This is a genomic window from Irregularibacter muris (assembly GCF_024622505.1).
GTDB classification, from domain to species: domain Bacteria; phylum Bacillota; class Clostridia; order Eubacteriales; family Garciellaceae; genus Irregularibacter; species Irregularibacter muris.
In genome coordinates this window covers 57,672-115,342 of sequence record NZ_JANKAS010000009.1, presented here as the reverse complement: position 1 = coordinate 115,342, position 57,671 = coordinate 57,672, and the positions used below count along the sequence as shown (strand labels likewise).

The 57,671-nt window shown below is 36.9% G+C and carries 50 protein-coding genes and 1 pseudogene (2 of these 51 cut by a window edge); 48 read left to right on the top strand and 3 right to left on the bottom strand.

Features of this window, described 5'->3' with window-relative positions; genetic code table 11:
- The 25 genes and pseudogenes from NSA47_RS15515 to fabG form a co-directional block, all read left to right on the top strand.
- Positions 1 to 328, top strand: a pseudogene (locus tag NSA47_RS15515) (FAD binding domain-containing protein); its annotated part reaches 121 nt to the left of the window's first position; the annotation flags it as partial.
- Entirely contained in the window at positions 311 to 754 is a 444-nt protein-coding gene (locus NSA47_RS15510; protein WP_306811157.1) for an FAD binding domain-containing protein, read from the top strand. The pseudogene NSA47_RS15515 and the gene NSA47_RS15510, both read left to right, overlap by 18 nt.
- Before the next feature lie 41 nt (positions 755 to 795).
- Positions 796 to 1,260: a (2Fe-2S)-binding protein gene (locus tag NSA47_RS10680; RefSeq protein WP_257531816.1), complete on the top strand. Its 465-nt coding sequence runs from the start codon at positions 796 to 798 to the stop codon at positions 1,258 to 1,260.
- A 20-nt stretch (positions 1,261 to 1,280) separates the two neighbouring features.
- Entirely contained in the window at positions 1,281 to 2,555 is a 1,275-nt protein-coding gene (locus tag NSA47_RS10675) for a xanthine dehydrogenase family protein molybdopterin-binding subunit (protein ID WP_257531814.1), read from the top strand.
- Position 2,556: 1 nt separating this feature from the next.
- On the top strand, positions 2,557 to 3,537 hold the full coding sequence (locus tag NSA47_RS10670) for a xanthine dehydrogenase family protein molybdopterin-binding subunit (RefSeq protein ID WP_257531812.1): 981 nt from the start codon (positions 2,557 to 2,559) through the stop codon (positions 3,535 to 3,537).
- A gap of 18 nt (positions 3,538 to 3,555) precedes the next feature.
- Positions 3,556 to 4,614 carry a PTS sugar transporter subunit IIC gene (locus NSA47_RS10665; RefSeq protein WP_257531810.1) on the top strand — a complete coding sequence of 353 codons (1,059 nt, stop codon included), beginning with the start codon at positions 3,556 to 3,558 and terminating at the stop codon, positions 4,612 to 4,614.
- Between the two features lie 314 nt (positions 4,615 to 4,928).
- Complete coding sequence (locus tag NSA47_RS10660; RefSeq protein ID WP_257531808.1) at positions 4,929 to 5,825, top strand: NAD(P)-dependent oxidoreductase; 897 nt, start codon at positions 4,929 to 4,931, stop codon at positions 5,823 to 5,825.
- A 2-nt stretch (positions 5,826 to 5,827) separates the two neighbouring features.
- Positions 5,828 to 7,234, top strand: a complete 1,407-nt coding sequence (locus tag NSA47_RS10655; RefSeq protein ID WP_257531807.1) for an L-serine ammonia-lyase, iron-sulfur-dependent, subunit alpha — start codon at positions 5,828 to 5,830, stop codon at positions 7,232 to 7,234.
- 13 nt (positions 7,235 to 7,247) lie between these two features.
- Complete coding sequence (locus NSA47_RS10650) at positions 7,248 to 8,453, top strand: 3-isopropylmalate dehydratase large subunit (RefSeq protein WP_257531805.1); 1,206 nt, start codon at positions 7,248 to 7,250, stop codon at positions 8,451 to 8,453.
- A gap of 3 nt (positions 8,454 to 8,456) precedes the next feature.
- Complete coding sequence (locus tag NSA47_RS10645) at positions 8,457 to 8,975, top strand: LeuD/DmdB family oxidoreductase small subunit (RefSeq protein WP_257531803.1); 519 nt, start codon at positions 8,457 to 8,459, stop codon at positions 8,973 to 8,975.
- Positions 8,975 to 10,831 (top strand): cobalamin-dependent protein, encoded by a 1,857-nt coding sequence (locus tag NSA47_RS10640; RefSeq protein WP_257531802.1) that lies wholly within the window; start codon positions 8,975 to 8,977, stop codon positions 10,829 to 10,831. The genes NSA47_RS10645 and NSA47_RS10640 overlap by 1 nt, the downstream gene beginning before the upstream one ends.
- 154 nt (positions 10,832 to 10,985) lie before the next feature.
- On the top strand, positions 10,986 to 12,128 hold the full coding sequence (locus NSA47_RS10635; RefSeq protein WP_257531799.1) for a 2-methylaconitate cis-trans isomerase PrpF family protein: 1,143 nt from the start codon (positions 10,986 to 10,988) through the stop codon (positions 12,126 to 12,128).
- A gap of 11 nt (positions 12,129 to 12,139) precedes the next feature.
- A complete protein-coding gene (locus tag NSA47_RS10630; protein ID WP_257531797.1) occupies positions 12,140 to 13,552 on the top strand; it encodes a glutamate mutase L in 1,413 nt (470 codons plus the stop codon).
- A gap of 29 nt (positions 13,553 to 13,581) precedes the next feature.
- Positions 13,582 to 14,448: an isocitrate lyase/PEP mutase family protein gene (locus NSA47_RS10625; RefSeq protein ID WP_257531795.1), complete on the top strand. Its 867-nt coding sequence runs from the start codon at positions 13,582 to 13,584 to the stop codon at positions 14,446 to 14,448.
- 121 nt (positions 14,449 to 14,569) lie between these two features.
- Positions 14,570 to 15,730 carry an amidohydrolase family protein gene (locus tag NSA47_RS10620; RefSeq protein ID WP_257531794.1) on the top strand — a complete coding sequence of 387 codons (1,161 nt, stop codon included), beginning with the start codon at positions 14,570 to 14,572 and terminating at the stop codon, positions 15,728 to 15,730.
- Between the two features lie 22 nt (positions 15,731 to 15,752).
- Complete coding sequence (locus NSA47_RS10615) at positions 15,753 to 17,270, top strand: 4Fe-4S binding protein (protein ID WP_257531793.1); 1,518 nt, start codon at positions 15,753 to 15,755, stop codon at positions 17,268 to 17,270.
- Positions 17,271 to 17,272: 2 nt separating this feature from the next.
- Positions 17,273 to 18,118, top strand: coding sequence for a UPF0280 family protein (locus tag NSA47_RS10610; RefSeq protein WP_257531792.1), 846 nt, complete (start codon positions 17,273 to 17,275; stop codon positions 18,116 to 18,118).
- Between the two features lie 220 nt (positions 18,119 to 18,338).
- On the top strand, positions 18,339 to 18,926 hold the full coding sequence (locus NSA47_RS10605; protein ID WP_257531791.1) for an amino acid synthesis family protein: 588 nt from the start codon (positions 18,339 to 18,341) through the stop codon (positions 18,924 to 18,926).
- Between the two features lie 124 nt (positions 18,927 to 19,050).
- Positions 19,051 to 20,658 (top strand): L-aspartate oxidase, encoded by a 1,608-nt coding sequence (locus tag NSA47_RS10600; RefSeq protein WP_257531790.1) that lies wholly within the window; start codon positions 19,051 to 19,053, stop codon positions 20,656 to 20,658.
- 326 nt (positions 20,659 to 20,984) lie between these two features.
- Positions 20,985 to 22,286 (top strand): purine-cytosine permease family protein, encoded by a 1,302-nt coding sequence (locus tag NSA47_RS10595; RefSeq protein ID WP_257531789.1) that lies wholly within the window; start codon positions 20,985 to 20,987, stop codon positions 22,284 to 22,286.
- 195 nt (positions 22,287 to 22,481) lie between these two features.
- Entirely contained in the window at positions 22,482 to 23,171 is a 690-nt protein-coding gene (locus tag NSA47_RS10590) for a class I SAM-dependent methyltransferase (RefSeq protein WP_257531786.1), read from the top strand.
- A gap of 341 nt (positions 23,172 to 23,512) precedes the next feature.
- A complete protein-coding gene (locus tag NSA47_RS10585; protein ID WP_257531784.1) occupies positions 23,513 to 25,579 on the top strand; it encodes a sigma-54-dependent Fis family transcriptional regulator in 2,067 nt (688 codons plus the stop codon).
- Positions 25,580 to 25,938: 359 nt separating this feature from the next.
- The gene (locus tag NSA47_RS10580; RefSeq protein ID WP_257531782.1) at positions 25,939 to 27,504 is read left to right on the top strand and encodes an acyl CoA:acetate/3-ketoacid CoA transferase; all 1,566 of its coding nucleotides are present in this window, start codon (positions 25,939 to 25,941) and stop codon (positions 27,502 to 27,504) included.
- A gap of 41 nt (positions 27,505 to 27,545) precedes the next feature.
- Positions 27,546 to 28,832, top strand: a complete 1,287-nt coding sequence (locus NSA47_RS10575) for a GntP family permease (RefSeq protein ID WP_257531779.1) — start codon at positions 27,546 to 27,548, stop codon at positions 28,830 to 28,832.
- A gap of 39 nt (positions 28,833 to 28,871) precedes the next feature.
- On the top strand, positions 28,872 to 29,612 hold the full coding sequence (gene fabG / locus NSA47_RS10570; RefSeq protein ID WP_257531776.1) for a 3-oxoacyl-ACP reductase FabG: 741 nt from the start codon (positions 28,872 to 28,874) through the stop codon (positions 29,610 to 29,612).
- A gap of 585 nt (positions 29,613 to 30,197) precedes the next feature.
- Here fabG and NSA47_RS10565 read toward each other — a convergent pair.
- Positions 30,198 to 30,974: a DeoR/GlpR family DNA-binding transcription regulator gene (locus tag NSA47_RS10565; RefSeq protein WP_257531774.1), complete on the bottom strand. Its 777-nt coding sequence runs from the start codon at positions 30,972 to 30,974 to the stop codon at positions 30,198 to 30,200.
- Between the two features lie 169 nt (positions 30,975 to 31,143).
- Here NSA47_RS10565 and NSA47_RS10560 point away from each other — a divergent pair, with 169 nt between their 5' ends.
- The 16 genes from NSA47_RS10560 to NSA47_RS10485 all read left to right on the top strand — a co-directional run bounded on the left by NSA47_RS10560 (position 31,144) and on the right by NSA47_RS10485 (position 47,703).
- Entirely contained in the window at positions 31,144 to 32,013 is an 870-nt protein-coding gene (locus NSA47_RS10560; protein WP_257531772.1) for a ketose-bisphosphate aldolase, read from the top strand.
- Positions 32,014 to 32,044: 31 nt separating this feature from the next.
- Positions 32,045 to 32,485 carry a PTS sugar transporter subunit IIA gene (locus NSA47_RS10555; protein WP_257531770.1) on the top strand — a complete coding sequence of 147 codons (441 nt, stop codon included), beginning with the start codon at positions 32,045 to 32,047 and terminating at the stop codon, positions 32,483 to 32,485.
- A 20-nt stretch (positions 32,486 to 32,505) separates the two neighbouring features.
- Entirely contained in the window at positions 32,506 to 32,820 is a 315-nt protein-coding gene (locus NSA47_RS10550) for a PTS fructose transporter subunit IIB (protein ID WP_257531768.1), read from the top strand.
- A gap of 6 nt (positions 32,821 to 32,826) precedes the next feature.
- Entirely contained in the window at positions 32,827 to 33,936 is a 1,110-nt protein-coding gene (locus NSA47_RS10545) for a PTS fructose transporter subunit IIC (RefSeq protein WP_257531767.1), read from the top strand.
- A 19-nt stretch (positions 33,937 to 33,955) separates the two neighbouring features.
- Positions 33,956 to 34,501 (top strand): D-lyxose/D-mannose family sugar isomerase, encoded by a 546-nt coding sequence (locus NSA47_RS10540; RefSeq protein ID WP_257531765.1) that lies wholly within the window; start codon positions 33,956 to 33,958, stop codon positions 34,499 to 34,501.
- A gap of 105 nt (positions 34,502 to 34,606) precedes the next feature.
- The gene (xylB, locus tag NSA47_RS10535; RefSeq protein ID WP_257531763.1) at positions 34,607 to 36,097 is read left to right on the top strand and encodes a xylulokinase; all 1,491 of its coding nucleotides are present in this window, start codon (positions 34,607 to 34,609) and stop codon (positions 36,095 to 36,097) included.
- 44 nt (positions 36,098 to 36,141) lie between these two features.
- Positions 36,142 to 37,008: a sugar phosphate isomerase/epimerase family protein gene (locus NSA47_RS10530; protein WP_257531761.1), complete on the top strand. Its 867-nt coding sequence runs from the start codon at positions 36,142 to 36,144 to the stop codon at positions 37,006 to 37,008.
- Between the two features lie 30 nt (positions 37,009 to 37,038).
- Positions 37,039 to 38,046 (top strand): dihydroxyacetone kinase subunit DhaK, encoded by a 1,008-nt coding sequence (locus NSA47_RS10525; RefSeq protein ID WP_257531759.1) that lies wholly within the window; start codon positions 37,039 to 37,041, stop codon positions 38,044 to 38,046.
- A 4-nt stretch (positions 38,047 to 38,050) separates the two neighbouring features.
- Entirely contained in the window at positions 38,051 to 38,704 is a 654-nt protein-coding gene (gene dhaL, locus NSA47_RS10520; protein WP_257531756.1) for a dihydroxyacetone kinase subunit DhaL, read from the top strand.
- A gap of 177 nt (positions 38,705 to 38,881) precedes the next feature.
- Positions 38,882 to 41,383, top strand: coding sequence for a preprotein translocase subunit SecA (gene secA, locus NSA47_RS10515; RefSeq protein ID WP_257531754.1), 2,502 nt, complete (start codon positions 38,882 to 38,884; stop codon positions 41,381 to 41,383).
- Between the two features lie 116 nt (positions 41,384 to 41,499).
- A protein-coding gene (gene prfB / locus NSA47_RS10510) for a peptide chain release factor 2 (protein WP_373370324.1) occupies positions 41,500 to 42,595 on the top strand; the annotation gives its coding sequence in 2 pieces (ribosomal slippage) (positions 41,500 to 41,571 and positions 41,573 to 42,595; 1,095 coding nt in all).
- Positions 42,596 to 42,606: 11 nt separating this feature from the next.
- Positions 42,607 to 43,335 (top strand): gamma-glutamyl-gamma-aminobutyrate hydrolase family protein, encoded by a 729-nt coding sequence (locus tag NSA47_RS10505; RefSeq protein ID WP_257531752.1) that lies wholly within the window; start codon positions 42,607 to 42,609, stop codon positions 43,333 to 43,335.
- Between the two features lie 72 nt (positions 43,336 to 43,407).
- Complete coding sequence (locus NSA47_RS10500; RefSeq protein ID WP_257531750.1) at positions 43,408 to 45,561, top strand: Tex family protein; 2,154 nt, start codon at positions 43,408 to 43,410, stop codon at positions 45,559 to 45,561.
- 242 nt (positions 45,562 to 45,803) lie between these two features.
- Positions 45,804 to 46,532, top strand: coding sequence for a GntR family transcriptional regulator (locus NSA47_RS10495; RefSeq protein ID WP_257531748.1), 729 nt, complete (start codon positions 45,804 to 45,806; stop codon positions 46,530 to 46,532).
- 93 nt (positions 46,533 to 46,625) lie between these two features.
- Positions 46,626 to 47,195, top strand: coding sequence for a chromate transporter (locus tag NSA47_RS10490; protein ID WP_257531746.1), 570 nt, complete (start codon positions 46,626 to 46,628; stop codon positions 47,193 to 47,195).
- On the top strand, positions 47,182 to 47,703 hold the full coding sequence (locus NSA47_RS10485; RefSeq protein WP_257531743.1) for a chromate transporter: 522 nt from the start codon (positions 47,182 to 47,184) through the stop codon (positions 47,701 to 47,703). The genes NSA47_RS10490 and NSA47_RS10485 overlap by 14 nt, the downstream gene beginning before the upstream one ends.
- A 384-nt stretch (positions 47,704 to 48,087) precedes the next feature.
- Here the strand turns inward: NSA47_RS10485 and NSA47_RS10480 are convergent, their stop codons facing one another.
- Both NSA47_RS10480 and NSA47_RS10475 read right to left on the bottom strand, forming a co-directional pair.
- A complete protein-coding gene (locus NSA47_RS10480) occupies positions 48,088 to 48,408 on the bottom strand; it encodes a transposase (RefSeq protein ID WP_257531741.1) in 321 nt (106 codons plus the stop codon).
- Between the two features lie 305 nt (positions 48,409 to 48,713).
- Complete coding sequence (locus NSA47_RS10475) at positions 48,714 to 49,751, bottom strand: LacI family DNA-binding transcriptional regulator (protein WP_257531739.1); 1,038 nt, start codon at positions 49,749 to 49,751, stop codon at positions 48,714 to 48,716.
- 373 nt (positions 49,752 to 50,124) lie between these two features.
- Here NSA47_RS10475 and NSA47_RS10470 point away from each other — a divergent pair, with 373 nt between their 5' ends.
- From NSA47_RS10470 to NSA47_RS10440, 7 genes are all read left to right on the top strand, one after another.
- Positions 50,125 to 51,210, top strand: coding sequence for a class I mannose-6-phosphate isomerase (locus tag NSA47_RS10470; protein WP_257531736.1), 1,086 nt, complete (start codon positions 50,125 to 50,127; stop codon positions 51,208 to 51,210).
- Positions 51,211 to 51,359: 149 nt separating this feature from the next.
- Entirely contained in the window at positions 51,360 to 51,692 is a 333-nt protein-coding gene (locus tag NSA47_RS10465) for a PTS fructose transporter subunit IIB (protein ID WP_257531734.1), read from the top strand.
- A complete protein-coding gene (locus tag NSA47_RS10460) occupies positions 51,682 to 52,776 on the top strand; it encodes a PTS fructose transporter subunit IIC (protein WP_257531731.1) in 1,095 nt (364 codons plus the stop codon). Before NSA47_RS10465 ends, NSA47_RS10460 begins: the two co-directional genes overlap by 11 nt.
- Positions 52,777 to 52,807: 31 nt before the next feature.
- Positions 52,808 to 53,671, top strand: coding sequence for a ketose-bisphosphate aldolase (locus NSA47_RS10455; protein ID WP_257531728.1), 864 nt, complete (start codon positions 52,808 to 52,810; stop codon positions 53,669 to 53,671).
- Positions 53,672 to 54,151: 480 nt separating this feature from the next.
- Positions 54,152 to 54,607, top strand: a complete 456-nt coding sequence (locus NSA47_RS10450) for a PTS sugar transporter subunit IIA (RefSeq protein WP_257531726.1) — start codon at positions 54,152 to 54,154, stop codon at positions 54,605 to 54,607.
- 1,559 nt (positions 54,608 to 56,166) lie between these two features.
- Positions 56,167 to 57,006, top strand: a complete 840-nt coding sequence (locus NSA47_RS10445) for a triose-phosphate isomerase (protein ID WP_257531724.1) — start codon at positions 56,167 to 56,169, stop codon at positions 57,004 to 57,006.
- 382 nt (positions 57,007 to 57,388) lie between these two features.
- Positions 57,389 to 57,671, top strand: the start of a protein-coding gene (locus NSA47_RS10440; RefSeq protein ID WP_257531721.1) for a transketolase. Its footprint extends 563 nt past the window's final position; only the first 283 of its 846 coding nucleotides appear in the window; its start codon is at positions 57,389 to 57,391; its stop codon lies beyond the right edge, outside the window.

Here is a 57,671-nt window from a genome sequence, read left to right as displayed (position 1 = left end):
GAAATATTAAGTCTCCTCAAAAAGTAGTGGATATTAAAAAATTAGTGAGTTAAAATATGTAAAAGAGGAAAAGGATTTTATAAAAATAGGAGCCTTAACCCCCTTTCACATTATAGAGAATTCAGAAATTATCAACAAAAATGCTAAGGCCCTGGCTATTGCATGTTCAGAAGTGGGATCACCTCAAATAAGAAACTTGGGTACCATAGGAGGAAATATTGTAAATGCTTCTGCTGCTGGAGATTCCATAGCTGCACTTATGGCTCTAGATGCCTATGTTACTTTAACAAGCAGTAGGGAAGAAAGAATCATGAGCCTTGAAAAGTTTTATCAGGGAGATGGAGACTGTCAAATTCGAAAAGATGAAATATTAACAGAAATCTTTTTTAAAACTCCCAGTGAAAATGCAGTCACTAGCTTCAGAAAACTAGGAAAAAGAAAGGCCTTAGCCATTGTAGTGATCAGTATTGGTGCCCTCATAGAAAAAAATGAGGAAAATATATGTACAAAGGTACACATTGCTTTAGGAGCCATTTCAAGATATCCAGTAAGGGTCAGAGAAGCCGAGGAAATCTTAATCAATAAGGAACTTAATGAAGAAAATATAAATAAGTGTATAGAAAAATTATCCCAAGTGACAGATAGCAGTGTGCAAAATTCACCCTTTAAGGATTTAGCCCTTTATAAAAGAGAAAGTATGAAGGGGATCTCCACAGAAGTGTTTGATCATATCCTAATGCAATTCAAGGCATAAGCAGTTACCAAAAATTACAGGGATTAGAGGAGGATTAACCATTGGAAAAAGTAAAAATTTCATTCAATCTTAATGATAAGGATGTCATAGTAGAAGTAAATCCAAAGAAAAGATTATTAGATATGCTTAGGGAAGACTTTAAACTTACCAGCGTAAAAGAAGGGTGTTCTGAAGGGGAATGCGGGGCTTGTACTGTAATCGTCGACAACAATGCAGTAACTTCTTGTCTAGTACTAGCACCTCAAGTGGACGGAGCTTCGGTAATTACCTTAGAAGGATTAGCTAAAAATGGAGAACTAGATACATTGCAACAGTCCTTTATTGATGCTGGTGCCGTACAATGTGGATTTTGTACTCCCGGTATGATCCTTTCCGCTAAAGCTTTACTCATGAAAAACCCTCATCCTAGTAAGGAAGAAATTAAAAGGGCCATGTCTGGCAACCTATGTCGTTGTACTGGCTATGTCAAAATTATAGATGCAGTTGAAAAGGCAAGCAATAAATAGATGAAAGGAGGAAAAAATCTATGGACAATTATAAGGTAATCGGTAAAAATGTAATAAAGAAGGATTCCTTAGACAAAGTACTAGGAGAAGCACTATTTTCAGCGGATATAGAATTTGATAATATGCTCTATGGAGCAGTAAAAAGAAGTGAAGTTCCTGCTGCCATAGTAAAAAATATTGATACCACAAAGGCTGAGTCTTTACCAGGAGTCGTTAAAGTATTGACAGCAAAAGATATTCCAGGACACAACGCAGTGGGCATTATCATAAAGGACGAGCCGGTATTGGTAGAAGACCAAATAAGAAGGATAGGGGATGCTCTAGCCATCGTAGCCGCAGAAACCAAAGAGATTGCAGAACAAGCTGCAGCTCTTGTAGAAGTAGAGATTGAAGAATTAGAAGGGATATTCACCATAGAGGATGCTCTCAAGGAAGATGCCCATAAAATTCATGGAAACTCCAACCTTCTTCAGGAAAGTGACCTCATCAAGGGAGATGTGGAAGAAGCCTTTAAACAATGTGATGTAATTGTAGAAAACACCTATAAAACAAACTTTGTTGCCCATATGTTTATTGAAACAGAAGCTGGAGTAGCAAAATATGAAAATGGAATTTTAAGTTTTTGGAGTTCCACTCAAAACCCCCACTTTGACAGGGGAGAAGTAGCAAGAATGCTCAATCTTCCCCAAAGTAAAGTAAGAAGTATTCAAGCTACTACGGGAGCAGGATTTGGAGGGAAATTGGATATTTCTGTACAATGTCATGCAGCCCTGTTGGCCTATTATACAGGAAGACCTGTAAAGTTTACTAGAAATAGACATGAATCCATGCTTCTTTCTTCCAAACGTCATCCTATGACCATGAAAGTAAAAACAGGAGCGACGAAAGAAGGGAAAATTCTTGCCATGGATGCTTATGTTACAGGGGATACAGGAGCTTATGCCTCCTATGGACCAGCGGTAATTGCTAGAAATATGACTCACTTAACAGGCCCTTACGAAATCCCCAATGTAAGGATAAAAGCTGCCTTTGCTTATACCAACAACCCAATGGCAGGGGCCTTTAGGGGATTTGGAGTTCCCCAAGCGGCTATAGCCCATGAGGGACAAATGGATATTTTAGCGGAAAAACTATCCATAAGCCCCTACGAAATTAGAATGAAAAATGTCCTAAGGGCAGGATCCATCACAGCGACTAATCAGAAATTATTCGATAGTGTAGGGATTGCTGAAACCATAGAAAAATCTATGGAGAAGGCCAAGGAAGTTATTTTTAATGATGGTGAGGTGAAGTAATATGAAAAAAAGAGGAACGGGAATAGGATGTATGTGGTATGGAATAGGCAATACCGGTTTGCCTAATCCAGCAGCTGCCTTTGTAGAGGTCCATGGAGATGGATCAGTTACGGCCCTAGTAGGATGTGCGGATATTGGACAGGGCTCCTCTACCGTCATGGCACAAATTGTTGCAGAAACCTTAGGGGTTGATTATGAGGATGTTCATGTTATTGCTGCAGATACGGGAGTTACCCCAGAGGGAGGGGCAACTTCTGCTAGTAGACAAACTTATATTTCAGGAAATGCCTGTCATTTAGCCGCCAAAATGGCAAAGGAAACCTTAGTTAAAGTAGCGGCGGAAGTATTGGGAGTTAGCCCTGAAGAGGTAGATTTGAAAAATAAGAAAGCGATTGTAATACAGGATACAGATCAGTTTCTATCCTATGGTGAACTCATGGGAGAAATGAAGAAAAGAGGACTCATTGCTTTAGGAAGCGGTTCCTTTAATCCAGACACTACATCCCTAGATCCCGTTACTATGCAGGGAATTCCCTATGCTTGTTATGCTTTTGCTACTCATGTTGTAGAAGTGGAAGTTGATACACTGACAGGAGAAGTCCATGTGTTAAAGGTGGTAGCAGCCCATGATGTGGGGAAAGCTATCAATAAAAAAATGGTAGAGGGACAAATAGAAGGTGGATATTCCATGGGAGCAGGTTTAGCCCTTTTAGAAAAGGTAGAAGTAGAAAAAGGGAGAATAACAAACCCTGATTTTTCAAAATATCTAGTCTATACTATGGCAGATATCCCAGAGATTTATCCTATTATTGTAGAAGATCCTACCTCTACAGGTCCTTTTGGAGCAAAGGGAGTAGGAGAACCAGCTTTAATACCAGTAGCACCTGCGATTTTAAATGCTATTTATGATGCTATAGGGGTTAGATTTACAGAAGTACCTGTAACTCCTGAAGCCATCATAGAAGCTTTAAATAAAAAATAAAATAAGGGGGATTTATACATGGAGGAGAAAACTATGCCGACACCCACAGACAAAAAAGAAAGCTTTTTAAAGAGAAAGAACATTGAGATTTCTGTACAAAGATATTTAATTGACGCCATGAGTTTTATGGCACTAGGACTTTTTGCATCTTTATTAATTGGTACCATTCTAAATACCATAGGAGACAAGCTGCATATTCCTTTTCTTACTGAGACCATCTGGCCTCTAGCTAGGGATATGTCAGGGGCTGCCATAGGGGTAGCTATAGCCCACGGTTTGCAGGCTCCACCTTTGGTTATGTTTTCAGCAGTTATTATAGGAGCTGCAGGTAATGCCTTGGGAGGACCAGTAGGGGCCTTTATCGCCACAATCATTGGAACAGAATTTGGTAAGATGGTTTCTAAAGAAACTAAGTTAGACATTATTGTTACTCCAGCAGTCACCATTATTGTAGGTGTTTTAGTGGGTTCTGTTGTAGGACCTGTAGTAGGATCATTTATGACTGGTTTAGGATCGCTTATTATGTACGCGACTACCTTACAACCATTTTTAATGGGAATTTTAGTATCTGTTATCGTAGGAATGGCTTTAACTTTACCTATTAGTAGTGCAGCTATCTGTATGATGTTAAGTCTTGGAGGCATAGCGGCAGGTGCAGCCACTGCAGGATGTAGTGCCCAAATGGTAGGATTTGCTGTGATGAGCTATAGAGAAAATGGCTGGGGAGGAGTTGCAGCTGTAGGTTTAGGAACATCCATGCTTCATGTACCTAATATCGTAAAAAACTGGAAGGTATGGATACCTCCAACATTAGTCGCGGCAATTACAGGACCTTTAGCTACCTTAATTTTTAAAATGGAGGGTACACCCATGGGAGCAGGTATGGGTACCAGTGGATTTGTAGGCCAGTTTGGAACCATTAATGCTATGGAAGCAGTAGGTAAGGGTGGATCATCAATGTATATTGGAATACTTCTATTACACATTATTATTCCAATAGTTTTAACCCCTATTATTACGAACTTTATGAGAAAGAAAAACTGGATAAAAGACGGAGACTTAAAATTAAATATGTAATCTAACTATAATAAATAGAAGTGTACAATTACACTTCTATTTATTATTGTAGTATAAAATTATCATTGTAGAAGGGAAAAAGCCTTTCACAATATAAAATACCATTTCATATGTGAAAGACTATCGAATGCCTTAATTGGGTAATTTCCCCCATGATACAATGGAAGCATTTCATATGTGAAAGATAAAGAGGAAAATATCGATAAAATAAGCCTAAAAAGGCGTTAAAATTTTGGCATGAAATTTGCTTATATATTAAGATAGTAATGACAAAGAAAAATATTTTAAAAGATATTTTAAATAGGAGGCTAATTATGAATATTGGTTTTGTTGGTTTAGGAGTAATGGGAAAAAGAATGGCAGCAAATGTTTTAAAGGGAGGATATTCTCTAACGGTATTTGATTTGAACAAAGAAGCAGTAAAGGAATTAGTGGATATGGGAGCTAAGGAAGGACAATCCCCTGCCCAAGCAGCTAAAGAAGCAGATGTTGTTTTTACATCCCTTCCTAATTCTATGATTGTGGAAAATGTTATCTTAGGAAAAGATGGAGTACTCGAGGGAATGGAAGAAGGAAGGACAATTGTTGATTTAAGTAGTATTACTCCCAAATCTATTCAATATATCGCTCAAAAAGCCCAAGAGAAAAATGTACAGGTTTTAGATGCCCCCGTAAGTGGAGGCGCTGCAGGAGCAGAAAAAGGTACTCTTACATTGATGGTAGGAGGAAATAAGGAGAAATTTGAGCAGCTTCTTCCTGTACTCAATCATATTGGCACAAAGGTTACCCATGTAGGGGATGTGGGAGCAGGAGATACGGTGAAACTTGTGAACAATCTTTTACTAGGAGTGAATATGGTCGCTGTTGCAGAAGCTCTGTCCTTAGGAGTGAAAGCGGGTCTTAAACCTGAAGTACTCTATGATATTATCAGCCAAAGTTCAGGATCATCCTATGCCTTAACTGCAAAATACAAAAACTTTATCGCTAAGGGAAACTTTGAGCCAGGATTTATGATTGATTTACAATACAAAGATTTACAACTAGCAGTGGATACCGCTAAGGATTTAAAAGCTCCTTTAATGATTGGAAATCTATCTCAGCAAATGTATGAAATGGCTAGAGCAAAAGGTTTAGGAACAGAGGATATATCTGCTGTATTAAAATTATATGAAGAATGGGAAAATGTTGAAGTGAGAGAGGAGCAAGCTTAATTATGGATATAAAAAAGATGATTGAGGAAAGGATGCCTCTTACCCTTGGGGAAATCATAGACATTGCGGAAAAAGCTAAAGTAAGATTTGTGGATGTAGTATTAGAAGAGACAGAAATTCAAACGGGTAAGACCAAGGATGAGATATTAAAAGAAGTTTTAAAGGAATTTGAACATAACTTAAAAGCTATAGAAGTGGGAATAACCACAGGGAGCAGTTTATTATTAGGAACTACGGGGGCACAGTTAAATAACATTGAAGGACCTAAATTATTTAAGGATGAATTTGTGGATAATGCCCTTACTTACACTATAGCTGCTCAAGTGGGCAACCATGGAGTAGGATTAAATCCCTGTGCGGGAACAGGAGATTCTTGCCCATATACAGGCTTTATTAAAGCTATGATGGATGCCAATTATCAAGAAGAAAGAATTGCTGAAATAGCGGCTATTTTATTAAAAGTAGGCTCTATGTTCAGAGTAGGAAAAACCAGTACAGGATGTAATATGGAAGGTTTTGGAGCAGGATCTGCAGCAGTAGCTGCGGCTCAAGTAGAATTATTAGGTGGAAGCCCTAGAGATGCAGAAAGGGCAATGGTGATTGCCATTTCTCCTACCATTGGTGTGCCTTGTACTCCACGGGTTATGGTGCCAGCTCTATGTGCTACCCATATTGGAGGAGCCATACTAAATGGAACCATGTCTGCAGGATTAGCTGTAAAAACAGATATGGAGGTCAATGTACCTGTAGATGTTATGCTAGCGATGGCAGCAGAGATTCATCCTATATCGGCTAAAGCTTTGGTACCTACCGTAGTAGAGTTTATGCAACCTTTCTTTAAGACCAAAGCCCCAGTAGAAAGGCTTATTGATCCATCCATTAGGGAAGAGGAACAAGCAGAAATCAAAAAGACTTTGGAGAAAGCCAAGGAAGTGTCTAAGAAATTAGCAAAGGGTGCAAGACCCATTACAAATACCTTGGGAGAAGCTGTAGTAGGAGGAAGTAGTCAAGCTGTTGGTTCTCCTACTAATACAGGAAGAATAGCCCATGAATTGGCCAAGGGTAAGATTAAAAAAGTAAAAATAGAACTTTACCCAGAATTATTTGCAAGAAGAGGTATCAATGTTCCTGGAGTACTTATGGGAGCTGTTTATGGATCTTCTACTGCCGACGGAAAAATGTATAAAGAGGTTATGGACTTGGTAGAAAAGGAAGGGATAGAAGTAGAAATCCTTAAAGACGAAGAATACCAAGTACAAAGAGTTACTGTGATTACTGATGAAGGAGAATTCATGGTAGATGCCCTAAATAGAGGTGGTGGACGTTTAGTACTTCGGGATGCTACACCTTCTAAAGAGCAAGCCATAGATATCGCCAATAAGCTAGGAATCGTATTAGTGGAAGCGTAGGAGGAATAAGACTATGAATATTATAGAGAGAATGATAGCTCACAAAGCCAATAAAGAATCTGTAAAAGTAGGAGAGGAAGTAAGCGTTAAAGTAGATTTGGCCATCGCCCATGACGTTACAGGCCCCCTAGCTATAGATCAATTCTTGAAAATAGGAGTAAATCAAGTATTCGACAAAAACAAAGTAGTATTTGTAATAGATCATAATATCCCTTGCTCTTCAGAGGCCTCTAGGGTACAACATAGAACGATCCAAGAATTTAAAGAAAACTTCGGTGTTAAAGTATATGGAAGATCTGAAGGGGTTATCCATCAGGTGATTATGGAGGAAAAGCTTTATAAAAAGGGAGATATTGTAGTAGGTGCGGATTCCCATACCTGTACGGCAGGAGCCCATGGAGCCATCGCCATTCCTTTAGGTTCAACCGAGATTGCTGCAGTTATGGCTCTAGGAGAACTGGATATGGAAGTGCCTGAAACCTATCTCATCAATATAGAGGGAGAATTACAACCCGGAGTATATGGAAAAGACATTATCTTGTATGTGATTGGAAAATTTGGCACCAATGGTTTTACCGATAAAGCGGTTATCTTTGGTGGAGAGACCATTACCTCTTTACCTTATGAAGAAAAAATGACCATCTCCAACATGATGATTGAAATGGGCGCCATGATTGGCTATATTGATCAAGGAGATGAAGAAATAGGGAAAGTAAAAGAAACTTATCATATTAAGGCCCAAGACCTTAAACCGGTAGCAGCCTGTCCTTCTTCCCCTGGCAATGTAAAACCTATTGCAGAAATCCAAGGACGCAAAATTGTTCAAGGGGTTATTGGAAGTTGTACCAATGGTAGATTTTCCGATATGAAAATTGCTGCAGAGATATTAAAGGGCAGAAAGGTTGCTGAGGGAGTTAATTTGATTGTAGTACCTGCCTCTAAGAACATTCTAGAAAAAATGGAAGAAGAAGGACTGACGAAAATCTTTAGAGATGCAGGAGCGGTTGTCACCAATCCAGGATGTGGACCCTGTTTTGGAGCTCATCAAGGGCTTCTTTCTAAGGGAGATGTAGCCATATCCACTACCAATCGAAACTTCCCAGGAAGAATGGGCCATAAGGAAGCAGAAGTTTATTTAGCTTCCCCTAGAACAGTAGCAGAAAGTGCAGTACAGGGATGTATCACCCACCCTGGCACTGTAGTGTCTTTGGAGGGATAATCAATGGAGAAAATAAAAGGAAACGCCTTTCTATTAAATGAAAATGTAGATACCGATCAAATTCTTCCCGGCTATGCTATGTCATACCCCGTGGAAGAACTCAAAAAAGTAACCCTAAGGGGAAGCATTATCTCAGATTTTCCAGAGCGGGTAAATCCAGGGGATATCATCTTAGCAGAGCATAACTTTGGCTGCGGTTCCAGTAGAGAACAAGCTCCTGTAGCTTTGAAAAGTTCAGGCGTGGGAGCAGTAATTGCCAAATCCTTTGCTAGAATTTTTAGAAGAAATGCCATTAACATAGGTCTTCCTGTCATTACCTGTGATGCAATAGATACCATTAAGGCAGAAATGAACCCAAAAGATGAGTTTGAAGTAGATATTCTAGCAGGGATAATTACTAATGTAACTATCCAAAAACAATACCCTCTAAATCCTCTATCTCAAACGACTCTAGAAACTCTACAAGCAGGAGGACTAATCAACAAAGTAAGAGCAAAACTAATGGAAAGAGGTGCCATCTAATGATTAAGGCAAGACCAAATACCGAAGCAATTATCAGAGAAGATATTGATAAAATTAAGGCCTATGAAAAAGCCTTTGGAGTAAAAATGCCTTCCATTGATGCAGAAGGGAATATTCAAGATTTACCAGAGGCCTATCCTAGAGAGGTCAATGGAGTGGTACGTAGTGGTTATAGATTATCTGAATTAGGGCGTAAGGCTGTGGAAACTGGGAACCCAGTACAAAACCCTATCTTGGGAAGAAACAGTGCAGAGGAAACCTTTAATGAATCAAAACACATGTATGATAGGGCAGAAAAATTGGGCATTACCCTATTTCAATTTGTCCATTCAGAAGCTACTCGCCATATTGATCCTTTAGATGGAATAGAACTTATCGAACAATCTAGAGGAAAGGGCGGAATTACTCCAGCAGGAGAGCGAGAATTTGTTCAAATGGGAGGAGGTAGCAAACATCCCATTAGAATTAATGCTACTGGGGACACTACCCATCTTAATGTATTAAATGCACTAATTGCGGGTTTTGATGGAACAGATATAGGACCTGTTATCCACGTTCACTTTGGAGGTAGAGGTATCCATGACTTCAAAACCAAGGTAATTAGTGGCTATAAAGCCATACAAATATGTGCGGAAAACCATATGTTTGTTCAATTAGATACTCACAAACATATTAACAATATTATGGGTACAGATGGAATGGCCTTAGCCATGGTACTTTTATCTGAGGGATTAGCTGTAAAAGCTGGATTAGATAGAGCTTTAAGTGCCATTCAAATGAATGTTGGAGGCATCAACCTTTTAGCTGATCTAGCTTTAGTTAAAGCCTTTAGAGAGACCATTTGGAGCGAATTCATCATTGCTGTACCTGAAACCTTTCAAAATCCACCAGCTGATCTTATCGCAGAGCAAGCCCACTTTGCAAGAATGGCTGTTAGTGCAAAATTAGCAGGGGCAAACTTCTACAGACCAAAGGCAGCTGAAAATGTAGGTATACCTACAGGAGAATCCATGGCTAAAGCTATTTGGGCAACACAAAATGTATTTGATAATACTTATAAAGTAGAAATAAAGGATCCCTATATTGACAGGAGAAAAGAAGAAATTCAAGCTGAAGCTATGGCAGTTCTTACTACTGTATTAAAGAAAGACAAAATGTTACAGGTAGAGGAAATCAATGCAGAATTCTGGCGGCAGTATGAGGCAGAAGAGTTGATTGAACTTATCGTAGAAGCAGGAAAAAGCGGTATTTTAGATACTCCACGAGCTGGAGGATGGGATCTAAAAAGATTTGTTAAAACCAATCGAGATGTCGACGGCATCAGGAGATATGTAGCAGGTTATACTCCCCTAGGTGTAGAAGAAAAATATATGCCTGTAACCAAGGAAAACGTTGTGGTAGATGGGGAAAATGAAATCACAAAAAAAGAGAAAGTAGTATTAGCTACCGTAGGAGCAGATGCCCACGTAGTAGGAATTAATATGGTAAAAGAGGCTATTGAGAAGGCGGGTTATGAGGTTATATTCTTAAGAGGAATGAACTTACCAGAAACCGTAGCAGAAGTAGCAGCAGAAACTAAAGCCAGCGTAGTAGGAGTAAGCAACCTATTAGGTTTAGGTAGAGAATTATTCCCAAGAGTAGGCAAAAGATTAGAAGAGCTAGGACTTAAAGACGATGTGGTATTACTAGCTGGAGGAAGAATTGGAGAAAAAGAAGAAGAACATGAAGCTTTAGAAAGAAAAATTCGAGAAGAAGGTACAGCCTTTCTAGGTGTAGACAACTTCTTTGGACCTGGAACAGACCTAGAGGAGTGCGTAGCCTGGATAGAAGGAGAATTAGAGAAAAAGAGAAAATAATGTTTTATATGTAGAAGATAGAGGGGAACTAAAGTCCAGTATAATGTCATCCTGAGGAGTTAAGGACGAAGGATCTTGACCCCCAATAGTAGCTTTCAGTTGATCGGAAGGTTGCCCTCTATTATATAATACATTTTAACAGGGAGGAATAAACGTGGAACAGTTGAAAACACCTGTAGTTATCATGAGAGCAGGGACCAGTAAAGGAATATTTATCAAAGAAGAAAACTTACCCAAAAACCAAGAAGAAAGAAATCAACTGATTTTAAAAATCTTCGGTAGTCCGGATATCAGACAAATAGATGGTTTAGGAGGAGCAGATCCCCTAACGAGTAAACTGGCTATTATCGGCCCTTCCACCAGAGAAGATGCCGATGTAGATTATACCTTTGGTCAAGTATCCTATGTAGCAAGCAAGATTGATTATTCGGGGAATTGCGGAAATATCTCCTCAGGAGTAGCTCCCTTTGCCGTAGATGAAGGATTAGTAAAAGTAGAAGAGCCCTATACCACAGTAAGAGTACACAATACCAATACTGGGAAAATATTGGTAGAAAAAGTACAGGTAATGGGTGGGAAAACCCAAGTAACTGGCGATTATGCTATAGCAGGAGTACCAGGTACCGGAGCAGAAATCTCCATAGATTTCTCTGATACTGCAGGAGCCGCAACAGGTAAACTTTTACCTACTGGTAATGTAGTAGACAAAATAGAAGTAGAAGGTTATGGAGAAATAGAGGCTTCTTTAGTGGATGCAGCCAACCCTGTAGTTTTTGTAAGAGCAAAGGATTTAAAGCTAACAGGTATAGAAACTCCTTCTCAAATCGATGAAAACAAAGAACTATTGAAAACTTTGGAAGAAATCAGAGGAAAGGGAGCACAAATGATGGGATTGGTAGACAATTGGGAAGAAGCAGTAAAGGTAGCCCCAGCTTTCCCAATGATTGCCTTTGTATCTCCTGCCCAAGACTATAAGGATTTTACTACAGGAAAAGACATCAAGACAGAAGATGTAGACTTTGTATCAAGGCTGATGTTTATGCAAGTAGTACACAAAACCTATGCAGGTACAGCAACCATCTGTACAGGCGCAGCTGCAAGAATAAAAGGAACCATTGTCAATGAAGCAATGGAAGATAAGGGACAGGAAAGTGTACTGCGAATCGGTCATCCAGCGGGGGTAATTACCATTGATGTAGCAGCTCATGAAAAGGATGGACAGTGGGCGCTAGAAAAAGCAGCCATAAGCAGAACAGCAAGAAGAATCATGGATGGAAATTGTTATACAGTAAAGTAAGGGTGAAAACCATGGAAAAATATGATTATTTAATTATAGATATAGGGAGCACCTATACTAAGCAAAGGCTCTTTAAGGACGCAGAGTTGATAGCCACCGTACAATCCCCTACGACTATTGAAAATATCTATCAGGGAATTCAAGCCGGACGCAGGGAGATGGAGGATATTCTGGGGGAAGAAAAGATAGAAGCTAGACATGTCCTTTCTTCCAGTAGTGCGGCAGGAGGCCTGAGGATGGTAGCTATGGGCTATATGACCCGGGTGACTGCAAAGGCAGCAAAGGAAGTTGCCATGAATTCAGGGGCAAAAATTCTGGAAATTGTCTCCAACGAAAATCCACCGGAATATCGGATAGAAATCCTAAGGGAGATCGATCCCGATATTATTCTTCTGGCAGGGGGAACAGACTTTGGAGATGAATCTTCCCTTATAGAAAACGCTGCCCTCATTGTAGAAAGTAAAGTCAAAGGTGTAGTGGTCATTGCTGGAAATATCAATGCCCAGGATAAAGTAGCAGAAATATTGGGAAAAGGCCAAGTAGCCCATATTAAAGTCCCTAATATCATGCCCACTATCCATAAACTAAGAGTCAAGGAAGCAAGGGAAGCTATTCATAGGGAATTTATTAAGCAGATTACCAAAGCCCAAGGATTAAGTATATTACAACAGGAAATTACCAATGATTTGGTGGTTCCCACTCCTGGGGCAGTATTGATGGCATCGGAACTCTTGGCTAAAGGGACCTATTTAGAAAAAGGTTTAGGAGAAGTTATTGTAGTGGATTTAGGAGGGGCAACCACCGATATCCACTCAGTTATTCCCAGTCTAGAAGACTTAGATGATGAGGAGAGAGGGCTCATTGTCAGCAATGAAAAACAAGTATCCTATAGAACCGTCGAGGGAAACTTGGGGATGAGAATCAGTGCCATGGGAGTATTGGATGTTATAAGCCCTAAGGGTATTTTTCATAAAAAAGGGTTGGATGATTCAGAATTACTAGAAGAATTCCTTCAATACTGTAAAAACATGGAGAAAACCCCTAGACATATTGCCAGTAACCAAAAAGAGTATCTCTTTGATACTTTACTTGCGGAAACAGCTGTAGAAATTGCCTTAAAAAGACATGCAGGCTATATTTCTACAGTAGCCGATCCTGTAACAGGCATTATGCCTGGTATGCCCATTGGAAGGGATTTGAGAAATGTACAGACCATCATAGGAGTGGGCGGGATATTCTCCCACCGAGAGCCAGAAGAAAGCAAAAGCATTTTAAAAAATGCCTTAAAGGACAAAGGAATTTCCCTTTTGCCTAACAAGCCTGAAATACTCATCGATGAAAATTATTTACTCTATACAGGCGGGATTATATCTCAAATTGATGAGGACTATGCAATGCAGGTATTAAAAAATCAATTTAAATAATAAAAAATATAAACTTTGGAGGTTTAATAATGAAAAAATCAGCCCTATTAAGACAATTACTAGCAGACAAAGAAATACTTGTAGCACCAGGTGCCCATGATGCCCTAACCGCAAGAGTTATTGAAAAATCAGGATTTAAAGCAGTATATATGACAGGATACGGCCAAGCCGCCAGTGTATTAGGGAAACCTGATATTGGACTTTTAAGTATGACTGAAATGCTAGATAGAGCTAGAAAATTTGCCAGTGCAGTAGAAGTTCCTGTAATCGCTGATGGGGACACAGGCTTTGGAAATGCAGTAACCGTAATGAGAACAGTAGAAGAATATGAAGCTGCTGGAGTAGCGGCTATTCAATTAGAAGACCAAGTAGCACCTAAGAGATGCGGCCATATGTTAGGAAGAAAAGTAGTAAGTATGGAAGAGATGGTAGGAAAAATCAAAGCTGCTGTAGCCGCAAGAAAGGATCCAGACTTTGTAATTATTGCCCGTACTGATGCTCGTACAGTTCATGGAATTGATGAAGCCATTAAAAGAGCGAAGGCTTACGAAGCAGCAGGAGCTGACGTTATCTTTGTAGAATCTGTAGAAGATGAAGCAGAAATGAAAAGAGTAAATGAAGAAATAAACGTTCCTACCCTTGCCAACATGGTAGAAGGCGGAAGAACACCTCTTTTGAAAGACGATAAATTAGAAGAATTAGGTTATGACTTAGTCATTTATCCAACAGCTTCTACTTATGTAACAGCTAAGGCAATGTTTGACCTTATGAAGTCCTTAAAGGATAGCAAAACTACTGCAGAGTACACAGACCATATGATTACCTTTGCTGACTTCAACGACTTAGTAGGATTAGGCGATTATGGTAAAATGGAAGATGAGTTTGTAAGAGAGTAAAACTTGATTCAGTCAGAGCGTGAGATAATTTGCCCTAACTGGATTTTAGTTAAAAGGAATTTTTTAATTAAAGGTCTAAGGACCAAAAAATATTTAACTAAAATATAGGGAGGTAGTTAGAATGGCAAGATTAGGAATCAAAAATATTGGAATTTTAGTATCAGGAGATGTGAAAAACCCAATTTTAAAAGCCAACACTATTGTTGTGGAAGATGGAAAGATTTTAAAAATAGGGAATGAAGAATTATTAGAAGAATATTCTTGCGATAAGGTCATTGATGCTAAGGGTACAACTGTGGCCCCAGGACTTATCGATTCCCACGTTCATCCAGTATTAGGAGATTTTACACCTAGACAAAATACTCTAGGCTTTATTAATAGCTCCTTACATGGCGGAGTAACCACTATGATATCCGCAGGAGAACCTCATACTCCAGGTAGACCAAAAGATCCAACTGGGACAAAAGCCTTAGCTATTTTAGCTCACAAAAGCTCTAAAAATGCTAGACCCGGTGGAGTAAAACTTCATGGAGGAGCCCTAATCCTTGAGAAGGGGCTAGTAGAAAAAGACTTTGAAGAATTGGCTAAAGAAGGATTATGGTTAGTAGGAGAGGTAGGATTAGGTTCTGTCAACAAACCAGAAGAGGCGGCTCCTATGGTAGAGTGGGCCAAGAAAAATGGCTTTAAAGTAATGATGCATACAGGAGGAACATCTATTCCAGGAAGTAGTACCATTACTGCCAATGATGTTATTAAAACAAATCCAGATGTAGTATCCCATATCAATGGAGGACCTACTGCAATAGCTCCAGAAGAAGTGGATAAAATCATAGAAAACACCAATATGGCATTGGAAATTGTACAATGTGGAAACTATAAGATTGCAAAGCACACTGTAAATACAGTAAAAGAAAAGGGAGAGCTTGAAAGAATTATTATTGGAAATGACTCTCCTTCAGGTTCTGGAATTATTCCTTTAGGAATTTTAAGAACCATTGCCTATATTGCTTCTGAAACAGAGGCTACTCCAGAGGAAGCAATATGTTTTGCCACAGGAAATACTGCAAAAACCCATGATTTAAACGTAGGGCTTATTGCAGAAGGGAAAGAGGCTGATTTCATCATTATGGATGCTCCCTTAGGCTCTATAGGGGAAGACAGCTTAAAAGCCCTAGAAGCAGGAGATATTCCTGGTGTTTCCATGGCCATTATCGATGGCGAAGTTATGTTTACCAAGAGTAAAAACACACCACCTGCTACCCATAGTGCTGTAATTAACTAGACAATAATAGGGGGAACAGCAAATGATAGAAGTTATTCTAGATAAATGTATAGGCTGTAAAATATGTGTTAAGAATTGTCCCTTAGATGCTATAGAAGTTGTAGACAGAAAAGCCCGTCTAAAGGATAACTGCGTAACCTGTGGAATATGCGTTAGAGTATGTCCAAAGGATGCCTTGGAAAAGGTTGAAGAGGTAACTGGAGGGACTTTAAGATGTACTCATTGCCCTGTAGGCTGTATCATCCCCGAGGGGAAAACAGGAGCATGTACAAGATACACCCATAGCAATGGGGAAATCATTCGAAATAGAAAATTGGTTGTAGATGCTATTACCCGAGTTCCTGAAAGTATAAACCTTCCCTACAAGCCTTTAATTACTGCTGTAGGAAGTGGGACAGAGTATCCATGCTGTAAACCTGCACCCTTTATTGTACAGGACAATATCCAGGGGGTAGACGTAGTAACCGTAGTTACAGAAGCACCCTTAAGTTATAGTGGCGCCAAGGTCAAAATAGACACCAATATGCATATTGGCGAAGAGGGAGCTAAAGTGAAAAGAGATGGCAAGGTAGTGGGTATGATTACTACCGAAGAATATGGGGCAAAAATGCTTACCATAGGAGGGGCTAACCTTCTTAGTAATGGAAACGATGGGTTTGTCGTAGCCAGAACTATAGTGGATCTATCCAATGGAAGAAGAGTAATCCTTAAAGTAGATAAGGGAAGTACTTTAGAACTTCAACAGGGAGAAGCACCTGTCATTGACGGAGTAAAAGAAAAACTTATGAGAGTAGGCTGCGGAAGTGCAACTATAGGACTTTTCGCAAGACATCTTGCTAAAGTAGTTAATGAAGCCATCGTTCTTGACTATCATGTCATTGGACTTCTTTCTGAGCACCTTGCTGGGGAAGAAGTAGGACTTACCTATACAGGAGTAGTCCCTTACGGTGTACGAAGCACGAGAGGAAGATATTTTGGACAACATGGTCATGGATGGGGAGGAACAGAAATAGTAAATCCAGTAGATGCTGTTGCTTCTGTAGACATGAATCGCTCTAAAGCTGGGGATACGATATTGGTTACCGAAACCACTGGCCAAAAAGCAGCCTTGTTAGAAATTCAAGAAGATGGTTCAGTAAAAGAAATTCCTATGACAGAAGAAGTATTAAATGCAGTGAAATTGATTTCTGATACCTGTGAAGAATCCGTAGTTTCCATCATCTATACTGGTGGAACAGGAGGAAGTGCAAGAGGTGGGGTAACTAGTTTTCCAAGAAAGTTAACCGATGCTATCCACAAGGAAGAAATCAATATGACCGTAGCAGGAGCACCTGTATTCATTCTTCCTGGTGGAGGAATAAATTTCATGGTAGATGTAGGAAAAATGGTACCAGAAGCTACTACATGGGTACCCACTCCTGCCACAGTAGCTCCTGTGGAATATACCATGACTAGAGACAAATATGAGGAATTAGGCGGACATACAGATAAAATTATTACTAAGGCAGAGCTTTTAAAAAGACTTGAAGAAGAGGAATAATTATGCTGGAAAAACTAGGTGAGGGCAAAGTTTTTATAGACCACGGACCTATTCAAATGGTGATTACAACCTATCTACACAATAAAATATCTGAAGAAATAGCCATGGAAGTAGGGGCTAAGGTGCTGGAAGAATTCCAGCAGCTTTCCCCCCTAATCTCCAACTTAAAGCAAATGCATTATTATGGAAAGCCCCAGAAAAATTATCCTGCAGTATTAAATAAGATGATTGTGGCAGTGGAGAAAAGTGGCTATAAAGATCTGAATATCTTAGGTGCAGTGGCTGGATCCTTTTCAGATATTGCCCTAGAAAAAGCTTTAGAGTTAGGGGCTACTAGGGTGATTATCAATAATGGTGGTGACATTGCTCTTAGGGATGTTCAAAATCATCCTATAAAAGTAGGTATTCCCTATAGTCGTGGGGAGAAAAAAGGTCAATTGATCCTATCCCTCACGGGGAATGAAGGTATTTATGGAATTTGTACCAGTGGACTAGGAGGAAGAAGCTTTACTAAGGGGATAGCCACAGCAGCTGTGGCCTTAGCAGCTGACGCCGCCACTGCCGATGCCTGTGCCACCTATATAGGAAACATGACCGATGTAGAGGATGAAAACATTCTTCGGTGTAGAGCAGAAGAAATAGATTCAGAAACAGATATTAAAGGCCAGATGGTTACCCTAAAGGTAGGCGCTTTAAGTCAAAAGAAAAAATATAAAGCCCTTATGAGTGGTTTAAATGCAGCAGAAGAGCTATATACAAAAGGTATTATTAAAGGATGCATCATCCTTATAGAGGATACCATAGTAAAGTATCCTGATGATCTAGAGGTAGAGATGAAAGAATTATAAAATAACTTGTTGTACTAGTTAAATGGAGATTTTGCTTTGCGTAGAGGTTTAGAGAATGCTCATGAAGCTGGATAGGCATTATAAGTCAAGTGTTTGAGTGTAGCGAGTTTTTGACGCTTGCCTAGAAGGCGAATTTACAAACTCTTAGCTCCGAAGCATTGGCAAAACGGAATTTAACTATCACAATAGGTAAAAATAATAAATTCAAGGAGGTTACAAAATGGAACTTAAAATCAGAAAGTATTATACTGTAGTAGAGGAAATCAAAAAAGATGGTTTAAAAGAAGTAGAAGGAAAAGAACATAAAAGAGTAACTATTGCTGTAGTAGCAGAAAATCCCTTTGCTGGAAAATATGTAGAAGATCTTTCTCCATTATCTGATTGGGCAGAATCTATGGGATTAGAATTAGTAGAAAAAGCCTTAAAAGCAGCAGGAATTGATCAAAGCGAAGCAGAGAGCTATGGAAAAGCAGCAATCGTAGGAGGTAATGGTGAGTTAGAGCACGCTGCAGCATTATTACATCCATCCTTAGGAAAACCTTTCAGAGACGGATTAGGTGGCGGAAAAGCAATCATTCCATCAGCGAAAAAAATGGGCTATCCAGGTTGTGCAATAGATGTGCCAGTACATTACAAAGATGCAGCCTTTGTAAGAACCCACTTTGATGCCATGGAAGTAAGAGTACCTGATGCTCCAAGAGACAATGAGCTAGTACTTATCCTTACGGTAACAAACTGTGGAAGACCTCATCCAAGAGTAGGTGGCTTAGAAATATCCGGAATAAAAGGTGAAGACGGCTTAAGATAGAGTAATCAACCTGAGAAACCATGGAGCAAAATTGTTTCATGGTTTTTTTATATAATAGAGTAAAGAGCATTAAATAATTAAATATTTCATAAAAAGAAGGAAGAACGGGGAGGCATGACTCAATATGAAATATAGTACAGATGTATTAGTTATCGGGGGAGGTAGTGCAGGTCTACACGCTGTCATAGAAGCTAGAAAATGCGGGGCAAAGGTTATGCTTGTCCATAAAGGTAGAGGCAATGCCACCATAATGGCGGCAGGGGGCTTTGCCGGAAACTTTCCCGTTGCTGAAGAGACAGAAGTAGAAAAGATCAATAGGGTTTTTGTAGAAGATATTATAAATGCAGGTAGACATATGAACAATGAGCAAATAGTAAAGACATTGGTAGAAAGAAGTGGGCAAGAAATTAAAGCACTCCAGAAGCAACAAGTAAATTTTATTGAAAATGAAAATAAGGAATTGAAATTATTTCATGCATCGGGACATACCCATCCTAGAACAGTTCGGTGTTTAGATGGACATACCCGACAGTATTATTCTTTGCTTAGGAATAAAGCTTTAGAGTCAGGCGTTCATATGATTAATCATGGCACCATTATTGATTTGATAAAACAAGGGGGAAAGATTAGGGGAGCAATAGGAGTGTGGAACAATCAAGTAATGAACATATCCTGTACAAGTGTTATTTTAGCCACAGGGGGTATTGGTGCAAATTATCATTTTTCCACTCATAAAAAAGCAATTCAAGGACAAGGGCTAACTATGGCTCTGAAGGCAGGAGCTAGTCTTATAGATATGGAATTTATTCAATTTATGCCCACAGTCCTAGCCTATCCAGAAAAGGTATCAGGCCTTATTGTAACAGATACCCTGAGGGGAGAGGGGGCTATTTTACTGAATAAGAATATGGAAAGATTTATGGAAAAGTACTCCCCTGAAAAAAAAGATAGGGAAACCAGAGATACCGTTTCCAAGTGCATTTTTCAAGAGATTGCTGAAGGCAGAGGTACAAAGAATAATACAGTATATTTGGATGCAAGAAGGATTAGTAGAAAAAGAATCAAAGAAAGTTTTACAAACTATCCTCTATTGATGAAGGCAGGAATTGATCCTGTAAAGGATCTTATTGAAATTTCTCCTGGAGCTCATTACATGTGCGGAGGAATTAAAATAGATGAGAATGCTTTTACAGGAGTTAGGGGCCTATGGGCAGCGGGAGAAGCCACAGGAGGTCTCCATGGGGCAAATAGATTAGGTTCTGTTGCTTTAACAGAAAATATAGTTTATGGGAAAATAGCTGGAAAAAATGCAGCATTATATAGTATGGAAAATAAGCAGGATATAGGGAAGGATAAAGATAGAACTATTTTTGAATCTTTTGATTCAGTGGAATATAGAGATATCATCCAAAGATTAAGACAAATACTTTCTAGTACCGCAGGTATAGTCAGAAATGAAAAGGATTTATTAGAAGGTTTAGAGGAAGTTACGAATATACTGGACAGGCTTAAGAATATGGAAAAAGGAAAAGGAGAGTTTGTTTATGATCTATCCCATGTGCAGGCTCAATCCCTAGCTTTAATTAGTTATTGCATCATCAAAGCATGCCAAATGAGAAAGGAAAGTAGGGGGACGCACTTTAGAAAAGATTATCCAAAGGAAAAGAAAAATTTCTCCAAACAAATTATTATACGGCAGGATGAGGAGAGAATTATTCATTATTTTGGATAAGAATAAGCTTATAAGGCCATAAGAATACATCCTTTGAGAAATATATAATAAAGTTAATATTTTTACCTAAAAATAGTTGCATAATTGAAAGAAACATTTCAAGAGTGAAAGGTCCTTGCATATAGGAGTTTCAACTTCATAAAGTCTTATCTCCTGAGGCATTTCAAGAGTGAAAAAAATCTCTAAAAATACTGACGAAATTTTGCAAAATCTTGCAATAATTTGTCGAAAAATCGTTAAAATAATGGCATACAAATTGCAATATATGAAGATAATGATAATAATATAACAGATTGTTATCAAAAAATTAAAAAAGGAGGATTTGTATGTCAGAGAAAGGAAGTCAGGGAAATTTTGAAAACGCTTTTAGTGCAGTGCCAGATTCACAAAGAAAATCTTTACTGAGCTTAACTGTAGTTTTAGCTGGCTATCCTATCGCCCTATCCAATTTTGTTATTGGAGGAGCTGTGGGAGTTGGAATGACATTTTCCAAAGCTTTATTAACATTACTTGTAGGTAATGGAGTTTTAATGGCTATCGTTTTAGCCACCGGTTATATGGCTTATAAAACAGGACTTTCTACATCATTTTTATCCAGAAGAGCCTTTGGGAAAAAGGGATCCAGCATATTTTCAATATTACTAGCTATTTCCTCTGTAACTTGGATATCCTTAAATGGGGATATTTTTGCCCGCCTAATCAAGAGTACCTTTTCATGGTGGACATTGCCCATATCCATTACGGCTATTTTGTGCATAGCCCTTTGGACTCAATCGGCTATTAGAGGGTATAAAGGCTTAGAGATAATCAGCTTTTTAGGAGTACCCGCAGCACTGATTATGTCCATTGTAGGTGTAATCGCTGTAGGTAGAGCCACCGGAGGATTTGGAGATGTCTTTAATTATGTGCCTGTCAATCCAATTTCCTTTACAGCAGCAACCTCATCCATTATTGGTGGTTGGGTATTTGGAGCCACTATAACTCCAGACGTTTGCAGATTTGCTAAATCTACCAGAGATCTTGTTATAGGTAGTATAGTAGCTTTTACTATAGGATGTCTAGGATTGCAATTTGCAGGAGCATTAGTAGCTATATCCACAGGGAATGGGGACTTTACTCTTGCTATGGCGGCCTTAGGACTTTCCCTTATCGCTTTCATTGCCTCAATATTCTGCTTATGGACTACCCAGGATAACAATATCTATGGAGCTAGCTTAGCCATACAAAATATTCTAGAGGAAACCCATTTGAAGGGAAAAGTTCAGCATAAGCATATTGCTTTAGCTATTGCGGGATTGGCAGCTATCTTTGCAGCCTTCGGTATATTTAATTATATCCTACCGATTATTCAATTCCTTTCTTTATTAATCCCACCGGTTTCGGGTTTAATTATTGGTGAGGAGTTCTTCATTAAAAATTCTAAAGAAAATAAGAATGTAAATAAAATAGCCCTTGTTTCCTGGCTTATTGCAGGAATAGCGAGTTATATTTCCCTAAAGGCAGACATTTTTGTTCCTCCTATTGTAGGGATAGTGACCAGCTGCTTGTCCTATATTATTTTAAGCAAGATATTTGAGGAAAAAGATAAAAATGTTCAGGATATATCATCAGAAAGAATATCTGTTTAAAAGAAATAAAGTAGATGAAATATCTATCAATTTAAAATATAATGATAGAAGTACCATATTCCCTAGCATTTCATATTTTTAGAGAATTTGGTACTTCCTCTTTTTAGAGGATAAAGAGTCGTTGTGCTGTGAAAAGAAAAAGTAGGATGCTAAATGATATAATAAATTATACGAATAAAAAAGGACGCGATAGAAATGAGAGATAATAAAACTTCCCAAAAAGCCAAAGATTATGATAAAAACGTGATAAAAACCCATGAATTGTATTCTTTGTTTCATGAAGAGACCTTTAAAGTGGTAAAGGCCATAAACCCAGCACCTAAAAGTTGGCTAGATGCAGGAGGGGGTACGGGAGAAATCATTAACAGGGCAAAGAATATCTTTCCCCATGCAGAATTTACCTTAGCAGATCCTTCTTCTGCCATGTTGGATGTGGCACAGGAAAAGTTCAAGGAAGATGTAGGTTTAAAAATTCAATATATTGAAAAGGGAACAGAGGAATTAAGTCTTCCCCCCTCTTCCTTTGATGTGATTACTTCTATACTTTCCCATCATTATTTTAATGAAGAGGACAGAAAGCAAGCCACCCTGAATTGTTTTGATATGCTAAAATTAGGAGGGGTATACATAACCTTTGAAACCATTCTTCCCCGCACCAAAAGAGGAATAGATATTGGACTGGATCGATGGTATCATGATCAAATCAATAATGGAAAAAGCGTAGAAAAGGCGGAAAAACATATCTCAAGATTCGGAAAAGAACTTTTCCCCATTTCTATACAGTCCCATATCAATCTTTTAGAAGAAGTAGGATTTGACACCGTAGAACTCTTCTGGCTTTCAGGAATGCAAGCGGGCTTTTATGGAATTAAAAGGAATAAATAAGCGGTCCAAGGGCTGTCGAGGTTGTTGAAAAAAGGGTGTTTTCCCAAAGAGAAAACACCCTTTTTTCTGTTTTCATGAAGGCTCTTACTTCATTAGCGTAAATGATCAGGTTTTACCAAGGGTTGGAACATAACGAACATTATCTTTGGTTGTCCTCCTATTCTTCTTACCATCATTGTAATTATCCCTTATCTATATAATTTCACATAAAAAAAGAAATCCCTTTTTGAGAGCAATCTCTTTCTAAAATATGTTTCTATGGAATGTAGTCCAATCATAGGTGTTTTTGTTATAATAAATCCAAAGAATGATGAGGCTTAATTAAAAGGGGAGGTAGATTTATGAAAGTAAAAGAAGTCATGACATCCAATCCAATTACCATTTCTGGTGATAGCAGTCTAAAGGATGGAGCGGAGATTTTTTCTACGCGTCATATTGATACAGCTCCCGTTGTAGATGAAAACTTTCGTCTACTAGGGATTTTTACAAAAAAACACCTGTCGCAAGCTATTAAAAAGAAGAAACCACCCTACACACCTATTGACGAGATCATGAGCACTTCTGTAGCTTGTGTACAGGAGGAACAGATGATCCAGGAGATTTTTGACAAAAAAGAAGAAACCATCCCAGTAATCAATAAAGAGAATAAACTCGTAGGCATTCTTACTAAGACAGATCTTTTAAGAGTTTATCATAAAAAACTGGAATATGCGATGAAGTATATCAATGCTGTTCTCTACGCTACCAATAACGGAATATTGATCATAGATCATCGAGGAAAAATTACCTTATTTAATAAGGCTGCAGAAGAGTTACTAGGTCTAGAGAATCATGATGCTATAGGAAAGTCTATTTTAGAGATTATGCCTGATTCCAGGTTACCTCGTACCATAGAAACAGGTGAAAAAGAAATAGGCCAAACAGTACTCTATAAAAAGAAGATGCTGATATCTAATAAGGTACCGGTAATCTATAAAGGGAAAATAATTGGAGCCGTGGCAATATTTAAAGATATGACTGATTATAATCATTTAATGGAAGAATTAGACGCAGAAAAAGATGTTTCCAGTATATTGAAAACCATTCTAGAAATTGCCTATGATGGAATTGTGGTAGTAGATAAAGAAGGATATATTACCATGATCAGTAAAGCCTATACCAATTTTTTAGGCGTAGATCAAAAGGAAGTGATAGGGAAACATGTCACTGAGGTGATTGAAAACACTCGTATGCATAAGGTAATAGAGACGGGACAGGCAGAGATTGCAGACACACAAAACATCAAAGGAAGCCAGATGATTGCCTCCCGTATACCGATCATTAAGAAAGGAAAAGTTACTGGCGCTGTAGGAAAAGTAATGTTTAGGGATGTAAAAGATCTAACCTTTTTATATAAACGCATCAGTAAAATGGATGAAGAGTTAGCCCGTTATAAGGGAGATGCTAAGCGTGCCCACAGTGCATATTATTCCTTAGATAATATTGTAGGCAGAAGCCCAGCGATTATGAAAGCTAAGAATATGGCTAAAAAGGCAGCTGGCACCAGTTCCAATGTCTTATTATTGGGGGAAAGTGGAACAGGAAAAGAGCTTTTCGCCCATGCCATTCACAAAGGAAGTGCACGTAGAAATTTCCCCTTTGTCAAAGTCAATTGTGCGGCCATTCCTAATGAATTATTAGAATCTGAACTATTTGGCTATGAGGGAGGAGCTTTTACCGGAGCGCAAAAAAAGGGGAAAATAGGAAAGTTTGAGGTAGCAGATAGGGGGACCATTTTTCTTGACGAGATCGGGGATATGTCCCTGCATATGCAAGCTAAGCTACTCAGGGTTTTACAAGAAAGAGAAATAGAAAAAGTAGGCTCTACAACCACCAAAAAAGTAGATATCCGTATTATTGCTGCCACCAACCGCAATCTAGAAGAATTAGTGAAAAGAGGAGAATTTCGAGAAGATTTATTTTATAGATTAGATGTAGTTACTCTTCATATCCCTCCTTTACGAGAGAGAAATGGGGATGTACAGATACTGGCCTATTACCTTATAGATAAAATATGTAATTCTATGGGGAAATATATTTTAAAACTATCTGAAGAGACTATGATGTACCTTGAGAATTACCAATGGCCTGGCAACATAAGAGAGTTAGAAAATGTCTTAGAAAGAGCCATTAATATTGTAGAAAAAGATGCCATCATACAACCCATGCATCTCTCTAAAGAAATAGTGGGCCAATTTGAATTTAAAGAGATAAGGAGCCTAAAGGATGCAATGGAGGAAACAGAAAGAAACACTTTAGTGGAGGCCTTAAGTATGGCAAAGGGCAATAGGACCAAGGCGGCGAGATTGTTAGATATTAGCAGAACCTCCTTTTATGAGAAATTGGCGAAATACAATTTGAAATTCTAACAAATCTATGAAAAATGAAGAAAATAGAGAGAATTGTATGATAACGTTTACGAATATTTAGAAGAAAAAAGTAGTTTGTGCGGGAACACGTATGGGCTTTTTGAAGTTTTATAGAGAATTGTAAGAAAAAGCGTACAAAATAATAAAAAACCATATATTTTCAGACTGAAAATAATAATTAAAGGACAAAAAACCTTTAATTATTATTTTTTTTATTTCTTTTTGGAGGAATAAAGCAGAAGGGAAGGGAAAAAACCTTCTTTTCCAAAGGGATGGTATGATCCTTGCTTTAGTATAGGACATCACATAGGAAAGTTCTTTAGGCCTTATAGTATCTATTTTGGATAGGAGGAATTTATATGACTTCAAAAGTATTACCCGTTGAAAAGGCAATAAGTATGATTCGAGAAGGTGCAACAGTAGCCATAGGAGGGTTTGTAGGCAATGCTCATCCAGAAGAATTGACATCTGGATTAAAAAGACGCTTTTTAGAAAAGCATTCTCCTCAAAATCTTACATTGGTATATGCAGCTGGGCAAGGAGATGGAAAGGAAAAGGGGCTTAATAATTTAGGTTATGAAGGGTTGGTCAAAAAGGTGATAGGGGGTCACTGGAATCTAGCTCCTAAACTGCAAAAATTGGCCATGGAGAATAAAATAGAAGCCTATAACTTACCCCAAGGAGTCATTGCCCACATGTTTAGAGATATTGCAGCGGGTAAACCAGGGACGATTACCCATGTGGGATTAAAAACTTTTGTTGACCCAAGAGTGGAGGGTGGAAAGCTAAATGAAATGACCAAGGAGGATATTGTGGAAGTGATCAATATCCATGATAAGGAATATCTCCTTTATAAACCTTTTCCCATTGATGTGGCTTTCATTAGAGCAACCTATGCAGATCCTATGGGAAATGCCACCATGGAAAAAGAGGCTGTTATCTTAGAGGGTTTAGCTATTGCCCAAGCTGTGAAAAACTCTGGAGGAATTGTTATTCTTCAAGTAGAAAAGGTCGTATCCAAAGGTAGTTTAGATCCTAGATTAGTAAAGATACCTGGCATTTTAGTAGATGCCATTGTCGAGGCAAAGCCAGAAAATCATATGCAGACCTTTTCAGAAGGATATAATCCTTCCTATTCAGGAGAAATAAAAGTACCTGTAGAATCTATCAAAAAACTCCCTTTAGATGAAAGAAAGGTTATTGCCAGAAGATGTGCCATGGAACTTATCCCCAATGCGATTACTAATTTGGGAATTGGTATGCCAGAGGGAATATCCATGGTAGCCAATGAAGAGGGCATAGGGAATGAAATGCTCCTTACCATAGAAGCAGGTCCCATTGGAGGGGTACCAGCGGGAGGGCTAAGTTTTGGTGCGGCTATAAATCCTGATGCTATAGTGGATCAGCCAGCCCAATTTGATTTCTATGGTGGAGGTGGTTTAGACATAGCATTCCTAGGACTCGCCCAAGCAGATCAAGTAGGAAATGTGAACGTAAGTAAATTTGGTCCTAAAATAGCTGGTTCAGGTGGATTTATTGATATCACCCAAAATGCTAAGAAAGTAGTTTATTGTGGAACATTTACAGCAGGAGGATTGAAGGTAAAAATAGAAAATGGAAAGCTTAGGATTAACCAAGAGGGAAAAATTAAAAAACTCATTAACCAAGTAGAACAAATTACCTTCAGTGGGGAATATGCAGTTGAAGTAGAGCAACCAGTTCTTTATGTTACCGAAAGAGCTGTCTTTGAATTGAGTAAAGAGGGGATAGTCCTTAAGGAAATTGCCCCAGGTATTGATGTACAAGAAGATATTGTCAACCAAATGGGATTTCAGCCTATAATCCCAAAAGATCTCAAGGAAATGGACAGTAGAATATTTAGGGAAGAACCCATGGGACTTCATTGTGAGCAACTGAGTAAGTAATATTTTTTTAGCAATCACTACAAAAAAGGGGGAGTAAATGTATGTTTGGTATTATCTTAGGTTTAGCATTGTTAATGATTTTAGCCTTTCGAGGTTGGTCCATTATTTGGATTGCACCTATTTGTGCATTAGTTGTGGCATTGACAGGGGGGCTAGAATTACTACCCGCTTATACTGAAACCTATATGGCAGGTTTTGTAGGATTTACTCAGTCCTGGTTTCCAGCCTTTATGTTGGGGGCTATCTTTGGGAAACTGATGGATTTAACAGGAGCGGCTCAATCTGTGGCCCAATTTTTGGTAAAAACCATTGGGGCAAAAAGGGCTATCTTAGCCGTGGTTATCGGTTGTGCGGTACTTACCTATGGTGGAATCAGCTTATTTGTTGTGGTGTTTGCCATGTACCCCATTGCCCTTGCCTTATTTAGGGAGGCCAATATCACAAGAAAATTAATTCCGGGATCTATTGCCCTAGGAGCCTTTACCTTTACCATGACAGCTATACCAGGGACACCACAGATACAAAACTTAATTCCTATGGATTATTTTGGTACCACACCTATGGCAGCTCCGATTATGGGTATTGCTGGTACTTTGGTGATGTTAGGAGGAGGATATGCATGGCTAGCATGGAGACATAGAAAGTTTGAGGCTAAGGGGGAGTTCTTTGAAGAACCTAAGAACAAGGAAGAAATAGAAGCTGTTGCTGAACATTTACCTAATCCATTGATCTCTTTCTTACCATTGCTTTCCGTCATTCTAACTTTAAACTTACTTGAGTGGAATATTGTACCTGCTTTATTGTCAGGGATCATCCTCAGTATGATTTTAAATATCAATGTTCATAAAAAGTTTACCGAAGCCATTAACAGCGGGGCCAGTGGATCTGTACTTGCCATTATCAATACCAGTGCAGCTGTGGGATTTGGATCGGTAGTTAAGGCCGTACCAGGGTTTCAAACTCTAACAAATTTAATGTTAGGAATTAAGGGAAATCCCTTGATTTCTGAAGCAGTATCTGTAAACGTTCTAGCGGGAGCTACTGGATCTGCTTCAGGAGGTATGGGTATTGCCTTAGAGGCCTTGGGGACGAAATATTCTGAGATAGCAGCTGCAACAGGAATGAATCTTGAAGCCTTCCATAGAATTGCTTCTTTATCCTCAGGAGGACTAGATACTTTACCCCACAACGGTGCAGTGCTCACTTTGTTAGCAGTTACTGGCTTAACCCATAAGGATTCTTATATTGATATCTTTATGACTTGTACGGCTATACCAGTTTTATCTGTAGTGGTAGCGATTATCTTAGCAAGTATGGGTTTAGTGTAAATCATTTGTATAATAAATAACTAATTAGGAGGTATGAGCATGAGATTAAAGAAAAAAGTAGCCATTATCACTGGAGGAGGTAGAGGAATAGGGGAAGCTACCGCAAAAAAATTTGCTGAGGAAGGTGCAAAGGTTGTTATCGCGGATATGAATCAAGAAGATATTGATAGAGTCATGGAAGAAATAAAACAATCAGGGGGAGAGGCTTTAGGGTTAAGTGTAAATGTAGTGGATATAGCCCAAGTAGAGGAAATGATCTCTCGTACAGTGGAGCATTATGGAAAAGTAGATATTATAGTGAATAATGCAGGAATTACAGCAGATGCTCGATTGGTAAAAATGCAAGAGGATCAATTTGACAAAGTGATTGCAGTGAATTTAAAAGGTGTATATAATTGCGGGCAAGCTGCTGCGAAAGTTATGGTAGAACAGGGGAGTGGAGTTATTTTAAGTGCCTCCTCGGTAGTAGGAATCTATGGGAACTTTGGTCAAACAAATTATGCTGCCACTAAATGGGGTGTCATAGGGATGACCAAGACCTGGGCCAAAGAGTTAGGGAGAAAAGGTGTGAGGGCCAATGCCGTTGCACCAGGATTTATTGCTACTCCTATGGTAGAGAAAATGCCTGAAAAGGTATTAGATTCAATGAAGGCGAAAGCTCCCCTTCAAAGATTGGGGACACCTGAGGATGTAGCCAATTTATATGCTTTCTTGGCCTCAGACGAAGCTAGTTTTATCACGGGCACAGTGGTTAGTGTAGATGGGGGAGTCGTACTTTAGATTTTAATGGCGAAAAAAGCAACTCTATTGTCTTATTCATGGACAATAGAGTTGCTTTTTTTATTTTTAGCTTCCTAAAATAAATCCAATCAAATAAAATCTACTATGTTCCACCAAACAAATGGACAGGGTGGATTTTTCACTTTATTTATTTTGACGAAATTATCCATGGTTTATAATAATCGAAAAAGAGATGTTTTGTCCTTGGAAAAACCCACCCTTTTTTTAACAACTTCAGCAGGCCAAGGGCTGCTTTTGGTTTAATGACAAAGTATTCTAAGGAATTACATGCTTAAATAAAATAACAAATGGAATGCTGTAGTTGGTTATTTCAATCGTTGCAAAACAATGTACCTTACAATTTATATAGCTGTATCTAGGCTATTACCAGATATGCTTATTTTTATTAATTATTTATCGCTTGATAAGGGCTAAATTTCTCTTAGACATAGATTTATTTGCGTTCTCATACTTTTATAAAGCATTTTACTTATTCTAGTTAAAAGAACAGAGCACTTATTAATTAGCAAAAGTAAATATGCAGCTATACCCAATTCATCTTTAAAGGAGAGAATTATATACATTTTATGAAATAACTATAGGAACCTTTATACGATATCTCTCTAAAACTTCTTTATTTAAAGATGAGTCAGATATAATCAGGTCAACATCTTCTAAAGAACAAAAAGTCGAACTTGAATCTTTATCAAATTTACTATTATCCATTAAGGCAATTTTTGTTTTGACCCGTTGGATATTTTCTTTTTTGCTCTTAACTTCCTGGATATTAAATTCAGAAAAACCGCTTTCCATAGAAAGTCCAGAAGCTGAAAAGAAATATTTATCAATATTAAATTGATCTAAAATAGGATCCTGAAATTCGTCGTGGATAGTATTTGAATCAGCTTTAACTATTCCCCTTATCACAATAACTGTTAAATTTGGATTTTGTTTTAAAACCATTGCCGTAGTTAAACCATTGGTAAGGACAGTGTTTTTTAATGCAGAATTAGCTAAAAATGTTGCTAATTCAAAAGTAGTAGAGCTTGAATCCAATAATAGAGTATCTTTTTCCCCAATTAAGGATATGGCCTTATAGGCAATTTCTTTCTTTAAGTTTTTATTAAGAGTGGCTCTTTCATTATAGACAATAAATTTTTCTTTAGTTTCTTTTTTTTTCTTTTTGTAAATAGCTCCGCCATGGGTGCGTTCTAAATCCTTATAGGTTTCAACAATTTTATCTAAGTCACTTCGAATGGTAGGACTAGAAACCTTAAATTCTTTTGCTAATTCTTTAACGTAAACAGTTCCTTCACTGTATATTTTTTTTCTAATCAATTCTTTTCTTTCTTCAGCAAACATGTAATCACCTCTAATTAATTATCGGTATTTATTATAATCTATTATAATTTAAAAAACAAAAAAAAGAAATAGAATAAAAAGGTTGACTTTATTTTCTGATAGAAATATAATTTAATTAATAAAAGAAAGTAAAAGAAAAAATAAGAAGAAAAAAGAAAGGAGTTTTAAGATGTTAATTTCAGGGAAAGAGATGTTAGATGTTGCAAAAAAAAGTCATTTCGCTGTACCTGCATTTAATGCTGGTAGTGGGCAACTATTAACAGCAGTAATAGAAGCATGTGAAGAGGAAAAATCTCCTTTTATGATGGCTATTCATCCAGACGAGCTTGCATTTTTAAGGGATAGTTTTATTAGTCAAGTTTTATACGAATGTCAACATACAAAAGTGCCTGTTGCCATCCATTTAGATCATGGAGCAACTTTAGAGCAAGTCATTCATGCTATTCAATTAGGATTTACATCTGTAATGATAGATAGCTCCCATTTACCCTTTGAAGAAAATGTTGCTATAACAAAAAAAGTGGTAGAGATTGCTCACGCAGTTGGAGTTTCTGTTGAGGCTGAGTTAGGGACAATTGGTGATGCGGGAAATACAGTGGAAGGTGGTTCAAACGAAATTATCTATACTGATCCAGAAAAAGCCAAAGAATTTGTTAAAAGAACAAATATTGATTCTTTAGCTATTGCTATTGGCACAGCCCATGGACTCTATCCTAAGGATATGACCCCTGAATTACGTTTAGATATTTTAGAGGAGATTACTAAGGTAGTTGATATTCCCCTTGTACTGCATGGAGGTTCAAACAATCCTGATGAAGAAATTGCAAAATCAGTTGAATTAGGAATTTCTAAAATCAATATTTCTTCTGATATTAAAATATCTTTTACCAATAAATTAAGGGAAATTTTGGACAATGGGAATTTAGAAATAAGAGAACCTAATGTTATTTTCCCTGATTGTATCAAAGAGGCAAAGAAGACATCCTTAGAAAAAATAAAATTATTTAAGTCTGACAATAAGATGGACTTATATTATTAATATAATAAATGATAACCAGGAGGTGAACATGATGGATATTTTAAATGAAGAAATTATGGCAGTAAATCTTCCAGGAAGGACCAAAGAGGAAGCCATTGATACATTAGCTAATTTACTAAAAGAAAAAAGTTATATCAAAGATGTAGAATTATTCAAAAAAGATATCTATCATCGCGAATCCCTTGGTCAAACGGGAATAGGTAATTATATTGCCATTCCCCATGGCCAAAGTGAAAGCGTTTTAAAGAATGGAATTGCCATTGGAAAATTTAACAATGAAATTCCTTGGGAGACATTAGATGATAAGGGAGTAAAAATAGTCTGCCTATTTTGTGTCCAGGCAGGCAATGGTGAGGGTAACGAGCATTTAAAAATGTTGGCTGCCTTAGCTGGAAAACTAGGTAATGAAGAGGTAGTGAATAATATTTTAAAGTCCCGAACAACAGAAGAATTAATACAAGCTTTTTCATAAAAGAAAGGAGAGGAATTAATATGAATATAGTTGGAATTGCCGCTTGTACAGCAGGAATTGCACACACTTATATTGCTAAAGAAAAATTAGTAACGGCTGCAAAAAAAGCAGGTCATAAGATTCATATGGAGACCCAAGGAACCATTGGAGTGCAAGATCCTATTCCTCAGGAATTGCTTGAACAGGCAGATGTTGTCATTATTGCTGCGGATGTAAAAGTGAGTGGGAAAGAACGCTTTAAAGACATCAAAACCATTGAGATTCCTACTGAAGTGGTTATTAAATCTCCAAATAAATTTATTAAAAAAGTAGAAGAAATTGTGGGAAAGGAGTAAGAGAAAATGAGCAAACAATCATCTGGAAAGGTTTTCAATAATTTAAAGCAACATGCCTTAACAGCGATTTCTTATTTAATCCCAATCGTGGTAAGTGGTGGGTTTCTGTTAGCAATAGGTAGTCTTTTTGGTGGGGTAACCATTGAAAATATTAATGATCCCTTTAGCTTTTTTGATGCAATGTACACCATGGGTGGATTAGTTTTGGGGATGCTCCCTGTAGTTATCGCTACAGGTATCGCATTTTCTATTGCTGATAAACCAGGGATTGCCCCAGGTTTTTTAGTAGGTTTGATTGCAATTAATATGAATTCTGGATTTATCGGTGGTTTTATTGGCGGCTATATTGCTGGTTATATTGCAAAATTCTTAGTGGATAAGATGAAAGTTCCTCAATGGGCAGAAGGACTTAAACCCATGTTATTAATCCCATTTGTTGCTTCGTTAGCAGTGGGTATTATCATGTACTATGTCTTGGGAACACCTGTTTCAGCCCTTACGAATGCACTAAATGAGTATTTACGAGGTTTGGATACCAATCAGAAGCTATTATTTGGTGTAATTATTGGTATTCTTTCCAGTATTGACTATGGCGGTCCTATTAATAAAGTGGTATTTGCATTCTTATTATCCCTTCAGTCAGAGGGAATCAATGAACCTATGGCTGTATTAATGCTTGCTTCCATGGTAACGCCCTTTGGTATGACCATGGCATATTTCCTACAAAAAGTATTTCGTAAAAATATCTATGTGAGAATGGAAGTAGAAACCTTGAAAACGGCTTTTCCAATGGGTGTTTGTATGATTACAGAGGGTTGTTATCCTATTATTTTTAATGATTTATGGCGTTGTATTTTGGCAACAGGTATAGGTGGTGCTATTGGTGGAGCTATGAGCATGGTCATGGGTGCAGGTTCACCCGTTCCCCATGGTGGATTATTCGCCATGGTAACAATGACTAATCCCTTTGCTTGGCTAATCTCTTTATTAGTAGGATCCCTGGCAACAGCCATTGTGTTGCTCATATTGAAAAAGTCCGTAGCTTTAGATGATGTAAGGGAACTTACAGAAGACGATGAAAAAGATATTGATTTCGCAGAATTAAAAATTAGATAAAAATATTGGAGGAAAAGATATGTCAAATATTTCATCAGATTATAAAGAACGCGTGAAAGAAATATTTCGCAAATCCAAAATTGTCTTAACTCAAAATGAGATAGACAGTATAGATTATGCTGAATTTGGTTTAGACAATATTGAAGAAGAAGGATTAAACTTAATACTATATGTGAACAACGACCGATATTGTGCAAAAGAGATGGCTCTTTTACCAAACCAGACTTGCCCAGAGCATATGCATCCTGATTTAGAAGATAGAGAAGGAAAGCAAGAAACCTTTAGATGTCGTTGGGGAGAGGTATATTTGTATGAAGAAGCAGATGAGACCCTTGACCTCGAAAAAATAAGTGTTTCTTTACCTCAAAAAAACAAAGAATACTATACAGCAAGTAAAGAAATACACTTAAAAGCTGGAGAGCAATATACATTGGCACCAAATACAAAACATTGGTTTAAAGCAGGAAAAGATGGTGCCGTAGTTAGTGAGTTTTCTTCCCCGAGTTTTGATGCCTTTGACGTATTTACTAATCCCAATGTAAAACGAGATGTGAGAGATAGATAGATTTAAAATGATATAGCAGCTTAGGGAAGGTATCCTTAAGCTGCTTTTAAAACAGCAAAATTTGGAGAAATTCATGTCCTGTCTTTAAAATAAGGAGGTGTTGACATGGAATATCTTATGGGAATAGATATAGGCACCAGTGGTGTAAAAGCAATAATTATTGATAATGCAGGTAGGGTAATCCTTTCAAAAATAGAATCCTATGATATCAATATTGTAAAAAAAGGTTGGATGGAGCAAGATCCAGAACAATGGTGGCATGGAACCACAAAGGTAGTACGAGAAATTGTAAGGGAAAGTGGAATTAATAAGGATGAAATTAAGGCCATCGGCTTTTCAGGACAAATGCATAGCTCGGTTTTTTTAGATGAAAACAATAAAGTATTGAGGCCTGCTATCCTATGGAATGATACCAGAACCTTTACACAATGTAAGGAAATATATACGAGAGTAGGAGGACTAGAACAATTATTAAATTATGTTTCTAATCCAGCTTTGGAAGGCTTTACTGCGCCAAAGATACTTTGGCTAAAAGAAAATGAGAAAGTAAACTATGAAAATCTTCAGTATATACTATTACCTAAAGATTATATTCGATATAAGTTTACTGGGGATATCAGCATGGAAATGTCCGATGCGGCAGGGACGTTGTTATATGATGTGAAAAATAAAAGGTGGAACAAAGAGCTAATTCATAAGCTAGATCTAAAGGAAAATATTTTTCCTAAAGTAGTGAAATCTACAGATATTGTGGGTAGCATAAAAAAAGAGATTGCCAGGGAACTAGGATTAAGTGAAAAAACCTTGATTATAGCAGGGGGTGCAGATAATGCATGTGCAGCCATAGGTAGTGGAATAGTAGAGAATTCTAAAGCTGCACTCAGTATAGGAACATCGGGCACAATAATCGCCTATACAGATAAGAATAATGTAGAGACGAAAGGTAATTTGCATTTTTTCAATCATGCCTGCGATAATTCCTGGTATTTAATGACGGTTATGTTATCTGCTGGAATGTGTCTAAAGTGGTTTAGAAATAATATATTGAAAACAGATAAAACCTATGAAGAGTTGACTAATATGGCATCAAAAGTATTGCCAGGTAGTAATGGGGTTATCTTTCTTCCTTATCTTTTTGGAGAGAGAAGTCCTCACCCGGATCCAAATGCTAAATCAATGTTTTATGGGCTTTCATCAAATACAACCCCAGAAGATTTAATAAGAAGTGTGCTAGAAGGTGTAGCTTTAGGATTTAAAGATTGTCTTGCTAGCATAGAGAAGAGTATTGATATAAAAGAAATTAGATTAACTGGTGGGGGAGCCAATAGTCAATTGTGGACAAGTATAATAGCTGATGTATTAGATAGGGAAATAAGTTTGATTAATGTAGAGGAAGGACCTGCTTTTGGAGCAGCCATAATTGCTGGAGTAGGATCAGGAGTTTTTGAGGATTTCAAACCTATTTTAGACAAAGCTGTAAAAGTAAAAAAAATAGTAAAACCCAATAAAGAAAATGTAAAATTATATCAAAAATATTATAAGATATATACTTTATTATACGACAATTTAAAAGAGTGTAATAGATTATTAAGCTAACTAGCACAATAGATTAAGTCAAGAATAAAAGGATAGAAAGGGGTATGAATATGAGGTTTGGCGTAGATACTTTTATTTGGACAGAGGTATTTACCATTAAAGATTTATGGATAATTCATAAGGCAAAGGAACTAGGGTTTGAAGCCATTGACTTTGCCATTGCTTATCCAGAAAACTTTCCACTGCAGGAAGTAAAGAAAGAACTAGAAGGAACGGGTTTAGAGGTGATAACTTCCATAACCCTAGATGAAAAAACTAATTTATTAAGCGACAATCCTGAAATTCGTGCCAAAGGGATAAAAAGATTAAAAAAATTAGTAGATATTAACTTAGAATTGGGCTCCAATATACTTGGTGGCGTAAATTATGCTGGATGGGGCTGCCTAAGTGGTAAACCCCCTACACAAAAAGAATGGGATAATTCTGTATCTGCGATGAAAGAGGTAGCAACCTATGCCCTCGAGAAACATCCAAAGTTAAAAATTTGTGTAGAGCCTGTCAACCGTTTTGAAACCCACTTTATCAATACCGCTGAAACCGGCGTAGAGTATTGTAAGGCTGTGGGCACAGGGAATATGGCAGTTCATCTAGATTGCTTCCATATGATACGAGAAGAAACCTCCTTTAAAGAGGCTATATATACTTGTGGCAAAGAATACTTAGGTTATATTCATGTATGCGAAAGTAATCGTGGCATACCTGGTACTGGATTGGTACCTTGGACTGAGCTATTTCGAGCAGTAGAGATGGTAGGATATGATGGACCCCTTGTTATTGAATCTTTTGACCCAAGTTTTGAGGAGTTAAATGCAAATTGTGCAATATGGAGAAAGTTTGCAGAAACTGGGGAGGAATTAGCAGTAAGAGGTCTAGCTAATTTAAAAAGAATTTCTGAATCTGCCTTATTATAGAAACATCTTAAAGAGAAAGGAGCAATACAATTGCAAAGAATAATTAATGACCCCTCGATGGTTGTAGAAGATATGTTAAAAGGATTTGCCAAGGTACACAAAGATATTGTACACGTACACCCAGATAATCCTAGAGTAATTATTTCTAATACTGCAAAGGAAAAAAAGAAGGTAGGGATTGTGACAGGGGGAGGATCCGGACATAAGCCAGCCTTTATTGGTTATGCGGGTAAAAATATGGTAGATGCTGTAGCCGTAGGGGAAATATTCTCATCACCAACAGCAAAATCCTTTTACGATGCTATAGTAGCAGCGGACCAAGGAATGGGAGTGGCCTGTCTCTATGGAAATTATGCAGGGGACAACATGAATGTGAAGATGGCTTCTATGATGGCAGAGGATGATGACATTATGGTAAAGACAGTAGTGGCTAATGATGATGTAGCTTCTGCAAAGAAAACAGATTCGGAAAAACGCCGTGGTGTTGCGGGAGAAATTTTGATGTGGAAGGTAGGAGGTGCAAAGGCTGCCCAAGGTGCTACTTTAGATGAAGTAATAGCCGCGTCACAAAAAGCTATCGATCATACCCGAAGCGTAGGAGTTGGCCTTGGGCCTTGTACCATACCAGCAAATGCAAAACCAAATTTTAAAATAGAAGAAGGTACAATGGAGTTTGGAATTGGTCATCATGGAGAGCCAGGTATCCGTGTAGAAAAATTAGCATCAGCAAAGGAAATCGCAAAGGAAATGCATGATTTAATTATAGAGGATCTTCCCTTTGAAAAGGGGGATGAGGTGGTGGTTTTAGTATCAGGACTGGGAGCTACACCTGTCATGGAACAATATATCTTCTTTGATGAAATAGAACAGCTGTTACAAGCAGATGGGATTGTCATTTATAAATCCTATGTGGGGAATTACTTTACTTCCCTAGAAATGAATGGAATTACATTGACCATGATGAAAGTGGATGAAGAATTAAAGGAATGTATTGATATGGAAGTAGAAACAATGGGATTAACTCAGATAGGAGAATAGACCTATGGAATATATCTTAAATGCTGGAAATTCAGAGATTGTGCTTAAAATCATTGAAGCCATCCACCAAAATGCCGAATATTTAAGTGAAATAGACGGAGCTACAGGAGATGGAGATCATGGGGTAAATATGAATAAGGGATTTTTAATGGCCAAGGAACGTATTATGAATAAGGAATTATCCTTTGCTGAGGCCATTAAAATATTGGGACGCACTTTAATTATGGATATTGGAGGATCCATGGGGCCCATTTATGGTACTATGTTTAATGAATTTTGGAAAGCCTTGAAGACTACAGAAAAAATCCAGGCAACTGATCTTTTAAATGCTCTGAATAATAGCACTACTGCCCTTATGGATTTAGCTGGTGCAAAAGTAGGAGATAAAACCCTTATTGACACCATTGTACCTGCTAGAGATGCCTTTGCTAATGCCTTACAAGAGGGAAAATCCTTTTTTGAGTCTTTAGAAGAGTTATCTGCTGGTGCTGAAGCTGGCAAGGAAAATACCAAAAATATGATGGCTAAAATAGGCCGTGCTGCTAGATTGCAGGAGCGCTCGATTGGATTTTTGGATGCGGGAGCAACATCTTGTTGTATCATTTTACAAACCATGGCTTCTGCGATGAAGGGACATATACAAAATGAAGAAATATGAAATTTGAAATAAAGATTGATATAACCTGTCAAGGTAAAATATAGTCAAGCAGCTTGGGGAAGTGCTAGATCCTTAAGCTGCTTTTTTCTTACCCACAAAACCTTAAAGCTTGTATTCATTGCTATGGTTTAGGTAAAATGTTAAAATAATAGGTAGTTTAATAAAGAGGTGAAAAAAATGGCCCTATTAGAAAAGATATTTGGAAATTTGAATGATAGAGAAATTAAAAAGATGATGAAGACAGTAGATCAAATTGAAGCCTTAGAACCCCAAATGGAAGCTTTAAAGGACGAAGAACTTCAACATAAGACCATAGAATTTAAAGAAAGATTATCCCAGGGGGAGACTTTAGATGATCTTTTGGTAGAAGCCTTTGCAGTAGTGCGAGAAGCTTCTAAAAGAGTGCTTCATATGAGGCATTTCTCTGTGCAGCTTTTAGGAGGAATAGTACTTCATGAAGGCAGAATTGCAGAGATGAAGACCGGGGAAGGAAAAACTTTAGTGGCAACCCTACCAGCCTATCTTAATGCTTTGGAAGAAAAAGGAGTTCACATTGTGACGGTCAATGATTACCTAGCCACCAGAGATAGTGAGTGGATGGGTAAACTCTATGAATTTTTAGGATTAAAGGTAGGATTAGTGGTTCATGGGTTAGATTTTGCCCAAAGAAAAGAAGCCTATACTGCTGATATTACCTATGGAACCAATAATGAGTATGGATTTGACTATCTAAGAGATAATATGGTTATCCACAAGGAACAAATGGTACAACGGGATTTAAATTATGCCATCATAGATGAGGTAGACAGTATTCTCATTGATGAAGCTAGAACACCACTGATTATTTCAGGCAGTGGCGATAAAAGTACCAAACTCTATAATGTAGTAGACTCCTTTGTAAAAACCTTGAAAAATGAGGAGCATTTTACCATTGATGAAAAAGCTCATACTGTAGTGTTAACCGAAGAGGGAGTAGAAAAAGCCGAAGGCTATTTTGGACTAGAAAACCTTGCCGATCCTGAAAATATGGAAATTTCCCATCATATCAATCAGGCGCTAAAGGCCCGTCACCTCATGAAAATAGATAAGGATTATGTAGTTAAAGACGGAGAAGTAATTATTGTAGACGAATTCACCGGACGATTAATGTTAGGGAGACGATATAGCGATGGTCTGCACCAGGCTATAGAAGCTAAGGAAAATGTAAGAGTAGAAAGAGAATCTAAAACCTTAGCCACCATTACCTTCCAAAATTACTTTAGGATGTTTAATAAATTGGGAGGAATGACCGGAACAGCCAAAACTGAGGAAGAGGAATTTAAAGCCATTTATAACATGGACGTTGTCATTGTGCCTACCAATAAGCCTATGATTAGAGAGGATATGTCTGATGTTATCTACAAAAATGAAAAGGGCAAATTTAATGCCATTGCAGAAGAAATCAAGAAAAGACATGCCACTGGTCAACCCGTACTGGTAGGAACTATTTCCATAGAAAAGTCAGAAGAATTAAGCAAATTATTAAAGAAACAAGGCATTAAACATGAGGTATTAAATGCCAAGTACCATGAAAAGGAAGCAGAAATTGTAGCCCAAGCAGGTCAAAGAGGAGCCGTTACCCTTTCTACCAATATGGCAGGACGGGGGACTGACATTGTTCTAGGGGAAGGGGTCAAAGAGCTAGGCGGCCTTCACATTATTGGTACTGAAAGACATGAAAGTAGACGGATTGATAACCAGCTAAGAGGACGTTCTGGACGACAAGGGGATGCCGGGTCCTCAAGATTTTATATTTCCCTTGAAGATGATTTAATGCGTCTTTTTGGTTCTGAGAGAATCTTAGGCTTAGTAGAAAGTGTGGGCTTAGAAGAGGATCAACCCATAGAACACAAAATGCTATCTAGAGGCATTGAAAATGCCCAGAAAAAAGTAGAGGCAAATAATTTTAACATTAGAAAACACGTCCTTCAATATGATGACGTGATGAATCGCCAAAGGGAAATTATCTACAAACAAAGGCGTACAGTACTAGAGGGAGAAAATATTCATGACCAAATATGGTCCATGCTAGAAGCCCTAATAGAACACTATGTACAGGTCTATACAGGTTTTAGCACCTACTCTGAAGAATGGGATTTCAAAGGTCTTTGGGATTATATGGAGACAATATTTTTACCCAAGAATAGCTTAGAAATTCCGGAAGTAGACTTAACCAGGGAAGAATTAGCCCAAATGCTATTAGAAGTGGCCCAAGAGATATATAGTAAAAAAGAAGAAAAAATAGGCAGCGAGCAAATGAGAGAATTAGAAAGAGTTATTCTCTTACAGGTAGTAGATAGCAAGTGGATGGAACATATTGACGATATGGAACAATTAAAACAAGGTATTGGTTTAAGGGCCTACGGACAAGAAGATCCAGTACAAGCCTACCAAAAAGAAGGCTTTAATATGTTTGAAGAAATGATCCATAGCATTCAGGAGGAAACCATAAAATATCTATTCCATGTAGAAGTCAACAAGGCACCAAAGCCTAAGCAACAGGTAGAAATGGATAATCTTGTCACCAATAAAAGCGATGAGGGAACTTCTAAGCCTGTAGTAAAGGAAGACAAAATTGGAAGAAATGACCCCTGCCCCTGTGGTAGTGGAAAGAAATATAAAAAATGTTGTGGAAGATAGGGGAGAATCTATTCTTTCTCTCCCCTATCTTAATCACCCGCATATCATATAGAAAAGAATCATTGTAAAGGCGGTTTAAATCGTCTTTTAAATCCTAGTGAGGAGGAAACACTTTAATGGAACTAGAACAATATCTTCAGGAATTACAATCCATAGAAGAGCAAATTATAGAAATGGGGGCTTCACTTTGACCTCCCTAACAAGAAAAAGGAAATAGAAAAACTAGAAAAAGAAATGAGCAAGTCAGATTTTTGGGAAGATATAGAAAGAGCTCAACAAATTGGTCAAAAAAATAAGGAACTACAAAGCATAATAGAGCAACATCAAGATTTACAGGAGAAAAAAGAGGATATAGAGGTGCTAATCCAGTTGACCCTAGAGGAAAATGACAGCAGTATGTTAGGGGACATCAGAAGCGGTATGAAAGAATTGCGCCAAGAAATAGAAAGCTTCAAATTACAAACCTTACTTAAAGGAGACTACGATCATAGCAATGCGATACTAGCCTTCCATGCCGGTGCTGGAGGTACTGAGGCCCAAGATTGGGTAGAAATGCTTCTTCGGATGTATATTCGTTGGGCAGAACAACATGATTATAGGGTAAAAACCTTGGACTATCTAGCAGGGGATGATGCAGGGGTGAAAAGTGCCACTATATTGGTGTCTGGCCTAAATGCCTATGGATTTTTAAAATCCGAAAAGGGTGTACATCGTTTAGTGCGCATATCTCCCTTTGATACTTCCGGTCGCCGCCATACTTCCTTTGCCTCGCTAGATGTCATGCCGGAGATTGATGAAGAAGTAGAGGTAGATATCCGCAATGAGGATCTAAAGATTGACACCTATCGATCGGGAGGAGCAGGAGGACAACACGTCAATACCACAGATTCCGCTATTCGCATTACCCACCTTCCCACAGGAATTGTAGTACAATGCCAAAATGAACGTTCCCAACATCTCAATAAAGAAGTAGCCATGAAAATGCTTAAAAGCAAATTGATTGAACTAAAGGAATCGGAACAAAAGGAAAAAATAGAAGATCTCAAGGGTGAGTATAATCAAATTGCATGGGGTAGCCAGATTCGATCCTATGTTTTTCATCCTTATAACATGGTCAAAGATCATAGAACCAGTGTAGAGGTAGGCAATATTCAGGCCGTGATGGACGGGGAAATTGATGAATTTATCCATGCCTATTTAAAAGCAAATTAGGGGGGAAGAAAATGAAACCAATCGTAGGAGTAACCTGTTCTTGTGACTTGCATTATAAAAAGCAATACAAAGAAACCAATTATTGCGAAGCATTGAGACAAGTGGGAGCTATCCCAGTATTGGTTCCCGTTTTGTCTTACTCTAAGGAGGATCTTGCTCAATTGCTGCAAAAACTAGATGGAATAGTACTTACGGGAGGATATGATATTCACCCTATCCACTTTGAGGAAGAGCCAAGACAAGGATTAGGTCCCGTCGTGCCCGAAAGAGATACTTTAGAGCTTGCCTTGGTTCAGGAATGCATAGAAAGGGAACTCCCTCTTTTCGGGGTATGCAGGGGGTTGCAGGTTTTAAACATTGCCCTAGGTGGCGATTTATACCAGGATATCTATAGACAAATCAAAAGTCGAGAAATTCTCCAACACAACCATAGTAGTGAAGGGGAGTTGGTCATTCATTCTATAGATATTGATAATGATAGTTTTCTCTACGATATTTTCCAACAAAAGATTGGTTGGGTAAACTCCTTCCATCATCAAGCCATCCGCAATGTGGCTTCTTCATTGGTTCCTGTTGCTTGGAGTAAGGATGGACTGATAGAGGCAGTACAACACAGGGATATCCCTTCCATATTTGCCGTTCAGTGGCATCCAGAAAAAATGTGGGATAGAGATGCCTTTTCCCTGAAGCTCTTTGAGCATTTTATGGGCTTTTTAAAAAAACCAATGGTTATTGCATAAGAAACGTCGGCAAGATTCCGACGTTTCTTTTTCCCTAAAGAAGGGGAAATAAGTAGGAAAGGAAGAAAAATAATGCAAAAGATAATAAGAAGTTTGGTACAAGAATTTAATATTAGAGAGACCCAAGTAAAAAACACCATTCAGTTAATAGATGAAGGAAACACCATACCTTTTATTGCACGATATCGTAAGGAAATGACAGGAGAGCTTGATGATATTACTCTAAGGGAATTAAATGATCGATTGACTTATTTAAGAAACCTAGAATCAAGAAAAGAAGAAGTCATTAGGCTTATTGAGGAGCAGGGCAAGCTGACAGAGGACTTGAAAAAGAAAATTCTTGGGGCTAAGGTACTACAAGAAGTAGAGGATCTTTATCTGCCATACAAACGAAAAAGAAGAACCAGAGCGACTATTGCCAAGGAAAAGGGATTGGAACCCTTAGCCGAAAAAATCTTACTTCAAACAATGGAACAATCAGAAATCATACAGGAGGCCCAAGCCTACATCAATGAAGAGAAAGAAGTGAAAAGCGCTGAGGAGGCTATCCAAGGGGCTATAGATATTATCGCTGAAATGATTTCGGAAGATGCGAACTATAGACAAAGAATTAGACAGCTGACCTGGGATGAAGGCGTCATCCAAACCAAATCTTCCTTGGATGAAAAATCTGAATTTGAAATGTACTATGATTATCAGGAACCCATCAAAAAAATTGTCCATCATAGAGTATTAGCCATCAATCGTGGGGAAAAGAAAAAATTCCTTCAGGTGAAAATTGAAGCTCCAGAGGAAAAAATCATTCGATATTTGACTAAAAACAGCGTCAAAGAGGACGCAAAAGGCTCAAAAGTTTACATAGAAGAAGCTCTGAAGGATGCCTACAAAAGATTAATTTCTCCTTCCATAGAGAGGGAAATTAGAAATATGCTTACTGAACCAGCAGAGGAGCAAGCTATAAAGGTTTTTGCCACTAACCTTAAAAGCCTATTATTACAACCCCCTGTACCCGGTAAGGTGACCATGGGTTTTGACCCTGCCTATAGAACAGGATGTAAAATTGCCATAGTCAATGAATATGGAACTTTACTGGATACCATCACTATCTATCCCACCCCTCCCCAAAACAAAGTAGAGGAAGGGAAAAAGCAGTTAATTAATCTCATAGAAAAATACGGCGTACAACTAATCGCCATAGGAAATGGTACAGCTTCTAGAGAATCAGAGAAAATAGTGGCGGACATGATTGCAGAACATCATCTAAAAGTGCAATACGTGGTAGTTAATGAAGCTGGGGCTTCTATTTACTCCGCTTCCAAACTAGGGGCAGAGGAGTATCCAGATATCAACGTTTCCCTAAGGGGAGCCATATCCATAGCCAGAAGGCTTCAGGACCCCTTGGCAGAATTAGTGAAAATAGATCCCAAACACATCGGAGTAGGACAATATCAACATGATGTTAATCAAAAGAAGATGGATGAAGCCCTAAGGGGTGTGGTAGAAGATGCTGTAAATAGCGTAGGAGTGGATGTGAACACCGCTTCTCCTTCTCTATTACAATATGTATCCGGAGTAAATGCCAGCATAGCCAAAAACATTGTGGCTCATCGGGAAGAAAATGGGCCCTTCACCTCAAGAAAAGAATTTTTACAAGTAAAAATGCTGGGCAAAAAGGCCTTCACCCAATGTGCAGGATTTTTAAGAATCAGTAATAGTGAAAATATTTTAGACCATACTGGAGTGCACCCAGAATCCTACCCAGTAGCAGAAAAACTAATCAAAGAAAGTGGTTTTTCTAAATCAGATTTTATGGGCAAAGAGTTAGAAAGCACAGCTAAAAAGCTAGAGACTATAGATGTAGAGGTCATGGTCCAAAGATTGGAAGTAGGTGAGCCCACCTTAAGGGATATCATTAAAGAATTACAAAAGCCCGGTAGAGACCCTAGGGATGAGATGGAAAAGCCAATCTTTAGAACAGATGTTATGGAAATATCCGATTTAAAACCTGATATGGAGCTCACTGGAACAGTAAGAAATGTAGCCGACTTTGGAGCCTTTGTAGACATTGGTGTGCATCAGGATGGACTAGTACACATCTCCCAACTAAGTGATTCCTTTGTGAAAAACCCCATGGACGTGGTTAGAGTAGGGGATATTGTAAAGGTAAGGGTATTAGATGTAGACGTAGAGAGAAATAGAATTTCGTTGACCATGAAGGGGATATAAGCCATAGAGATAAAAATAAAAGATTTGTATGAAAAATAAGTATACTTGTAATGTTTGTAAATTTTATCGTACTCCTATAAAAAACTCTTTTCTGTGTCATTATAGTTTATTAATATTATCAGAAAGGAGTTTTTTATGTAAAAAAATATTTTAAAAGAAGGATATTTAGAATCCATGTAGAATAGTATTAATTAAGGATAACTTGTAATGACAGCATAATGACATGATATGAGGTGAACTTTATGAACCAAAAATTAAATGAAAAAAGTATAGTGCCATTGTATTACCAATTAGCAGAAATACTGAGAGAAAATATCGAGGATGGAATATGGGAACCTGATACAGAAATTCCTTCGGAAAATACAATATGTAAAGATTTTGAAGTAAGCAGGTCAACAGTGAGAAGAGCGATGCAGGAATTGGAAAAGGAGGATTTGATCTATAAAAAGCAAGGTAAAGGTACTTTTGTAAAGCGTAAAAAATTTGATAAAGACTTACTAGGAGAGTTGAGTTTTTTTAAAGAGATGAAGAGTCAAGGCCTAGAAGCAACTTCTGAAATCATTGAAACAGATATTATATATCCTACAGCATATATACAAAGCACTATGAATCTTGAAAAAATACAAAAAATAATAAAAATTAGAAGACTTAGAAAAGTTGAGGGTGATCCCTTTGCAATTGAAACAACGTATTTAGATTATGAAAGATATGGTTCAATTCTGCAAAGAGATTTAGATACACTGGTTCTTTATGAAGTTTTAGAAAAGGAATTTGGTTTAGATATTAAAGAAATTACTGCATATATTGAACCAATAATTCTAAATGAATTTTTTAGTCAATATTTAGGAAGACCTCAAGGGGCCCCGGCTTTATTAATGGAAAGAATTATTAAATGTAAAAAAGGCTCAGGAATATTTTCCAGAATAATTATAGCAGGGGATAAAGCAAAGTTTTATGTGACAACAAAGTAATCCACCAATTTAGTAATTGTTTATGAGATCCGTTTTTTGGTCCACAGGCCATAAAATATTGTTGATTATACATGGAAGAGAGGTGATCAAAATATGCAAAGAAAGGACATTTCATTATTTAATATTTTCTGGACCTTTATTAAAATTGGAGCATTCACATTTGGTGGTGGATATGCCATGATACCCATTATTGAAAAAGAGTTAGTCCATGAGAAAAAGTGGATAGAAGACAAAGAACTAATAGATATCATTGCAGTATCACAATCCATACCCGGTGCTTTAGCAGTTAACCTATCTGTATTTATCGGAAACCAACTTAAAAGCTGGTTGGGAGCGATAATATCATGTGTAGGCGTAGTCTTACCTTCATTCATTACCATTGTAGTCATCGCGGAAATATTTGAGAAGTTTAATAATTCTGTAGTAGTCCAAACTTTTTTCACTGGTATAAGACCAGCGGTGGTATCCTTGATTCTATTGGCGATACTCCAACTAAAACAGTCAGTTGCAAAGAATTGGATAAACCTCATATTAATAGTTGGATCCTTCGTATCCATTGAATTTTTAAATATTAATCCCATTATCGTAATCATAGTGTCTGGTGTGGTGGGATATATATTCTTTAAAGAAAGAGAGGGAGAACAACTATATGAAACTAATTAATATTTTCCTAGTTTTCTTGAAAATAGGTGCCTTCAGCTTTGGTGGAGGATACGCAATGATACCTTTTATTCAGCGGGAAATCATTGTGAAAAATGGGTGGCTTGATATAAAAGAATTTTTAGATATTATTGCAATTGCCGAAGTTACCCCTGGTCCAATTGCCGTAAATTCCGCAACCTTTGTTGGATATAAATATGGTGGGTTAATAGGATCAATTGTAGCAACTCTAGCTATTATTTCTGTATCCTTTATACTAATTGTTATCATTTCACGTATTTATGATAAATTTAAACAATCAAATACAGTTAAAGCAGTTTTTTTGGGAATTAGACCAACTATTTTAGGTTTAATTTTATCCGCAGCTGTCACAGTAGGCAAAAGTGCATTCACAGGTACACAAAGCATATTGATTGCTTTGGTAATTTTTATAGCAGTTTATAAATATAAACTACATCCCATTATTGCAATACTTTCTTCGGGGGTAATGGGGGTGCTTTTGATACGATAATATATTTACACTACATTGTATAAAAAAAGAGGTTATTTTTATGGGGGAGGTGTAAATAAATCTGTGTCTAAGGAAGGTATATATTTCCTAACTGATAAGAAATAATTGATATAAACAAGTAAATTTTTGCTAAAAAGTTATTATTTTTATAATTAAGTAAATGTACTCAAATATTAGCTATCATCATTCTCTAGTAAATTTTACCTCTTGCTTTCTTTACTAGAAAGCAGGATTTTGGAATGTCCTAATGTTACTTTTGATATTTAGATATTCTATCTTCAAGGGGTATCATAAGATGATTAAGAACTATATCCTGGTTTCTATATTTTTGAGTCCATTTTTTCATAATGTTCTGGCTAGCTAGGTAAGCATTTTCTCTAAAGCCTAATCAGATGGAAAAATGGACTCTGTTTTTATCACTTTGCTAAACTGATGACGCAATCTTTCTATGATGTTTGTGGCGTACATAATCCTTCTACACTTCGAAGGCAACTTAAACAAGGGTAATAGTACATCCCAATTAGTATGCCAGCTCTTTATGGCATAGGGGTATTTCTTGCCCCACTTTTCCTCTAGCTGGGTTAGTTTTTCATAGGCTAATTCTTCGCCTATTGCAGTATATACTTCCTCTACGATTATCTGTAAGTTTATTTTTTTGTGTCCTTTTTCATAACCTAATTCGGTTTCTAATTCTGCTCCTAACATTTCCTATTGTTTTTAAATTTCCACCTATTATCATTTCCCTTAAGGTTTTTTACACGATACTTATAAAAGACCTCCACCCTAGTTTTATCCTATTTGTGAATTTTTGCCAGAAACGAAATATTGTTGTCAATAAAGCACGGGACTATTTACAGTCACTTATTTACAGCGTTTGAATTCTCGTATCTACAACATTATACTAACGTCATCTACTACCCATTTACCCTCTTGAATACTAATAACTTTTTAAAGAACTAATTTGGTGTTTATGATTGGATAAGGAAATATATTATTTTTACAAATATGCACTATTTAAATTTATCAGATGGTTTCCCGCAGCTTTCACGCTTTATAAGGTGAAATGGAAGCATTATTTTCAAGGGTAAGTGGGGACCATTTGCAATACGCTCAAAAAGAATTCTAGTAGCGACTTTTCCAAGTTCATCAGTAGGTATATGTACTGTAGTTAACATGGGCGATGTATATTGGGACATTTCAATATCATCCACACTTATAATGGAAATGTCTTCTGGAATTTTTAAGGCACATTCTTTAAATGCACGCAATGCACCTGTAGCGGTAATATCATTTGCGCAAAATACAGCAGAAAAATTGTTACTTCTGTTAATTAATTTTTTTGCCCCCATATATCCACCATCAAATGATTGTCTAATATTTGTTACGATTTCCTTATTATATGATAATCCTAATCGATGTAGGGAATCCTTATATCCCAAAAAACGTGTTTCATTTTCTTCTTCACCAATATAGGCTATTTTTCTATGACCCAAACCATATAAATAATCAACAGCCATACAGGCAGCTTCATAACCATCACAAATTATTTGATCATACTTTGTATCTATTTTGTTCAATCCTGTATAGACTACATGTTTATGGTTTTTTAAAAAAGATTCTAAAAGTTTTTCATCATATCGTCCAATTATTACAATACCATCTGCCTTAATATCACTAATTTGTTTACTTATTTGCGGATTAGATAGATCATAGCCCAAAAACAAGTATTTAACAAAGCAATTATTTTGATAGCACTCGTATTCAATAGAATGGGCTACTTCTGAAAAAAAAGGATTTTCTGTTGGGGCAGAAGATCGCGCATATATGCAATAAATAGACTTAGGTCCTTTGGATGGCATATCTAAATCTGCACCTTTTTTTAAACAGCGTGCATAAATATTTGGCTTATAATTTGTTTTGCGAACAACTTCCCAAATACGGTCTTGTGTTTCTTTACTTGCAGCATTACTATATTTCATATTCAATACTCTGGAGACAGTTGAAACAGAAACGCCAACTTCTTTAGCGATATCTTTTAAAGTCGTCATAGGACAAATACCCCCTTAAAACTATAGTAATTTAAATTATATAACAAAACAAAATTAAGTCAAAAAGTAAAAAAATCACGCTTTGTTTTCATCAAGAAATGGGAAAAAATCCAGCATTAAACAAGCCAAAACACAGCAAATGACGTGGTGATAACGTTTGCGTAAAATATGATTGAAAATAGAGACTTATTCATGATAATATGGACATAATAAAAGGTTTGCAAAATATTTATAAAATTCAAAAAATATATTTATTATTGTCATTATTAATTTTGAGTTATGATGCGTAACAAATGTATTTAGGATTTTAAAAATGATACGGCATAATAAAAGAATTGACTATTTTAAATATTGAAAGGTGGAGGTGGAAAATATGAGCGAATGGAGTAATAAGCCGATTATTTTTGATGATAATAGAATTACCCGGCCATATATAGGTGGGAAATTATTAAATGAGTGGAGAAAAATGGATCCAGCAGAAGATAATCATAATTGTGAAGAATTACTGATATCATCCATAGGTGCAATATCGAAAGGGCACGAAGAGGGGTACGCCATTAGCAAAACAATCCCGAGCCAAGGTTCAGTTTCATTAAAAAGTATAATTGAGAATGATCCCGATGGGATTCTCGGCGAAAAATATAATAAAAAAAATCCAAACAATTTATCAGTTCTTGCAAGGGCAGGTGATACGGTAGTACGACTTGTGTTGCAATGTCATCCAAAAGAGGAAGATGCAAAAAAATATTTTAATTCCATATGCGGGAAAACAGAAGCCTGGTATATTGCAAGAACTAGAAAGGTAGAAGGTGAAGAAAACTGTGTTTATGCTGGATTTAAAAAGCATGTAACAAAGAAATTATGGCAGGATTTATGTAAAAAACAGGATGTTGAAAAAATGAGGGAATGTTTACACAAAATACCTGTAAAAGAGGGAGATGTTATTTTAATCCCCGCGGGTATGCCCCATGCGGTTGGTCCAGGATGTCTCTTTTTAGAAATACATGAGAGTAGTGACATTACTATTCGAGCTGAAAGAAATATAAATGGTGTAGTTTTAACGGATGAAGAAATGTTCAATGGACTATCATTTAATGAAGGTATAGGTTTATTTGATTTTGAAACATATACCATTGATGAAATAAAAAACAAGGTAGTGATGAAAGAAAAGGAAGAAGTTATCATTCAAAATAATAGTAGACTAACACAAATGATTGATTATTCAGATACAAATGCATTTGGAATGCAAATCATAGATATTAGAGATGAATTTGTATTGCCAAACTTTGAAGGACATAGAATTATGGTCGCAATTAATGGGGATGTAAAACTTGAATGGAGCGAAGGAACAATTAATTTAACACAGGGGCATGGTGCATTGATTCCATATAAATGCAATGATTTAAAATTAATTGCATCTAATGCAAAAGTTATGATTGGACTACCGACAGAGTTATAGGATCAGAAGATATTTTTATTAATGCCTGTGTGCTTGCATTTAATAATATCATACAATCAAAAGATAGAAGGTTTTGGGTAAAGAACCTCTATCCTTTGAAATAAACAAATAATGTAAAATTTATATTATAAGGGGAGGGAGGGTAATAAATGAAAATAGTAGGGGTCGCTGCATGTACTGCTGGAGTAGCTCATACCTATATCGCACGTGAAAAAATGATTAAGAGTGCAGAAACTAGAGGACATATCATCCACTGCGAGACGCAGGGGACAATTGGAGTTGAATATGAATTACTAGCAAAGGATATTGAGGAAGCAGATGTTGTTATTTTAGCTGTCGATATTGCTATTGATGGAATTGAACGTTTTAAAGGAAAAAAAGTTATAAAGATTGGTACATCCACATTAATTAAGAATCCCATTGCATTAATGCAAAAAGTTGAAAAATTATTAGAAAAGGAGAAAAAATCCAATGAAAATTAAAGAGGTAAAAAACCATGTTCTAACGGGTATTAGTTATATGATTCCACTTGTTGTTGCCTCGGGATTAACAATGGCAATTGGAAGAGCAATGGCAGGTTCAAGTTTGGACAATCTTGGGACTACAGGCTTTGCATATTGGCTATTCACTACTGGACAACTTGGGATGTCCTTAATGGTACCGATTCTTTGTGCTTATATCGCGTACTCAGTAGCAGGCAGACCGGCATTAGCACCAGGATTCATTATCGGTTTTATTGCAACTGAAATTAAGGCTGGTTTCATCGGGGGGATGATTGGTGGTTTACTGGTAGGTTATATTGTTATTTTAATTAAGAAATATGTTAAGCTTCCCAAATCCTTAACAGGTATTATTCCAGTCATTATTATCCCGTTCTTAGCAACAGCAATTACTGCTATTCTTATGTTTGGCGTTCTTGGAGTCCCAATTGTCTGGCTTACCGATGCATTAACAAATTTCCTGACATCCTTATCGGGTGGAGCTAAATTTCTATATGGTGCTATTTTAGGGGCAATGTCAACATTTGATTTTGGCGGTCCAGTTAATAAAGTTGCAACTGCATATGCTAATGCAATGCTTGCGGAGGGTATTGGAGATGCAAAAGTTGTCCAATTTTTAGGATCGATGATTCCACCATTTGGTATCGCAATTTCTGCACTGATAGCAAGGAAGAAATATACAAAAGCCGAAATTGAAACATTGAAATCGGCAGTCCCTATGGGATGTGTGATGATTACCGAAGGTGTTATCCCTATTGCTGCACGTGATTTGATTAGAGTAGTGTTTGCCTGTGTAGTAGGCTCAGTTGTTGCTGGAGGGCTTTCGATGAGTTGGGGAATTTCATCTCCTCTTCCAAATGGTGGTTTTATTGCATTCCCATTCTTCAATGAGCCGTTAAAAGCATTAATAGCTTTAGCGATTGGTAGTATTGTTACAGGCGCAGTATTGTCATTAATAAAGAAAGAAGCTACAGAGGAAGATGAATCCTTTAATGACTTGGGTCATGAAGTCGGTGATAGTGAGTTAGAAGATGACTTATCATTCGATGATTCATTTCTAAATTAGTACAATTAAATCATAAAAAGGTTGTGATACTTTGCTTTTAAATTTAAGAGAAATATTAAGTGTTGCAAAACAAAAATCATTTGCAATAGGAGCGTTTAATACAACTGATTTGGCGTTATTTAGAGCAGTTGTAGAAGAAGCAGAAAAAACAAATACACCTGCCATTGTTCAATTTGCACCTGGTGAATTTAAATATGCTACACCGTATTTTTTTGAGTATGTTAAAAAGAGATTGGAAAGTAGCAAAACACCTTTTGCTTTGCATCTTGATCATGGAAAAACGGTTGAAGATTGTATTATGGCAATTAAGGCTGGATTTACATCAGTTATGTTTGATGGGTCTGAAATGAGCTTTGAAGATAACATAAAAAAAACAAAAGAGATCACGGATATTGCGCATATGGTCAATGTCTCTGTTGAAGGAGAAATTGGAACGATTGGAACAACGGGCAATTCAGATGAGGGTGGAGTAGAAGAGGTTACCTATACAGATCCCAAAGATGTTGTAAAATTTGTAAAGGATACAAATGTAGATGCACTGGCAATTGCCATTGGAACAGCTCATGGTATTTATCCAAAGGGTTTAAAACCAAAATTACAACTTGATTTATTAAAAGAAATCAACGCAGTAACAAATATACCTCTAGTACTCCATGGTGGAAGTGATAATCCTAATGAAGAAATAAGAAAAGCTTGTGAAATAGGTATTCAAAAGGTAAATATCTCAAGTGACATCAAACAAGAGTTCTTTAAAACAGTATTGAATATCTTGAATGATACCGGATCCTTCATGCCACCTAAAGTATTTAATCCAGCAATTGAAGCAACAAAAAAAATTGTGCATAGTAAAATGGAGTTATTTGGTTCATTAGGTAAGGCAAATTATTATAAATAATAGATATAGTTATAAATATTTATCATATGCATTGGTAGCCCAAAAACTCAATATAAAAATGTATTATGAACATAATTATTAATCCAATGTTCATAGATCTTAATTACAAGAAATGTTGCTATTCACACCGTAAAGATTGTAACTATTATCTCTAGGTAAATAAGATAGAGTCTTAATAAAACTATAGATACTCTAAATATAAAAATAGGGATGCTTGCTATTTATTTCAATAATAAATTCTAAGGTAACTCATTAAAATGATGGGGAGATGCATCTATTACTTTCACTTATTTTTAATTATCTTGCAAGCCATGCAAAACATAGAGGTATCTCCCGCCTAAGATATTTTAAATTTTTCATGAAAAACAAAAATATTTATCTATACATCGCTATTTGTTATATTTAACATTTAAGGTATAAAACCAATTATTAATACTACAGAGTTAGGCCGTATAAATACTTAGCATAGGGGGAAAGGTTATGGAGTTAAGAAAGATATTGGATGAGAAAATCATTAGGATTGGTTTGGATGTAAAATCAAAGGATGATGCACTAAAAGAGATGGGCGATATGTTATATCAAAATGGATATATCAATGACACTGACCAATTCATCAAAGATATATACTTAAGGGAAGAAGAAGGTGCCACTGGAATAGGAAATAACGTGGCAATTCCACATGGCAAAAGCAAAAGTGTTACCAAAATAGGTATTGCCATCGCTACATTAAAAGAAGGTATAGAGTGGGAAACACTAGATGGAGATAAAGTAAATATTATATTCTTATTTTGTGTAAGTGACGACATGAATTCCAATAGGGATCATCTAGTTTTACTATCTAGGGTTGCTGGGAAATTGGCGGATGATGACCTATTGCTCAAAATCAAAACGGCCCAATCAGCTTGCGATATTGTTACCTATTTGGGAGGGGAATAAATAAATCTTGCTTTGAAAGTTAGAATAGGCAGGTTTAATATAATTAGGATTAGGGTTTATTAAATAAATTGCTCTATTTTAATAATATAGTATGTTATTTTTTATATTTGTTCATTCTAACTTTTCAATACTTTCATACTAATACATATCTGGTGGTCACCATTTTGTGTGTAGATGTAGATACTCAGCCTAGTGATACGAAAAGCGATATAGCGTATTGTTAATATAAGGGGAGGCTGAACATGCCACTGCACGTCTATAGTAATTAGTTTAACCCCTAATTACTTAATTAGGTCTGTAAAATAGATTCGTTTGGATACTAGTTTTTTCTATTTTAAAATAAAAATTTTAATACTTTGATACTTTGAAATTATAGCATGATCTGTATCGATATTTTATTGTCTGAGCAGTGCAAATGAACCTGTTGCTATCCCGAGGCAAAGACAAGGCATTATATTAAGTGTTATTTGAAATCCGGTATTTGTCTAACCAAGGACAAGGCGTATTAGGTTTATATATATTATCACCATTTATGTGTGCAGTAAAAGCTCTTCAGAAAAAAGAAAACCCAGTATGTAAATTTGCAGTAGAGGCTAAATAACACCAGATATAGCAGAGATAGGTGAATATAAGTAATTTCGATAATCTACTTCTGAGCCACTATATCTATTAAAAAATCCCTATGGCAGAATAAGGTTTAAACTTTCTAATTACTATAAATTTAATACCTGGTCTTTTTATAATCCTTTTTACTCTTTTAAAGTTAATTTTAAAACCTTCAGTTAGAAGGATTTTATGTATTTGGATATTCCATAATATTTCTTGGGTTCGTTGTAAGCTTTTGAAACTTTCCCTTGAAACTTTATTTTTTAATACTTCTAGTGTTTTTTATTATTTTTAAATTTACATAAGAAGTTTCTAAAACTTCTAATACTTTTTTCCTTTTCAGGCTTAGCTGTTTTTCGGAATGACTTGATAGTCAGCTAACGCTACTATTGTATTTCTATCTATTGCTGTAAGTTTTGCTGGCCTATTGTTCTTAACTTTGAAACGCCATATGACCCCTTTAATCATATTTTGACGCACCCTTTCCTATCTATATATATTATAGTATTCGGATTTTTGTGCCTACAATATTATACTAACATCAGAAAAAATACTATTAATTTTTCTCCCGGTATCTTTAATTATTCTATTGTATATCCATGTAAAATTACAAATTCGCTGTTTTTCTTACCAAATTAATTTATCTTTGTTAATGATAGTAAAATTAGTTTGAGCAGATATGGGGGATTAATTTACTGATTGTTTTAACTTATTGAGTTGGATTCCTATAATATATACAACATAAAATGGTCTAGATCCATGTTGACTAATTTTATCTTATGATGGATTTACTACAATTTATATAGATGCTTTTTTAGTTTTCATTAATTAAGTGATATTGGGTGGAAATTTTGTTTCGGGAATTAATCATGAACAAGTAAATTATGTCACAAAAAAACTTATAGAATAATATAAAACTATTATACTAAATTTCATATTAGAAGGAGGTTCTTATGAAACATATTTATGTAAACTTCAAACGATTTGATATCCCCAAAGAATATGGAGGTGTCAATAACATAGCAAGCCCATTAGAATGGGGGGAATATATTATTACATATATTCAAAATGCACTACAACAATATGATAAAGAGGAAGTAGAGTTTACCTTTTATATGCCAGAAGCCCATTTAATTAATGCAATTACAGCTCTAGATAAAAATTCTAACCTAAAGATAGGTTCTCAAGGCGTTTATAGGGAGGATACATCTTTGGAGGGAAACTTTGGAGCATTTACAACAAATAAAACTGCCAATTCCATGAAGGCAATTGGTTGTGAGAGCGTTATCATTGGGCATTGCGAAGAAAGAAATGACAAGGCAGGTGTAATGAGAGAGGCAGGGCTTGTGGATCCAGAGGCGGTAAGTAGAATTTTGAATTTAGAGGTGAAAGCTGCAATAAATGCAGGACTTTCTGTGTTGTTTTGCATAGGAGAAAAGGCAGAAGAACAATCTAACTGGAAAGAAGTGCTTGGAAAGCAACTGGAAATTGGTTTAAAAGACGTGGACAAAAACAAAGTGGCCATTGCATATGAACCAGTTTGGGCCATAGGACCTGGAAAAACACCTCCAGATAAAGAATATATAACCCAAATTGCCCGATATATAAAAGAATTAACAGATGGTTGTAATGTTGTATATGGTGGAGGGTTGAAAGAAGAGAATGCCAAAATGTTAGCATCTATCGACGAAGTAGATGGAGGTTTAATTGCACTGACAAGGTTCCAGGGGGATATTGGTTTTTACCCAGAGGAATATTTAGAAATTGTCAAAAAATATATGGGAAAATTATAAAAAAGAAAGGATACAGTCACATAAAACGAATTTTAAAATATGGGCAAAGATTAATATATGGTACATCCATTAGATAGTATAGATGGGCATATTTCAGGGAAGGTCACTCCAGTTTTAACTCATATCCCTGAAGGCAAAACTGAAGAAAAGATCCCAGAATTTCCTTAAAATCTACTGGACATGGAGAATGTTATAAGATTAACATAAAGAGACATGCATGATAAAACCTACAAAAAAAGAAAGTATGCTAATTATAGACTATTTATATTAAGAGGTTTGCCTAATTAGATAAGATTTGTAAGGAGGAAATTAGATCTAGATCAAATTTTGGATTGACCTGCCAAGATGGAGGTAGATAATTAATCAATAAGGGGTGAAGTATATGAACGAAAGTATTTTAAAGGAACTTAAAATTAAAGCGGCCCGCATAAGAAGAGGAGCTATCATGGGGGTATCTTCTGCAGGGAGTGGTCACCCGGGAGGATCTCTTTCAATTGCAGACATACTTGCAGTTTTGTATTTTCACGAGATGAAGACTGATATACACAATCCAAAGGATGAATCCAGGGATAGATTGGTACTCTCTAAAGGACATGCTGCACCTGCATACTATGCAGCACTAGCTGAACGAGGATATTTTAATGTAGCTGAACTTGAAAAATTAC

Excerpts from the sequence above, each read along its gene's own strand:
- NSA47_RS15510 (WP_306811157.1), top strand. The coding sequence starts at position 311 with ATGAGCCTTGAAAAGTTTTATCAGGGAGATGGAGACTGTCAAATTCGA.
- NSA47_RS10675 (WP_257531814.1), top strand. The coding sequence starts at position 1,281 with ATGGACAATTATAAGGTAATCGGTAAAAATGTAATAAAGAAGGATTCC.
- NSA47_RS10670 (WP_257531812.1), top strand. The coding sequence starts at position 2,557 with ATGAAAAAAAGAGGAACGGGAATAGGATGTATGTGGTATGGAATAGGC.
- NSA47_RS10665 (WP_257531810.1), top strand. The coding sequence starts at position 3,556 with ATGGAGGAGAAAACTATGCCGACACCCACAGACAAAAAAGAAAGCTTT.
- NSA47_RS10660 (WP_257531808.1), top strand. The coding sequence starts at position 4,929 with ATGAATATTGGTTTTGTTGGTTTAGGAGTAATGGGAAAAAGAATGGCA.
- NSA47_RS10655 (WP_257531807.1), top strand. The coding sequence starts at position 5,828 with ATGGATATAAAAAAGATGATTGAGGAAAGGATGCCTCTTACCCTTGGG.
- NSA47_RS10650 (WP_257531805.1), top strand. The coding sequence starts at position 7,248 with ATGAATATTATAGAGAGAATGATAGCTCACAAAGCCAATAAAGAATCT.
- NSA47_RS10645 (WP_257531803.1), top strand. The coding sequence starts at position 8,457 with ATGGAGAAAATAAAAGGAAACGCCTTTCTATTAAATGAAAATGTAGAT.
- NSA47_RS10640 (WP_257531802.1), top strand. The coding sequence starts at position 8,975 with ATGATTAAGGCAAGACCAAATACCGAAGCAATTATCAGAGAAGATATT.
- NSA47_RS10630 (WP_257531797.1), top strand. The coding sequence starts at position 12,140 with ATGGAAAAATATGATTATTTAATTATAGATATAGGGAGCACCTATACT.
- NSA47_RS10625 (WP_257531795.1), top strand. The coding sequence starts at position 13,582 with ATGAAAAAATCAGCCCTATTAAGACAATTACTAGCAGACAAAGAAATA.
- NSA47_RS10620 (WP_257531794.1), top strand. The coding sequence starts at position 14,570 with ATGGCAAGATTAGGAATCAAAAATATTGGAATTTTAGTATCAGGAGAT.
- NSA47_RS10615 (WP_257531793.1), top strand. The coding sequence starts at position 15,753 with ATGATAGAAGTTATTCTAGATAAATGTATAGGCTGTAAAATATGTGTT.
- NSA47_RS10610 (WP_257531792.1), top strand. The coding sequence starts at position 17,273 with ATGCTGGAAAAACTAGGTGAGGGCAAAGTTTTTATAGACCACGGACCT.
- NSA47_RS10605 (WP_257531791.1), top strand. The coding sequence starts at position 18,339 with ATGGAACTTAAAATCAGAAAGTATTATACTGTAGTAGAGGAAATCAAA.
- NSA47_RS10600 (WP_257531790.1), top strand. The coding sequence starts at position 19,051 with ATGAAATATAGTACAGATGTATTAGTTATCGGGGGAGGTAGTGCAGGT.
- NSA47_RS10595 (WP_257531789.1), top strand. The coding sequence starts at position 20,985 with ATGTCAGAGAAAGGAAGTCAGGGAAATTTTGAAAACGCTTTTAGTGCA.
- NSA47_RS10590 (WP_257531786.1), top strand. The coding sequence starts at position 22,482 with ATGAGAGATAATAAAACTTCCCAAAAAGCCAAAGATTATGATAAAAAC.
- NSA47_RS10585 (WP_257531784.1), top strand. The coding sequence starts at position 23,513 with ATGAAAGTAAAAGAAGTCATGACATCCAATCCAATTACCATTTCTGGT.
- NSA47_RS10580 (WP_257531782.1), top strand. The coding sequence starts at position 25,939 with ATGACTTCAAAAGTATTACCCGTTGAAAAGGCAATAAGTATGATTCGA.
- NSA47_RS10575 (WP_257531779.1), top strand. The coding sequence starts at position 27,546 with ATGTTTGGTATTATCTTAGGTTTAGCATTGTTAATGATTTTAGCCTTT.
- fabG (WP_257531776.1), top strand. The coding sequence starts at position 28,872 with ATGAGATTAAAGAAAAAAGTAGCCATTATCACTGGAGGAGGTAGAGGA.
- NSA47_RS10565 (WP_257531774.1), bottom strand. The coding sequence starts at position 30,974 with ATGTTTGCTGAAGAAAGAAAAGAATTGATTAGAAAAAAAATATACAGT.
- NSA47_RS10560 (WP_257531772.1), top strand. The coding sequence starts at position 31,144 with ATGTTAATTTCAGGGAAAGAGATGTTAGATGTTGCAAAAAAAAGTCAT.
- NSA47_RS10555 (WP_257531770.1), top strand. The coding sequence starts at position 32,045 with ATGGATATTTTAAATGAAGAAATTATGGCAGTAAATCTTCCAGGAAGG.
- NSA47_RS10550 (WP_257531768.1), top strand. The coding sequence starts at position 32,506 with ATGAATATAGTTGGAATTGCCGCTTGTACAGCAGGAATTGCACACACT.
- NSA47_RS10545 (WP_257531767.1), top strand. The coding sequence starts at position 32,827 with ATGAGCAAACAATCATCTGGAAAGGTTTTCAATAATTTAAAGCAACAT.
- NSA47_RS10540 (WP_257531765.1), top strand. The coding sequence starts at position 33,956 with ATGTCAAATATTTCATCAGATTATAAAGAACGCGTGAAAGAAATATTT.
- xylB (WP_257531763.1), top strand. The coding sequence starts at position 34,607 with ATGGAATATCTTATGGGAATAGATATAGGCACCAGTGGTGTAAAAGCA.
- NSA47_RS10530 (WP_257531761.1), top strand. The coding sequence starts at position 36,142 with ATGAATATGAGGTTTGGCGTAGATACTTTTATTTGGACAGAGGTATTT.
- dhaL (WP_257531756.1), top strand. The coding sequence starts at position 38,051 with ATGGAATATATCTTAAATGCTGGAAATTCAGAGATTGTGCTTAAAATC.
- secA (WP_257531754.1), top strand. The coding sequence starts at position 38,882 with ATGGCCCTATTAGAAAAGATATTTGGAAATTTGAATGATAGAGAAATT.
- NSA47_RS10505 (WP_257531752.1), top strand. The coding sequence starts at position 42,607 with ATGAAACCAATCGTAGGAGTAACCTGTTCTTGTGACTTGCATTATAAA.
- NSA47_RS10500 (WP_257531750.1), top strand. The coding sequence starts at position 43,408 with ATGCAAAAGATAATAAGAAGTTTGGTACAAGAATTTAATATTAGAGAG.
- NSA47_RS10495 (WP_257531748.1), top strand. The coding sequence starts at position 45,804 with ATGAACCAAAAATTAAATGAAAAAAGTATAGTGCCATTGTATTACCAA.
- NSA47_RS10490 (WP_257531746.1), top strand. The coding sequence starts at position 46,626 with ATGCAAAGAAAGGACATTTCATTATTTAATATTTTCTGGACCTTTATT.
- NSA47_RS10485 (WP_257531743.1), top strand. The coding sequence starts at position 47,182 with ATGAAACTAATTAATATTTTCCTAGTTTTCTTGAAAATAGGTGCCTTC.
- NSA47_RS10480 (WP_257531741.1), bottom strand. The coding sequence starts at position 48,408 with ATGTTAGGAGCAGAATTAGAAACCGAATTAGGTTATGAAAAAGGACAC.
- NSA47_RS10475 (WP_257531739.1), bottom strand. The coding sequence starts at position 49,751 with ATGACGACTTTAAAAGATATCGCTAAAGAAGTTGGCGTTTCTGTTTCA.
- NSA47_RS10470 (WP_257531736.1), top strand. The coding sequence starts at position 50,125 with ATGAGCGAATGGAGTAATAAGCCGATTATTTTTGATGATAATAGAATT.
- NSA47_RS10465 (WP_257531734.1), top strand. The coding sequence starts at position 51,360 with ATGAAAATAGTAGGGGTCGCTGCATGTACTGCTGGAGTAGCTCATACC.
- NSA47_RS10460 (WP_257531731.1), top strand. The coding sequence starts at position 51,682 with ATGAAAATTAAAGAGGTAAAAAACCATGTTCTAACGGGTATTAGTTAT.
- NSA47_RS10450 (WP_257531726.1), top strand. The coding sequence starts at position 54,152 with ATGGAGTTAAGAAAGATATTGGATGAGAAAATCATTAGGATTGGTTTG.
- NSA47_RS10445 (WP_257531724.1), top strand. The coding sequence starts at position 56,167 with ATGAAACATATTTATGTAAACTTCAAACGATTTGATATCCCCAAAGAA.